Consider the following 56,605-nt stretch of genomic DNA (forward strand, 5'->3'; position numbering starts at 1 on the left):
AACCCATACCCTCCGAAGGTACGCCTGCCACGTTTGCTCAGCCGTCCTCGGAAAGGCCGCGTCCCTGGCCTGGGCGCCCTGGCGGGTGTCGTCAGGCAGTCAGGCGGAGGCGTGTTCACGAAGCCATGCGGCCAGCTCGGACGTCGCGGCGTTCGGGTCGTCGGATCGGCGCACCAACCCGGCATCGACCGTCGCCGACGCCGGTACCGGCTCGATCCGGAGCGGCACGAGCGCGTCGGACACGGTGATGGAGTGGTGCGCCGGCACGAAGGTCGCGATCACACCGCAACCGGCGGCCGCCGCCAGCAGCCTGGACTGAAGGCCTTCGATCTCCAGCACCGAGTAATCCTCGGCCAATCCGAAGTCCCGCAACACGTCCCGGTAGAAGACCGACTCGATCCCGGTCAGCGGCGTCGTGATCAGACCTGCCCGGCCGATCTCGTCGGCGGACACCACCTCACCACCCGCCAACGGGTGGTCACGAGCGGCCAGGAAGACGAGCCGGACCTCGTGCAACACTTCGAACTTCGTCTCCGCGGGCAGATGCCAGCGCAACACGTACGCGAGGTCCAGTTCCCGGTCCAGGACCGCCTGCGCCTCACGCCTGCTGTGGCCGAACCGCATCGACAGCCGGGTTCCCCGGTGCGCCTCGCAGAACGGAGCGATCACCTGACCGACGAAGTGCTGTTGCTCGAACGCCATGCTGACGCCGAGCCGGACCCTCCCCCGGCGGCCCTGGTACAGGTCATCCAGGGTCGCCCGGAGCCGGTCCTGCTCGGCCAGCATCGTGACCGCGGCCCGGTAGACCTCCTGCCCGGCCGCGGTCAGGTGCACCGATCGCTCGGCGTAGCGCAGTAACTGCCCACCGCAGGACCGCTCCAGTTCGGCGACGTGATGGGACACCGTGGGCTGGCTGAGGTTGAGCCGTCGGGCCGCGGCCGAGTAGCCGTTGCGCTCGACCACCGTCACGAACACCAGCAACCGGAACAGGTCCAGGTTCACCGGCACCACCGGCACCGCTCAGGTGAGGACGACATCCTCGTAGGCTGCCTGCCGCACCCCGTCCAGGTCCATCAGATGATGGGCGGTCATCCACCGCTGGGTGGCCTCATACATCTCCCGGGTGTAGGACTCGAACACGATCCGTTCCCCCGGACCGAACCGGCGCACGTCGACCAGTTCGGCGAGATCGGCGGGCAGCTCACGCAACCAGTACCGCTTGTAACGCTCGGGCGCCAGGTCGAGGTCACGCTGAGCGAGCGCGAGCGCCTCGAAGTACTTCCTCGTGTCCTCGTGGCCGGCCGACGACTGCGCCAGGAAACCGACCATGAACGTGGTGTCGACGAGCTTGCGGTAGCCCAGCTGCTCCAGCACGTAGTACTGGGCCCCGAACGCCGTCACGGCGGGAACCTCGCCACGGATGAGCCTGCGGACCCGGTCGTTGGGCAGGCCGGCGAAGGACAACACGGGCTCGGCCCCGATGAACGGCTCCAACCCCTGCACGGTCGTGTAGTGGCTGCCCGAGTGGTAGCCGACCGCGACCGGTACCCCGGCGAGATCCTCCGGCCGCTGGTAGGGCGAGTCCGGTGCGACGAAGATGCCCGACGGCGTGACCGAGTAGGCGTCCGCCCACATCTTGCCCACTCCGGTCAACGCGACCGAGTTGACCGCCCAGTGGCATGCCGACGACACATCGCAGGCACGGCCGCCCGCCATGTCCTCGAACGCGCCCTGGCGAACCTCCGGGGGGACGCTGTCGGCGGGACGCACCGGCGAAGTCGTCGCGGAAGCGCTGGACAGTCCGTCGGCCTGGAACTCGTAGTCCAGACCGACCGCGGAGAAATACCCGTGCTGCTCGGCGATCCATTCCTGAAGCCGGGAGTGCGGTTGAATCACATATCGCGCCATATCCCGAGGCTATGGGCGGGACAACCGGGCGGGCCAGGTGCTGCGGTCGATGGCGCTATCGCGATTTTCTATGGCGGCGGCAACCGCGCGAATCGCTGTTCGGCCACTCGCGACCGCGACGCGTCACTCGCGGTAGTACGGGGATTCCGGGTACTGAAGCGTGTCGTCCGGCGGAGGAGGTGGTGGAGTCCTGGGGCGATAGGCGTTCCCGGCGACGGTGCTCACCAGGAAGGCGATCACCGCCCCGATCGCGATGTTGATCAAGGCCGTCGCCCACTTGGCCGCGGTGTCCACGGTGAGGGTCAGTGGCAGCACCGCCGCGATCAGCGTGACCAGCGCCATGATCCAGCCGAAGAACTGTTCGGGAGCCGGGGCGGCCACCAGCAGCAGATGCATCAGGCCCATCGCCGCCAGTGCCGCCGCGGCGGCCACCAGCGCGTAGGTAAGGGTGTTGGCGTTGCCCCAGATGCCACGTCCCTTCGGCGCGAGGACGGCGACGCCGAACAACCCACGGGCGACCAGCAAACCCGCCACCGCGACCAAGGCCGCCACCAAAGCGACCAAGGCGCCACCCGCCCACAGCCGTCCCGGGTCGATTTCGCGGCTTTCCATGCGCCTGACTCCTTCCTGCCACGCGTCGCCGCGTGTGCCGAAATTCGGCCCGTACCAGCGTCTTCCGGCGCCTGCCCCGGAAACCCAGTTTACCGGGTACCCACTCCGGCGAAACTTGCTCGCACGACGCGGAATTCGCGCCTACGCTGGCCTTCGTGGTCTCGCCGGGTCGTTTCGCCGCGTTCGCCGCGCTGGTCTTCGTCATGGTGGTGGTACCGGGACCGAGCGTGCTCTTCACCATCAGCCGCGCGCTGACCGTCGGGCGGCGGGACGCGTTGCTCACCGTGCTGGGCAACGCGGCGGGTGTCTATACCCAGGTGGTCGCGGTCGCGTTCGGCATGGGCGCGCTCGTGCGAACGTCGGCCACCGTGTTCACGGCGGTCAAGCTCGCCGGTGCCGCGTACCTGGTTTACCTGGGCGTGCAGGCGTTCCGGCACCGGCGCAGGCTTTCCGAAGCGTTCTCCGCGGCCGTCCCGGCGTCGCCGGGACGCACGCTTTCGGTGCTGCGGGACGGTTTCGTGGTCGGTTTCGCGAACCCGAAGTCGATCGTGTTCCTGGCCGCCGTGCTGCCCCAGTTCGTGAGCTATCCCACCGGGTGGGTTCCGGTCCAGATCATGCTGCTCGGCGTGAGCATCCCCGTGGTCGCGCTCTTCTCCGACAGCGCGTGGGCGCTCGCCGCGGGCGGCGCGCGAGCCTGGTTCGCCCGTTCTCCGCGCAGGCTCGAGTTCATCGGCGGCACGGGTGGCCTGGTCATGATCGGCCTCGGTGCCGGACTGGCGCTGAGCGGCCGTAAGGACTGAACCGGCGGTTATCTCGTTCTTCGCGGCTTCCGGTGTGGGAAAGCCCGCTGGGCACGAGATTTCCCAGGTGAGAGGCTTTCGCGTTTTTCCGTGATCAAGCACGATGGACGCGCATCCCTCCCCGTCCCCACGGAGAACCATGAACCGCCTGACGATCGCCGCCACGGCGGCGGCTCTGCTCGCCCTGACCACGACTTCCGCCTGTAAACCTCCTGACCCGGGGAAGGCCGCCGCCGGTACCTCGACCGCCGTCGCCACCGCGGGGAGCCTGCCCGCCGGCAACCCCAACGCGCCCATGCCCGCGCCCGGCACGTGCAAGGTCGGCAGCCGCGACGGGCAGCCGATGCCCGATCCGGCCTGCACGCCGGGGGCGATCAATCCCGATGTGACCCAGGCGAACATCGACTCGACGATCTGCAAGTCCGGCTGGACGAAAACGGTCCGTCCGCCGACCTCGCGCACCGGCCGCATGAAGACGGAGTCGGCGCGCTCCTACGGCATCGGCGCGGACGAGAAAGGCGAGTACGACCATCTCGTCAGCCTCGAACTCGGCGGCGCGCCCGACGATCCGCGCAACCTGTGGGTCGAACCCGGCTCGATCCCCAACGCGAAGGACGCGGTGGAGAACAAGCTCAACGACGCCGTGTGCTCGGACCTCGTCTCCCTTGCCCAGGCGCAGAAGGCGATCGCGTCGAACTGGGTGACCGCCATCGACGATGTCGGCCTGCGCGTGGCCGGTGGCAAGTTGTGCCTGCGCGCCGACCCGAGCAAGTGCGTGACCAAGGGCGGTGACAAGACCGGCGAATGACGCGCGGTCGCTGCCGGGCACGCCTTCCCGTGCCCGGCGCGAAAGCGCTTTCAGGAACCCGGCCTGCGGAACAGGCGGACCGCCGAAAGGCGGGCTGGCCCGTCGTCGGCGCCCAGATCCTCCAACGGGGCACGGATGGTCTCGTCGACCGACAGGTACTTGCGGCCCGCCCGGAGGTCGGCGTCGTTGCGCAGCCGGACGATGAGCGGGAACTCGGCCAGCGCGCCCGCGTCGAACAGGCCCGTGGTGTAGATCAGCTGCACCCCGAGCGCCCCGGCGACCACCCGTTGCAGTTCCAGCAGGTATCCGGCGGAGGCGCGGCCGATCGGGTTGTCCAGGAACAGCACCCCGGAATGCCGGTTCCGCAGCTTGCCCCGGTTGTTGGCCCGCAACGCGGCCAGCGTGCAGTACAGGATGATGGCGGCGGTGAGCTGCTGACCGCCGGAGAACACGTCGCGGATCTCCGAGACACGCTGCCGTTCGGTTCGCAGCACCGAGTCGGGCTTGAGCATGTCGACCCGGAATCCCTTCGGCACCGCGGCCCGGACGCCCCGCAGCACGAGGGACATGCCGTCCCGCTTGACCTCCCGGCCGTCACCGGTCCGTCCCACCGCGGCCTCGTCGATCACCTGGCCGAGCGCCTCGGTCAGCGCGGGCTCCTCCGGGTCGGCGAACCGGATGCGCAGAAACTCCTGGCCCGACCAGTCCCCGAGCCCGTCGGGCAGGCGGGAGAGCCGCTGCGCGGACCGGAGCAACCGCAGTGCGCTCTCCACCATGCCCTGCAGCCGCGCCACGATTCCGGACCGGTGCCGCTCGATCTGCGCCAGGTCCCCGGTGAGCGTCCGCAGCCGGGGACGCAGCGCCGCCGCCCACTCCCCCGCGCGTGCCGGAAGGCTGTCGCGGCGCACGGAAACGATCTGACGGCGGACCGGGCTCGACAGCTTCTCGAAACGCTTGCCGGTCGCGTACTGGGCGAGCGCGTCGGCGGCCGCCCGTACCCGCTTTTCCGCTTCCTCCACCGCCGAGTCGGCGTCGGCCAGCGTCGTGGCCAGCTTGCGATACCGGGCCTGCGCGGTCTCGACATCACCGTCGAACGGCGGCTCCTGCTCGTCCCCGTCGTGGCCCCCCGCGACGGCCGAGTCGGCGAGCAGCCGGAAGCCCGCGGCGGAGGTGTTCGCGGACTGGAGTACCCGCTCGGCTTCGGCACGGCGCGCCTGGGCCTCCTCCCACGCCCGGGTGGCGGCGCTGACCTGCACGGCCGCCTCTTCGATCAGCTCGTGGCCGTGCTCGATGTCGCGCGGCCGGGTCTCCAGTGGCACCGCCTGCTTCGGCAGCTGCGCGAGTTCGGCCTTGCAGGTGGCGAGATGCCCGATCGCCTCGGTGTGCTCGGCCTCCAGCGCGGCGACGGCCCGTCCGGCACGTCCCTGTGCGGCCGCGCGCGCCGCGGCGTCCGCGCCGTCCGGGGTCTCCAGCAGCCGCGCGGCCCGCTCACGGATGTCCGCACCGAGCGTCTCCACGGCCGCCGTCGCCGCGGACTCGGCGCCTTCGGCCTGGTCCAGTTCGGCGCGAAGGTCGCTTCCGACCTCTACTTTCGCGTAGGCGTCGGCCGCCGCGGCATAGGCCCGCCGCAACGCCTCGATCGGGTCCGTGGGCGCGGGGTCCTTTTCGGACACCGATCCCGCGCCGGGAATCTCGGCGAGTTCGGCCAGCGCCGTGCTGGCCGTGCGGCGGTGCCCGTCCGCGGTGCGTTGCTTTTCGGCCGCCTCCTCACGCAACCGGGCGGCCCGGGACGCCGAGCGGCTTGCTTCTTCTTCGGCACGTTCGGCCAGACCACCCGACCGTTCGGCCTCTTCCGTCCACTGGGGAATCTTCGCGACCCGCTCGCCCAGCGCGTCCAGTTTCCTCGCCCGCTCCTCGGCAAGCCGCACCGCCGTGCGCAGCGGCGGGATGACTTCTCGCAGCCTCGACTGCCGTGTGGCGAGATCGGCGAGTTCACGCTCGGCGGTTTCGGCCGCGCTTTCGCACTCGGCGAGCGCGGAAGCCGTGGCCTCGGCGTCCTCGGCCAGTCCGGCGAGCGCTCCGGGCGGGTAGTCCTCGCGCCAGGCGGCCAGCTTCCACTCCAAGGCCGCGTCGTCACCGATGGCGGTGGCGAGCGCTTCGAGGTGTTTGCGGCGCCGGGCATGCCGCGCGAGGATCGCCTGACGCTCGGTGTCGGCGGCTTCTTCGTCATACATCGCCGGGTTGGGCGGCACGAGGAACTCGACGCCGGGCGCGGAGTCGGCACCGAGCACGGCGTCCTTGACCCCGACCGGCAGCACGACGCTGGGCAGCAACGTGGCCTCCGCCAGCGCCTTCCTGGCCCTGGGCAGCTGGGCCGCGTCGTTGAGCAGGACCCCGCCGACGAGATGGGGCAGGCGGGTCAGCACCCGCTCACGCTCAGCGGCGTCCATTGTGGACAAATACCGCCAGCCGGACCACGCGGTGATACCGGCCCGCTCCAGGACGTCGAGCGCCGCCTGCACCTCGGCCGGCGCGGGCAGCAGGCCACCGCTGCCGAGCGCGGCCAGCGCACGCTCGTCCGCTGATTCCTCCATACGGAGGGCGGTTTGTTCCCGTTCCGCGGCCGCCTTGGCCTCGCGCAAGCGGCTCAGCAGCGCCGGAGTGTCGGTCTCCGGCTGGACCGAGTCGCCGCCGAGCAGTTCCAGCAGGCGCGGGTGGGTGGCCAAGCGGTCGGTGCGCCGATGCGCCTTCGCCAGTTCCGCCGCCGCCCGGTCGGCGCGGTCGCGTGCCTCGGCGACGCGGCGGCCGACGGCGTGCGCGCTCGCCTGCGCCTCGGCGTGTTCCTCGGCCACCGACTCCAGTTCGGCCTCCCGCGCGGCGATCTCCCGTGCCGCGTTTTCGGTGCGGGTCCGCGCTTCCTGGGCCGCGGCCACGACCTGGGTGCCGTCGTCGAGAAGACCTTCCCGGACCGCTCCGGCGATCTCGGCCCTGACTTCGTCGACGCGGGCGCTCAGTTGTGCCTGTTCCGCGCGGTGCTTCGCCGCGGCACCGGTCGCCCGGTCGTGGTCGTCCTGGGCCGCGCCGGCCGCGTCACGTGCCGCGACCGCCTTCGCTTCGGCCGCTTCGGCCTGGTCTCCTGCTTCCCGCGCGAGGGCCAGCAGGCCGCGCGCGAAGGCGTTCGCCGCCGTGTTCTTCGCTTCCAGGGCCGGTTTCGCGGTCTGTTCCCGCTCCCCCACCAGCGCGCGGATCCCGTCCGCCTTCCTCCTCGCCTGGACGTGCGCCAGCACGGTGGTGGTTTCGCGCCAGGCTTCGGCGGTAGCCCGGGCCGCGGCCAGTTCGCCGTCCAGGCCTTCCTTGGCCTCCGTCGCGGCTTCCACGCGCAACCCGGCCACGACGCGCCGGAGTTCGGTCACGACGGCGGCGAGTCGTTGATGGTCGCCTTCGGCGAGTTTCTCGGTTTCGCGGGCGTCGTCGGCCTGCACCGCCAAGGCGTCCAACCGCTCCGATTCCAACCGGTGCCGGGCGATCACCGAACCCGCGAAGGACCGCAACTCCTCCCGGGCGCGGCCCGCGAGCTTCCGTGACGCGGCCGCCAGTGACTCTTCGTCCGACAGCGGCGCGAGCAGATCCAGCGCACCGGCCACGAAATCGCGTTCGGTCATCAACTCGCCGCGCTGGCCGAGGTTGTCCGCGTAGGTCCGCACGACATCGGCGAGATCACGCGGGTCGTCCTCGGCGATGACGGCCTTGAGCAGGAAATCGACGAAGGCTTCGTCGGAGGTGAAGGCGAAGGCGTCCGCCGCCTCGCCCTCGCCCGCGTTCATCGCGCGCTGGTACCGGAAGAGCTCGGTGTCCAGTCCCAGCGCGTCGAGACGTTCGGTCCACTCGTGATGACGCCGGGTCCACGACAACTCCAGCTCCGGCTCGGCCCGGTGCGCCTGCTCGAGGCGGTCCTGGAAGGCCGACATCGTCAGCAGCCTGTCCTCGGCGGTGAACGGCAGCGAGTCGAGGCCGAGTTTTCCGGTGGGACGGAAGCAGAACCACGAGTCGATCAGGTTCGCCGGATCGCCGGAGACCACGTGCCCGCGCCACTCCGACACCTTGCCGGTGATGACGCGCTGCCCGGTCTCGGTGTGCTGCCACTCCAGGACCACCTGCGCGACATCCTTGGCGCCCACGAACTTCTCCAGCACGCGGGTGTTCGTCGTGCCCACGACCTGCCGCCGTCCCGGCAGCATCACCGAGAAGATCAGCTTGATCAGCACCGACTTCCCGCCGCCGTTCTCCAGGAACAGCACGCTCGCCGGCGACGGGCGGCGTGGCAGTTCCCCCGGCGCCGCGTGGATCCCCGCGGCGAACAACGGGTCCTGGGACGGCGCCCGCACCAGTGGCCCGGCACCGCTGAAGTCCAGCAGCACGTCCTGGTATCGCGCGCCGGCCGGACCGACCGAATGCAGGCGCACGCGGGAAAGCTCGTACATGCGACTCCCGTCAGAGAGTGTCCGAAATGGACGGACGGAGGGTGCCGGCACCGTCGCCGACGGCGAGGACGCCGAGCGCGGACAGTTCCGCGAACGCGCTGTCCGCCGCCAGTTCGCGTACCTGCACCTGATAGCGCGGAGTGGTCCGGTAGGTGCCGCCCTGCTCGGTGTTCACCTGAACCAGGAACCCTTGCTCGGAAAGGAAACGCAACGCGCGGGCGACCATGCCACGGGTGGTGTCGGCGGCCAGCCTGCCGTCCTTGGTCGCGGCCGCCGCCGGGCGGCGCGCGTAGGCCCGCCACGCCTGCTCGAGTTCGGGCGCGTCGGTGGCCGGGTCGTTGTTCGTCCCGGCCTTCGCGGCCCGCTCGTCGAGGATCCGGCACGCCTCCCGGACGACGCCGTCGACCTGCTCCACACTGACCCGGCCGATGTAGGTGTCGTCGGCGAGGTCGTCCGGGCGCGGGTAGCCGAGCGCCGCGGTCGCCAGGTGGACCAGCCCGTGCAGCACCTTCTCCGTTTCGCGGCGCTCCCGGATCTTGCTCTGGCGCGCGTAACCGTCCATTTTGATCTCGAAGACGGACTCGTCCACGGCCGCCAGCACCGCGCCCGCCCGCGTGCTCACGTCCAGCACCATCAGCCCCAGTCCCGCGGCGATCGAGTGGGCGAGCTGCTTGAAAGCGCTGTCTTCGGTGTAGCGGCGGACCAGGTCCGCGTACACCACGTCCCGCCCCGGCACCTGCTTCGGCCGCAGGCCGAAGGAGATCAGCCGCGCGGCGGCCTCCGCGTCCCCACTCATGACTCCCCCGCCTTTTCCGCGAGGTTGCGCGCGACCGCGACCGTGTCGACAGGGCGCTCTCCACGAGCACTCGTCACCTGCACAGTATGGGCGCCCCGCCGCCCCGCCAGCGGGCCTATCGGCGGGCGCGCGCGTGCCTGGTCACCGTGGTTGCCGCGACTCGGCATGGGTGTCTCCCCCCGTCCCTCTCTCGATCTTCGCGGTCACGAGGAGCAGATCGGCGCCCGAGAACTCCTCGTCCCGCAGCACCGTGCCGTCGTCCACGCCGACCAGCACGCGGTCGTCCCCCTGCCGGACGGCCGCGCCGATCTCCGGACTGTACGAGTGCACCGCCCGCAGCGCGACCAGCCGCGCCAGAGTGGGGTCGAGGTCACGGGCCTCGGCGAGCAGGCCCGACAACCGCCGCGGCACCTCCGGCAGGTCCAGCAGATCGTCCGCGCGCCGCCACTGCTCGTCGGTGAAGGCTCCCACGGTCTCCGCCGGAACGAGTTCGGGTTCGGGCACCTCGCCGACCAGCCGGTCGCGCTCCGGCGCCGGGCGCAACAGCAGGGAGACCAGCGAGGGCAACGACGGAACGGCGGGCACGTCGAGCCCGGCGGCCGCGTGGAAGAAGTGCTCCACCGGGGCGACCGCGTCCGCCAGCGGCAGGTCGAGCACGGGCATCAGCACCTGCCCGAAGATGTCGACGGTGGCCCGGCGCGGCGGCCCGGAGAACTGCTGCCGGTCCTGTTCGGCACGGAAGATCGCGCCCGCCGCCTGGAGCCGTGCCTGAAGCTGGGTGTGACGGCTGACGCAGTCGCTGACGATGTCGACCAGTTCGGCCGCGCGGCGCTTGTGGACCGGGTCCTCGGCTTCGTCACGGGCCTTGGTGATGTTGCGCAGGATCGCGTTCTCGGCCCGGAACCTGGCCTCGATGTGGGACAGCGCCGAATCCAGCAGTTCGGGCATCTCCTCGGCCCAGTCCACCGCGCGGACGTCCCGCCGGGTCGCGTCCAGCTTGGCGCGCAAGGTCTCGCCGTACTGCACGGTCCGGTAGCGGGCCTGTTCGGCGGCCAGCTTCGCGTCCGCGAGACGGCCCCGGCTGATCAGGTTCTCCAGCTTGACCTCGGCCGCGATCTGGGCCGAGGTGACGTCCGTGTCCAGCGCACCGACCAGCACGTTGATCGCCTCGTCGCTGGCGCGCAGGTAGACCTCGCCGTCGGGCGCCGCCAGTTCGACGAGCAGCTTGAAGTCGAAGGCCCGGCGCCGGTAGACACCCGAGGCGTCGACGCTGCCGTAGACCCGGCGGAATCCCCGGTCGGCGGTGCCCACGTTGATCAGGTTGTCCAGCACCCAGCGCGCCACCCGCAGGTGCTCCGCCGCCGGGCGGTCCGGTGCCTGCGCGGCGATGAAGGGCTGGAGACGGCGCACGACGTCGTCGTGGCCGGCACCGGTGTCGAAATCCATCGCGATGGTGACCTGGTCGATGGTGTGCAGCGCGATCTCCGCCATCTGGTAGACCGTCGCGTCGGCCCAGTCCAGTTTCGCCTTGCGGGCGTCGAGGTCGTGCAACGGTGCCGTGCAGGCGAGTGCCTTCAGCCGCCGGGTCAGGCCTTCGTCCACCGCCCCGCCCCTGATCAGGTCCACGTCCCGCACAGCGGCCCAGACTAGCCGTTGTCATCGGGCCACCGCCCGGGCGGCTCGGCGCTTCACCCGGAGTGGTGGTGGTGATGCACTACGGTCTGCGCATGCGCGAGATGAGCAGGGACGAATGGTGGGACTTCGCCAGCGAGGGCACCCGGACCGGCAAACTGGCGGTCGTGCGCGCCGACGGCGCTCCGCACGTGACGCCCGTCTGGTTCATCCTGAACGAGAACACCGACGGCGACGAACTGGTCTTCAACACCGGGATGGACACGGTCAAAGGCCGGGCACTGCGCCGTGACCCCCGCCTCTCCCTGACCGTCGACGACCAGACGCCGCCCTACTCCTTCGTCCAGTTCACCGCCGAAGCCGTCCTGCACACCGACATCGACGAGATGCTGTCCTACGCGACCGCGATCGGTGCCCGTTACATGGGCGAGGCCAAGGCCGAAGCCTTCGGCAAGCGCAACGCCGTGCCCGGGGAGTACCTGGTCCGCGCGAAGATCACCAAGGTGATCGCCGTCGCCGACCTCGCCCACTGATCCGAGGGCTCAGGCCGTTTCGCGAAGCCCGTCGGCGGCCCGCAGACTCGACAACGGCGGACGCTGGTGGCAGACGAGGTCCGTGGTCACCATCTCGCGCGCCACTCCGTGGCCGGACTCGCCCCGGCGGAACTGGGCGAGCAGCGTGGCGGGGGGCTGGGCGGCGACGAGCCGTCCGTAACGCTCCAGGCGATCGAACACGGTGAGCATGATCTGCCCGGACATGCGGCCGAGCGCGTGCGTGTCCTGGTGCCGGTGGGTGCGCTTGCCGAGATCGACCTGGGCCAGGGCGTCCAGGCCCCGGGACTCGACGATGTCGATCAGGTGACCGATCTCCACCCCGTAGTTGACCACGAACGGGATGCTCTCCAGCACCTCCCGCCGCCCCGCGTACTCGCCGGCCAGCGGCTGGACGAACCCGGCCAGCTCCGGCCAGTACAGGTTCAGCAACGGTCGTGCCACCAGTTCGGTCACCCGGCCACCGCCGTCGGCGTCCGTGGCCGTCGCGCTCACCAGCGGCCGGTGGTAGAAACCCTTGACGTAACCGACCGTCTCGTCGCTGAGCAGGGGGCCGAGCAGTCCGGTGACGTAGGAACTGGTGAAGTCGTAAAGATCACCGTCGACGAAGACGACCACGTCCCCGGTGGTCGACGCGAGCCCCTTCCACAGCGCTTCGCCCTTCCCTGGCAAGCCGGGCAGCATGGGCAGCACCGCGTCCTGGGCCACCACCGTGGCACCGGCTTCCGTCGCGACGCGGGCGGTCGCGTCTTCAGACCGTGAGTCGACCACGACGAGTTCGTCGACCAGGGGCAGGGACTCGACCAGGTCACGCCGGATGGCACGGACGATGTCGCCGACCGTCTCTTCTTCGTTGCGCGCCGGGATGACGACGCTCACTCGCGTGACGCCCTTGGCCGCCAGAAGGTCGTCCACGCGCCAGTCCTCCGCGCGGCTGCTGCGCCGCGGAAGCCAACTGTCCACGATGGAGGACATCCCCGGGTTTCCGCTGTCGTTCGTCCTGTGGTGAGGCACGGCCATTCCCCTTCCCCGAACCGGACCGGCTGGATTCCAGGCTCCGTGGGCCCGGTTTCCGCCGGGCGCGCTCCCGTGAAACCGCTGGGTTACGGCTCGGGCCTGACGGCCGCCGCGCCGTAACACCGGCTGCACATCGTCACCCTAACCGGGGACGGTGCAAACCCACCGGTGTCGGAGACCACCCCTCAAAGCCTCTCGCGGACAGCCTTCGGCGAGCGCACGCGAAGCGGAGCGCGGATTGGCTGGTCGGCCTCGGCAGGAGACGCTCAGGTCTGGTCAGGAGGCAGTGGCAGAAGGGGGTCTTGTGTTCGCACGCGTTCAGACTTTCCATCATCCGGCCGAGAAGCTCGACGAGCTGACGACGCTGGCCCGCGAGCAGGTTGCGGCAACGCCCCGGCCCCCTGGTTTGAGAGGCTTCTACTCCCTCATCGACCGCGACAACGGGAAGGCACTGTTGATCTCGTTCTGGGAGACCAAGGAAGACTTGCGCCGGCTCGAGGCGACTAACGCATCGGCGCGTGCGCACGTCAAAGCGGAAGCCGGCATCGAGTCTCCGGTGGCCGAGATCTTCGAGGTGGCCCTCCAGGCTCCCTGAAGCTCACCGGCCAAGGCCCCGCCTCGACAACCGCGGACCGGCACAAGGGTGTCAGGCTTCTTCCTCCAGCATGTCGGGCGTGACCGCGGACTCGGTGTCGGGGATGCCGGCCTCGCCGGCGCGTTTGTCGGCCATCGCCAGCAGGCGACGGATCCGGCCGGCGACCGCGTCCTTGGTCATCGGCGGGTCGGAGAGCTGGCCGAGCTCCTCCAACGACGCCTGGCGGTTGGCCAGGCGCAGCTTGCCCGCCGCCAGCAGGTGGTCCGGCGCGGTGTCGCCGAGGATCTCCATCGCGCGCTCGACCCGCGCGGCCGCGGCCACCGCCGCCCGCGCCGACCGGCGGAGGTTCGCGTCGTCGAAGTTGGCCAGCCGGTTCGCCGTGGCCCGGACCTCCCGGCGCATCCGGCGCTCCTCCCACTGGAGCACGCTCGTGTGCGCGCCGAGCCGGGTCAGCAGCGCGCCGATCGCGTCGCCGTCGCGGACCACCACGCGGTCGGCTCCGCGCACCTCGCGGGACTTCGCCTGGATGCCCAGCCTGCGGGCCGCGCCGACCAGCGCCAGCGCCGCCTCCGGCCCCGGGCAGGTGACCTCCAGTGACGAGGACCGCCCGGGCTCGGTGAGCGAGCCGTGCGCCAGGAACGCGCCCCGCCACGCCGCTTCGGCGTCGGCGACCCCGCCGGAGACGACGGCGGCGGGCAGGCCCCGCACCGGACGGCCCCGCTGGTCGATCAGGCCGGTCTGGCGGGCCAGCCCCTCCCCGTCCTTGACCACCCGGACGAGGTAGCGCGTGGTCTTCCGCAGCCCCCCGGCGGAGAGCACGTGCACGTCCGAATGATGGCCGTAGAGCTCCTGGATCTCCTTGCGCAGCCGCCGCGCGACCGAACCGGTGTCCAGTTCGGCCTCCACCACGACCCGGCCTCCGACGATGTGCAGTCCCCCCGCGAACCGCAGCATCGACGCGACCTCGGCGCGGCGCGGCCCGATCTTGCTGATCTGCAACCGGCTGAGCTCGTCCTTGACGGCCGCGGTCATCGCCATCAGCCCCTCCTCCCTTTCCGGCGCCCGATCGCATCGAGAGCCTCCCGCACGCAGGCCGCGAGCGCATCCGGATCGTGCGAACCCGCCACGTTCGGGTCAGCCACCCGGCCGAACAGTGCCCGCGCTCCCAGACCGGCGGCCGCGTCCGCCAGCCGGGCCGGCACGGCCACCGAGCCGCGATCCGCGATCACGGCGTCCACCTTCAGCCCGGGCGCGTGCTGGAAGAGTACGTCCAGGTGCCTCTCAGGCGAGAAACCCGCCGTCTCCCCGGGCTGGGGAACAAGATTGAGAATGACGATCTTGACCGCTTCGGTGCGCACCAGCGCGTCGTGCAGTTCGGGAACCAGAAGGTGCGGCAGCACGCTGGTGAACCACGATCCCGGCCCGAGAAAGACGGCATCGGCCCCGGCGACCGCGGCGAGCGCCTCCGCGCAGGCCTTCGGCACCCCGCCGGACCGTCCGGGGGCACGCAGTTCGATCCGCTCCACCTGGCCGGGCGTGGTGGCGACGGCGACCTGGCCCCGGATCGTGCGCACCGCGCCGTCGTCGCTCAGCCCGGCCACCTGCGCCTCGATCTCCAGTGGTTCGGTCGACATCGGCAGCACGCGGCCGGACACGCCGATCAGCTTGCGGGCCTCGTCGAGCGCGGCGACCGGATCGCCGAGCACTTCGAACAGGCCGGCGAGCAGCAGGTTGCCCACCGCGTGACCGGTGAGCGCGCCGTTGCCGCCGAAGCGGTGCTGGAACACCTCGGCCCACAGCGAACCGCCGTCCTCCTCGGCGGCGAGCGCGGCCAGTGCCTGCCGGAGATCCCCCGGAGGCAGCAACCCGAGTTCGCGGCGCAGGCGGCCGGACGATCCGCCGTCGTCGGCGACGGTCACGACCGCGGTGACGTCCGGGGTGACCCGCCGCAACGCGGTGAGCGTGGCGTGCAGTCCGTGACCGCCCCCGAGCGCGACGGCGCGCAATGGTCTCGCGGCCGTCACTCGCGGCCCAGATCCCGGTGGATCACCTTCACCGCCATACCGTCCTCATTGGACAAAAGCCGCGCCAGTTCCTCGGAGATGGCCACACTGCGGTGCTTCCCGCCGGTGCAGCCGACCGCCATGGTCAGATAGCGCTTTCCTTCCCGCTTGTAGCCGGCGCCGATCAACCGCAGCAACTGGTGGTAGCGGTCGAGGAACTCCTCCGCGCCCTCCTGGGACAACACGTAGTTGCGCACCTCGGCGTCGAGGCCGGTGTGCTCGCGCAACTCCGGGATCCAGAAGGGGTTCGGCAGGAACCGCACGTCCATCACCAGATCGGCGTCCATCGGCAGACCGTACTTGTACCCGAAGGACAGCACGGTCACCCGCGTCTGGGTGGCCGAATCGGACCCGAAGGCGTCCTCGATCTTCGCGCGCAGGTCGTGCACCGACAACGAGGACGTCTCCAGCACCAGATCGGCCTCCTCCCGCAGCGGCGCCAGCAGCGCGCGCTCGGCCGTGATGCCGTCGGCCAGCCTGCCGTCGCCCTGCATCGGGTGACCACGCCGGACCTGCTCGAACCGGCGTACCAGCACCGCGTCGGTGGCCTCCAGGAACAGCACGCGCGGTTTGTAGCCCCGGGCGTCGAGGTCCTTGATCACCGAGGCCAGGTCGTCGGTGAACGCCCGGGAACGGACGTCCATCACCACCGCCACCTTCGTGATCGCGCCCCGGGCCTGCGCGCCGAGTTCGACCATGGTCGCGATCAGCTCGGGCGGCAGGTTGTCCACCACGAACCAGCCCAGGTCCTCCAGGCATTTGGCGGCGGTGCTGCGGCCTGCCCCGGACAACCCGGTGACGACCGCGACCTGGATCCCCGAGCTCCGCTCGTCCTCCATACCTTCTCCCCTGCTTCCTGCCGGCCGGCCCCTCACCGGTCGGCGTCACTCCCGCCCGCCAAGGTGGTGTGGATCACCTCGGCGGTCCGCCTGCCGATCCCCGGCACCTGCGCGATTTCGTCCACCCCGGCCTGCTTCAGCCTCTTCACCGAGCCGAAATGCTTGATCAGCGCGGTCTTGCGGGCCTGGCCCAGGCCCGGCACGCCGTCCAGCGCGGAGGATTGCACACGCTTCGAACGCTTCTCGCGGTGGTAGCGGATCGCGAACCGGTGTGCCTCGTCGCGGACCCGCTGCAACAGGTACAGCGCCTCCGAGGTGCGCGGCAGGATGACCGGGTCCTCGTCCGCGGGAAGCCACACCTCTTCCAGCCGCTTCGCCAGCCCGGCCACCGCGACATCGGTGATGCCGAGTTCGGCCAGCACGTCGGCGGCGGCCGTGGCCTGCGGCCCGGCGCCGTCCACCACCAGCAGGTTCGGCGGGTAGGCGAACTTGCGCGGCCGGCCGGTCTCCGGGTCGATGCCCGGGCGCTCGCCCTCGGCCGCCCCGTTCGCCGCTCCGTTTTCCTTGAGGTGGCGCGCGAACCGGCGCCGCACCACCTCCGCGATGGCGGCCACGTCGCCCTCGGTGGCCGCCTCCCGCAGCGCGAAGCGGCGGTATTCGGCCTTGCGGGGCACCCCGTCTTCGAACACCACCAGCGAGGCGACCACGTCACTGCCCTGGATGTGGCTGATGTCCACGCACTCGATGCGCAGCGGTGCCGAATCCAGGCCGAGGTGCTCCTGCAACTCACTCAACGCGGCCGACCGCGCGGTGAGGTCACCGGCGCGGCGAAGCTTGTGCTGGGCGAAGGCCTCCTCGGCGTTGCGCTGCACCGTTTCGGCAAGCGCTCGCTTGTCCCCGCGCTGCGGCACCCGGAGCCCGACGCGGGAACCACGCAGTTCCGACAGCCACTCGGTCAGCGCGGCGGCGTCCGCGGGCAGTTCCGGCACCAGCACCTCACGCGGTACCGGCGAAGCGTCGTCCGGGCTCTGCGCGGCCAGCTCCGCCTGCTCACCGTAGAACTGCGTGAGGAACTGGTCGACCAAGGCCGCGACGCCCATCTCCTCGACCTTGTCGATCACCCAGCCCCGCTGGCCCCGGACCCGGCCGCCCCGCACATGGAACACCTGCACGGCCGCTTCCAGTTCGTCGTGGGCGAAGGCGACGACATCGGCGTCGGTGCCGTCACCGAGCACCACCGCCTGCTTCTCCATCGCGCGCCGCAGCGCCCCGATGTCGTCCCGCAGCCTCGCCGCCCTCTCGAACTCCAGCTGCTCCGACGCTTCGGCCATCTCCTTCTCGAGCCTGCGGACCATGACATCGGTGCGGCCGGCGAGGAAGTCGCAGAAGTCGTCGACGATGCGGCGGTGCTCTTCGGCGCTCACCCGGCCCACACACGGAGCCGAGCACTTGTCGATGTAACCGAGCAGGCACGGGCGCCCGATCTGGGTGTGCCGCCGGAACACGCCGTTGGAGCAGGTGCGGGCGGGAAAGACCCGGAGCAGCAGGTCAAGGGTCTCGCGGATGGCCCAGGCATGGGCGTACGGGCCGAAGTAGCGGACGCCCTTGCGCCGCGGACCGCGATAGACGTGCGGCCGGGGGAACTCCTCGTACAGGGTCACCGCGAGCACCGGATAGGACTTGTCGTCGCGGTAGCGGACGTTGAACCGCGGGTCGAACTCCTTGATCCAGTTGTATTCGAGCTGGAGCGCCTCGACCTCCGTGGAGACCACCGTCCACTCGACACTGGCCGCGGTGGTCACCATCTGGCGCGTGCGGGGATGCAGGCCGGAGAGGTCGGCGAAGTAGGAGTTCAGCCTGCTGCGCAGGCTCTTCGCCTTGCCGACGTAGACGACCCGGTGCCCGGCGTCGCGGAACTTGTACACGCCGGGGGCGTCCGGGATGCTCCCCGGCGAGGGACGGTAGGTGGACGGGTCAGCCACATCGCAAGCCTATGGCTACCCTCCGACGCTTTCGCACGCCCCTGGCCGGACCACCGGTCAGCGCGGTAGGACCCGCGCGTCGACACCGGGGAGATCACCGAACCGCGCCCGGCCGTCGGTGGTGACGAGGACCCTGCCCGTTGCCCTGGCTGTAGCGGCGATGATCAGATCGAGTGTGCCCCGTGGCGCGCCGAGCCGGGTCACCTCCGCCAGCAGGACCGCGTGATGTCGCGCGACCTCAGGGGTGTAGTCCTCCACAGGAACAACGGCGAGCACATCCTCCAGGAACCCGCGTTGAGCGGCGGCGCGTCCGTCGTCCTTATCGAGATGTACGCCGGCAAGATATTCGGCGATCACGACCGCGGGAAGCGCTACGTCGTCGCTGTCGAAGAAACCGCCGAAATCCAGTCGTCCTCGCAAAGCCGCGACCAGAACCCCCGTGTCAAGAATCAGTCGAGCCACGGGTCCGAGTCCAAATCCCCCTCAGTGGCGGCACGCGCCTTGGCCACGTTCTCCGCGAAAGCCTCATCGAGTTCGTCGCGACCTCGCCAGCGCTCGAACACGTCCAACAGTGCCTTCCCGTTCGCGCGCGGAGCCGGTGCGATGAGAGCCACCCTCCGGCCGCCCCGGTGCACGACAATGGTTTCGCCGTGCTCCGCAGCATCAAGCACGGCCGAGAAGTTCCGTGACGCCTCTGAAGCCGACATCTCACGCACGGATTCAGAATATCAGATTACTGACGAGCAGTGTGGCGGACGCGACCTCTGTGCCGGTGGGGGCGTCCGTCTGTGTCGCCCTCGTGGGCGCGGCGGGTCGCGGTAGCATTCTCGGCACCATGCGGATCGCCACCTGGAACGTCAACTCGGTCGCGGCGCGGCTTCCCCGCCTGCTGGCGTGGCTCGGTTCCGCCCAGCCGGACGTGTTGTGCCTGCAGGAACTCAAGTGCGCCACCGACGGGTTCCCGCAGGATGAGATCGGCGAACTCGGCTACGAGACCGCCGCCTACGGCGTGGGCCGCTGGAACGGAGTGGCGATCCTGTCCCGGGTGGGACTGGCCGACGTGAGCCGTGGCCTGATCGACGAGCCCGGCTATTCCGGCGTTTCCGAGCCTCGCGCGATCGGGGCGACCTGTGACGGGCTGCGCGTCTGGTCGGTGTACGTGCCGAACGGCCGCGAGCCCGGTCACCCGCACTACGAATACAAGCTGCGGTGGCTGGAAGCGCTGCGCGCGACGGTCGCCGCGGAGTCGTCGAAGGAACGGGCGTTCGCCGTGCTCGGGGACTTCAACATCGCGCCCACCGACGACGACGTGTGGGACATCAGCCGCTTCGCCGAGTCCACGCACGTGACCGGCCCCGAACGGGAAGCCCTCGCGGCATTGCGAAGTGCCGGACTGTCCGACATCGTCCCGAGGGCCCTGAAATACGACCGGCCCTACACCTACTGGGACTACCGGCAACTCGCCTTTCCCCACAACAACGGGATGCGCATCGACCTGGTCTACGGCGACGCGAAGTTCGCGGGCGCGGTCGACGACGCCTACGTGGATCGCGAGGCACGCAAAGGCAAGGGCGCGTCCGACCACGCCCCGGTCGTCGTCGACTTCACGCTCTGACCCCGTCAGAAAATGTGCAGGCCGCCGTCGACGTTGTAGGTGGCACCGGTGATGTAACCGGCGTCGGGACCCATCAGGAACGCGATGGTGGCGGCCACGTCGCGCGGCGTGCCGACCCGTCCGGCGGGCAGGGCGGTGACCAGTTCGCGTTTGCGTTCCTCGCTCAGCGTGCCGCCCATGATGTCGGTGTCGATCGGGCCCGGCGCCACCGCGTTCACCGTCACGCCGTGCTCGCCGATCTCCCGCGCCAGCGCCCGGGTGAACCCGAGCACCGCGGCCTTGGCGGCCGAGTACGACACCCGGCTGTAGATCCCGCCGCCGCGCTGCGCCGAAACCGACGAAACGCTCACCACGCGGCCGATCCCGTTCGCCACCATCGTGCGGGTGACCCGCTGCGTGAGCACGAACAGGCCCCGGATGTCGATCGCGAACACCCGGTCCCACTCGGCGAGGTCGAGCTCGAAGAACGGCACCGGCGACGGGACGCCCGCCACGTTCGCCAGCCCGACGACCTGCGGCAGTTCGGCTTCCACGCGGGAGACGGCGGCCTCGATCTCCTCGGGCCGGGCGATGTCCATGGCCAGCCCGAGCGAGGCGACACCATGCCGCTCCGTCAGTGAGGCCGCGGTCTCTTCCGCTCCCGCGCCGTCGATGTCGAGCACCGCGACATGCCAGCCCTGGGCGGCCAGCAGGTCCGCCGTCGCCCGTCCGATCCCGCGCGGCGAACCGCCGCCGGTCACGATCGCGGTCCGCTCGACCGGAAAACTCACCGCTGTTCCTCCGCGAGTCTGCGCGCGACCGCGATCGTGTCGACAGGGCGCTCCCCCGCAGTTCGGGTTACGCCACCAAGCCGGGCGCCCTGCCGCCCCGATGAGGGGCTCTGGGGGCTTGCCCCCAGCGTGTTGTGTGGGGGGAGGTGCCCCCCACACAACACCGGGAAAAGACCGCGCGCGTTCTGGTCACCTTGACTGCCGCGGGTTGCCACAAGGGGCGTCACCGTCCCGCCCGCGCTTGCTTGTGCAGCCTCCGCAGCGCGCGCACGGACTCCACCGCACGCTCCCGGTCGAACGCCTGAATCGCGAGGACCCCGTAGTACTCGTCCTCGGGGAGTTCGAGCCGGGCGAAGGAAGCACCGTCGGGGAAGCTCACCGACAGCACCTCCTCCCAGGCGAACTTGCGGCCCACGAGGACATTGCGCACCTCGACGCCGTTCGCGTCGGCGCGCACGCGCGGGGTGGCGAACAGCAGCGCCGCGGCCGCCAGGACCACCCCCACGCCCATCATCGCGATCTGGTCGGAAAGCCGGAAGATCACGCCGGTGTTCGAGGAGCGCAGCAGCACCGAAACCACGGCGAAGACCACGATCAGCACCACGGCCACCACGGACGAAACCCACCTCGTGCGCCACGGCCGGATCACCACGATCTCATCGGTCTCCGTCACACGAATCCCTTCTCCGTCCACGGCTGGCGCAGCGACCGCAGCACGTGCGCGGTGTCCAGCGCGGCCAGCACCGCCTCACGGCCCTTGTCCTCCCGGGACTCCGGCAGCCCGGCCCTGTCCAGCGCCTGCTCCTCGGTGTCGCAGGTGAGCACGCCGTTGCCGATCGGGGTCCCCTCGTCGAGCGCGACCCGGGTCAGCCCCGCGGTGACCGCATCGCACACGTACTCGAAATGCGGGGTGCCGCCGCGGACCACCACACCGAGCGCGACCACGGCATCGTGGCCGCGGGCCAGCGCCTGCGCCACGACCGGCAGTTCGACCGCCCCCGCGACCCGCACCACGGTGGGTTCCTCGGTGAGCTTCGCCTCGCGAGCGGTGGCCAGAGCGGACTCCACCAGCGCGTCGGTGATCTCGCGATGCCACCGGGTCGCGACGATCGCGAGCTTGAGCCCCTCACATTCACTGAGGTCGAGCTCGACGTCGGGCCGTCCCTCACCACTCAAGGTCTGTCTCCCTCTTTTCCGCGGCCTCGCGGCTCGATTTCAGGCTCTCACTGTGCCCCGTCGCCGTTGCGGAGGTCGGCGCCCACCTGGTCGAAGTCTTCCAGCTGGGACAGATCGTGTCCCATCCGGTCACGTTTGGTACGCAGATACCGCAGATTTTCGGGGTTCGGCGAGATCGGCAGCGGGACGCGGCCCGTCACGCGCAGGCCGTAGCCCTCCAGCCCGACGCGTTTGGCGGGGTTGTTGGTCAGCAGCCGCATCGACCGCACGCCGAGATCGCACAGGATCTGCGCGCCCGTGCCGTAGTCGCGCGCGTCGGCGGGCACGCCCAGCGCGAGGTTGGCGTCCACGGTGTCCGCGCCGTCGTCCTGGAGCTGGTACGCCTGGAGCTTGTGCAGCAGCCCGATCCCGCGGCCCTCGTGCCCGCGGATGTAGAGCACGATCCCGCGCCCCTCGGCGGCCACCGTCGCCAGCGCGGCCTCCAGTTGCGGTCCGCAGTCGCAGCGCAACGAGCCGAACACGTCACCGGTCAGGCACTCGGAGTGGACCCGGACCAGGATGTCCTCACCGGAGCCGACCTCACCGTAGACGAACGCGATGTGCTCGATCCCGTCGAGCAGGCTGTCGTAGCCGATCGCGCGGAAAGTCCCCTGCGCCAACGGGATCCGCGCCTCGGCGACACGTTCGACCTGCCTCTCGGTGCGGCGCCGGTAGGCGATCAGGTCGGCGATCGTGATCATCTGCAGGTCGTGGTCGGCGGCGAAGACCTCGAGTTCGTCGCGCCGCGCCATGTCCCCTTCGTCCTTCTGGGACACGATTTCGCACAGCACCCCGGCGGGCTGGAGGCCGGCGAGGCGGGCCAGGTCCACCGCGGCCTCGGTGTGCCCCGGACGGCGCAGGACGCCACCTTCCTTCGCGCGCAAGGGGACCACGTGACCGGGACGGCGGAAGTCCGGTGCCTGTGACTTCGGGTCGGCCAGCAACCGGATGGTGTGCGCGCGGTCGGCGGCCGAGATCCCGGTGGTGACGCCGTCCGCGGCGTCGACGGTGACCGTGTAGGCGGTGCCGCGCACGTCCTGGTTCGTGTGGTACATCGGCGGAAGGTCGAGCCGGTCGCAGTCGGACTCGGTGAGCGGCACGCAGATGTAACCGGAGGTGTACCGGACCATGAAGGCCACCATTTCGGGCGTGGCCTTCTCCGCGGCGAAGATCAGGTCACCTTCGTTCTCACGGTCTTCGTCGTCGACCACGACCACCGGCCGTCCGGCGGCGATGTCCGCTATCGCGCGTTCGATTCCCGCGATGTCCAGCGGAACGCCGGCCCCGCATGGTGTCCCTGTCGTCACGCGCGCCCTCCTGAGTTCCGCGGGAAGGCCGTAGCCGGCCCGCCCGCGCTGCCGGGGCCGCGAGCCGGTACCAGGCGTGTCATGCGCCCTCCTCCGTGCCGCCCCTGGGTCCATTGTGCGCCGCGGGGTCCGCGAAGTGTGCCCGGTAAGGCCCGGTCAGCTTCTCGACGTGCTTGGCGATCACATCGACCTCGAGATTGACCAGATCGCCCGGTTCCGCGCGGCCCAGCGTCGTCAACTCCAGTGTGGTCGGGATGAGGGCCACCGTGAACTCGTCGTTGGTCACACTCGCCACCGTCAGCGAGATCCCGTCGACCGTGATCGACCCCTTCTCGACCACGTACCGGGCCAGTGTCTCCGGCAGCGTGAACCGGGTCAGGCCGTCCGCGGTGCGGGAGAGGAGGGTGCCAGTCCCGTCGACGTGCCCCTGCACGATGTGGCCGCCGAGGCGGTCGCCCACCGCGGCGGCACGTTCGAGGTTGACCCGGTCGCCCACCGCGACCTTGGCCAGCCGTGACCGGGCCAGTGTCTCGTCCACCACGTCCACGGTGAACTCGTCCTTGCCGACCTCCACCACGGTGAGGCACACGCCGCTCACCGCGATCGAATCGCCGTGCCGGGCGTCGGAGGTGACCACGGGGCCACGCACGGTCAGCCGGACGGCGCCGGGCGTCTGCTCGACCCGGGTGATCTCCCCGAGTTCCTCCACGATCCCGGTGAACACGTCCGCCTCCTAGGGTGCTGTGGTCGGTTGATGCGCCGAGGCCCGCGCCCGCAGCGCCTCGACGGCCTTCGCCGGGTCCTCGGCGCCGTAGACGGCGGACCCCGCGACGAAGCAGTCGACGCCCGCTTCGGCGGCCTGCTCGATGGTCTCGGCGTTGATCCCGCCGTCGATCTCCACGACCAGTTTGAGGTGCCCGGTGTCCACCAGCCGCCGGGCCGTCCGCACCTTGTCCAGGACGTCCGGAATGAACGACTGGCCCCCGAAGCCGGGTTCGACCGACATCACCAGCAACGTGTCGTAGTGCTTGAGGGTGTCGAGGTGGTCCTCCAGCGGCGTGCCCGGCTTGACCGACAGGCCCGCCTTCGCCCCGGCCGCCCGCAGGTTCTTGGCGAGCATGACCGGATCGTGGGCGGCTTCGACGTGCACGGTCACGTTGTAGGCGCCCGCTTCGGCGTAGCCGATCGCCCAGCGGTCGGGGTCCTCGATCATCAGGTGACAGTCCAGCGGCAGGTCGCTCACCTTGAGCAGCGACTCGACGACCGGCAGCCCGAGGGTCAGGTTGGGCACGAAATGCGCGTCCATGACGTCGACGTGGACCCAGTCCGCCCCCGCGACGGCCTCGATCTCTTCGCCCAGCCGGGCGAAGTCGGCGGACAGGATGCTGGGCGCGATCAGCGGTCGATGAGCCATGATTACGCAGTGTAGGAGAACACCCGCACCGGGATGCCGTGGCGTCCGGCTGCTGGACTCCAGGTCTCCCAAGGCATCACCGGTACCCCGCTCATCGGCGGCGCAACAGTGCGCAGAACATCGCGTCGGTGCCGTGCCGGTGCGGCCACAGCTGGACGAAGGGGCCGTCGCCCAGCGCGGGCACACCAGGAAAGGACTCCCGGGTGTCCAAGGCGTCGGCGTCGCCGCGGCGGAGGGCTTGCGCTATCACACCTTCGGTCTCGGCCAGGTGCGGCGAGCAAACGACATAGGCCACCACTCCGCCGGGGCGCACCAGCCCGAGCGAGGAGGCCAGCAATTCACCCTGGAGCTTCGTCAGTTCCGCCACATCGGAGGGCTGGCGCCGCCAGCGCGCCTCAGGACGCCTGCGGAGCGCGCCGAGGCCGCTGCACGGCGCGTCCACCAGCACCCGGTCGAAGCCGGGTTCGAGCTCGGGTTCCCGTCCGTCGGCGACGTGCACGGTGACCGGAAGCCCTTCGGTGGCCTCTTCCACCAGACGGGCCCGGTGCGGCGCCCGCTCCACGGCGTCGAGCCGGGCACCGGAGATCGCCCCCAGCGCCCCGAGCAGGACGGCCTTGCCGCCCGGTCCGGCACACAGGTCGAGCCAGCGCTCGTCGGGACCGTCGAGCGGCACCCGGGTCAGCGCCAGGGCGCACAACTGGCTGCCCTCGTCCTGCACGGCGGCCAGCTTCTCCCGGATCGGCTCCGAATCGGCCGGGTCCCCGCCGCCGGCGGGCAGGCGGACTCCGTAAGGCGAATAGGGAGCGACGTCGCCACCGGTGATCGCGGCCAGTTCCTCCGCGCTGATCTCGCCGGGGCGGGCGAGCAGGTGCACCGCGGGCCGGGCGTCGTCGGCTTCGAGCGCGGCCTGAAGGTCTTCGCCCTTGTCCCCCAACGCTTCCGCGAACGCACGGGCAACCCAGCGTGGGTGCGCCGTGCGCAGCGCGAGATGCCCGATCGGATCGGCGTCGCGGTCCGGGGCGAGCTCGGCGAGCCAGCCTTGTTCGTCCTTTTGCGACACCTTGCGCAGCACCGCGTTGACGAAACCGGAGGCGGGCGATCCCGCGTCGGCACGGGCCAGATCGACGGTCGCGGCCACCGCCGCGTGTTCCGGGATCCGGGTCCGCAGGAGCTGATAGGCCCCCAGCCGCAGGCAATCCAGCACCGCACCATCCACTGAGGACAGAGGGCGGTCGACGCAGGCACCGATCACCTCGTCGAGCAGGCCCTGCGCGCGGGCACAGCCGTAGGCCAGTTCGGTGGCCAGCGCCGCGTCGCGGCCGGTGATCCGGCGGCGGCGCAACAACTCCGGCAGCACCAGGTTCGCGTAGGCGTCCCGCTGACGGACGGCGCGGACCACGTCCAGTGCCACCCGCCGGGCGGGATCTTCGGCAGGCGGGCGCCGGGGCCCCTGCTTGCGCGGGGCGGGCCTGTCACGGTCCGGCCGTGACGGCCTCCGTTCGCGTTGCGGACTCATGATTTTTCTTCCTTCGCGAAGGCGGTCACGTCAGCCGTTCCCCCGGCTCGATCCGCGTGCCCCGGGCCCAGTCCGCGGCCGCCATCCGTTTCTTGCCCTGGGCCTGGACTTCGCCCAGAAGGACCGGCTGGGTGCCGGTGCCGGCCAGCACGCGCTTGCGTTCCACCCTCAGCTCGCCCGGAGGAAGCGCATTCTCGTCCACAATGGACACCGGGCCGAGTTTGAACCGCTCGCCGCGGAACTCCGCCCAGGCCCCGGGTTCCGGGGTGACCGAGCGCACCAGCCGGTCCACCGCCACGGCGGATTCGGAGAAGTGGACCCTGGCATCGTCGACGGTGACCTTTCCAGCATAGGTGACGCCATGGCCGGGCTGGTCGACCGCGACGAGTGTCCCGTCCGCGATTCCGTCCATTGTGGACACCAGAAGCCGGGCGCCGGAACGGGCGAGCCGGTCCAGCAGGACACCCGCGGTGTCGGCGGGCCCGACCTTTTCGGTCACCACGCCGAAAACCGGCCCGGCGTCCAGTTCGCGGACGATCCGGAAGGTGGACGCGCCGGTGATCTCGTCGCCCGCGCGGACCGCGGCCTGCACCGGCGCCGCGCCCCGCCACGCGGGCAACAGGGAGAAATGCAGGTTTATCCAGCCGTGGCGGGGTATGTCGAGCGTGCGCTGCGGCAGCAACGCGCCATAGGCGACCACGGGACACGCGTCCGGGGCCAATTCGCGAAGCCGGTCGAGAAACGCGGGATCGCCCGCTTTGGCCGGGGTCAGTACCTCGATCCCGTGTTCGTCGGCGAGTTTGCCGACCGGGGAACGCACCAGCCCGCGCCCACGCCCGGCCGGGGCGTCCGGCCGGGTCACCACCGCGACGACCTCATGCCGGGGAGAATCGAGCAGAGCTCGCAGGGATGGCACGGCGGGTTCCGGGGTACCGGCGAAGACGAGGCGCATCAGCACGCCTTGGCACATCGAGACTGGGAGTACATCCCAGCCAGTCTAGAGCCGCGCCTGGCCGGCTCCCGCGACACACCCTCCGCGACGGGCCTTCGCTTCAGGCGGAGTCGTCCAACGCGATCGGCGCGCGGCGGCGGGCTCGTTGCCTGGCTTCTTCCGGAAGCGCGTCGGCGACGAGCAAGCGCGGCAGCAGCGCGCTCTCGGCCGTCAACGCGCGGAAGGCCAGGTTGATCGTGACGTCGTGCGCCGGACGGTGCACCACGGTGATCCGATCCCCGGCCTGGATGGTGCCCGGTTCGATCACCCGCAGGTAAGCCCCCGGCACCGCCTTCGCGGTGAAGGTCTTGACCCAGCCACGTTCGCTGAGCCATCCGGCGAAGACCCGGCACGGAATCCGGGGTTCCGCGATCTCGAGGACGAGATCGGCACCGACCCGCCAGCGCTCGCCGATCAGCGCACCCGTGACGTCGATCCCGGCGGTGGTCAGGTTCTCCCCGAAGACTCCGCACGGCAGGGGCCGGGACAACTCGACCTCCCACCCGTCGAGATCTTCGCGCGCGTAGGCGTAAACAGCCTGATCGTTCCCGCCGTGATGCCGCAGGTCACAGACCCGGTCACCGGCCAGTCCGCTGTCCCCGGCGCCCTTGGCGCCCGGCGCACGCACCTCGACAGGGTCCGTCACCGGCTTCTTGTCGATCCCGGTCACACCGATCTCCGAATGCGTGGTCGGGCTCGCCGCACCGAGATTCACCGACAACAAGAACGGCACGCCCAGGACGGTACCGGCCGTGATCGACTCCCGGAAACGCTTTTCCCGGGAACCCCGGTCAGATCAGCTCCAGCGGGTCGAGCTGGACACGCACCGGCGACGGTTCCTTGCGCGCGGCACGGCGTGCCTGGGCGGCGGCGAGCGCGGCGGCCAGTGCCTTGCCGTCGGCCCGGGGGACGCGGATCAGGGCCCGTTCCCGCTCGTTCCCGTCGCCATCCGCCTCGCCGAGCGGGACCGGGCCGAGCACCTCACCCGACGGCGGTAGCGAGAGCTCGTCGAGCATCGCGGCGACGGCGTCCGGCGTGCCTTCCGCGCTGGCCATCCGCACCGCGGGCGGGAATCCCAGCTCGCGGCGCTCGGCCAGCTCGCGTGCGGCATGCCAGGCCGGGTCCCAGCGAACGAGCGCCTGCACCGGTACCAGGCCCGCCTCGGCTCCGACGACGATCCGCCCGCCCTCCCGCGCCGGGCGCACGAGGGCGGCCGCGGCCATCCACCGGCGCAGCGTCTCCTCGGCCGCGCGCAGATCCTGCCGGCCCAGCAACGCCCAGCCGTCCAGCAGGAGTGCCGCGCCGTAACCGCCCTCGGCGACCGGCTCCGCTCCCGGGGTGCACACCACGATCGCGGGCCCGTCCGGCACCGTGGCGAGCACCTCGTGCCCGCCCGACGTGCGCACCGCCGCGCCGGGGAAGGCACGGCCGAGTTCCTCGGCGGTCCGCTTCGAACCGATGACCACCGCCCGCAACCGGTTCGAACCGCAGGCCGGGCACCGGAACGCCGCCTCGGGGGCCCCGCACCACCGGCAGCTCGCCTGTTGCCCGGCCTTCACCCCCAGTGGACCGGCGCACCGGCGGCAGCGCGCGTGTGTCCGGCAGCGGTCGCACGCCAGCGCCGGGACGTACCCACGCCGTGGCACCTGCACCAGTACCGGCGCCCCCGCGCCGAGCGACTGCCGTGCCGCCTCGAAAGCCACCGCGGGCAGCCGCGCCGCGCGAGCGGCCTCGTCCCGCGCGAGATCGAAGTCCTCGCCGGTGGGGGTCACTCTCGGCGCCGCCGCACGCAGTTCCTCCCGTGCGGCGATCACCGGATGCGCCCAGCCCGACTCGACGAGCACCTGCGCCTCGGCCGTCCGGGCGAAGCCTCCGACCAGCAACGACGCCCCGTCGGCGTGCGCGCGCAGCATGAGCACGTCACGGACCTGGGGGTAGGGCATGTGGGGATCGACGTGGAGGTCGTCACCGTCGTCCCAGACCACGAACAGGCCGGGGTCGGCGACCGGGGCGAACATCGCCGCGCGGGTGCCGGTGACGACCCGCACGCTGCCCCGCGAGATCGCCAGCCACCGACGGTACCGTTCCGCGGGCCCGAGATCGGCGGACAACGCGACCACCGCGTCCTCCCCGACCAGCCGGGCGCACGCGGCGTGCAGACGGGCGAGGTCCCGGTGATCGGGCACCACGAGCAGCGCTCCCCGTCCGGCCGACGCCACCAGCGCCGCCGCCTCCGCGAGCCGCGCCGGCCAGTCCTCGCCAGGCAGCGCCTGCCACACCGCGTGGGCCTGCCTGCTTCCGCGCAACGCCTCGGTCAGTGCCGGGCCCCGCTGATAGCGCGGCCATCCGGTGCTTTCCGGCGCGGGGGGACGAGCGGCGGGCGGACGAGCGGGCTCGCCCTCGGCCTTGGCGTGGCGGGGCGGGACGGCCAGCCGCAGCACGTCGATCATGGTGCCGCCGTAGCGTTCCGCGACGGCGCGCGCGAGCGCGGCGAGCCGCTCGCCGAGCACCGGCTCGCTGGAGGTCACGCGCTCCAGGAACGCCAGCCGCCCTTCGTGGGCGGTCGTGTCGGTTCGCGCAAGGAGAAAGCCGTCGACGAGCTGCCCGGCGAAGCGCACCCGGACCCGGCATCCGGGCACCGCCGCCTCGTCCAGCTTGTCCGGGACCTGGTAGTCGAAGGTGCGGTCGAGGTGGGCCAGCGGAACGTCCACCACCACCCGCGCGATCGGATCCCGCGCGGCGGGCCGCTGCTGTCCTTTGCGCGCGGCAGGCCGGCCCGCGGCGCGTTTCGCCGCGGGCAGATCCCACAGGGGAGTCGTCTCGGGCCCGCTCACACCGTGTTCTCTACCAGAGACCTCCGACAGCGGACCGGGGAACTCTCAGACCGCGGAGCGCAGGGCTTCGGCGCGGTCGGTGTCCTCCCAGGGCAGGGTGAGCTCGGGACGGCCGAAATGGCCGTAGGCGGAGGTCTGCGCGTAGATCGGGCGCAGCAGGTCCAGGTCCCGGATGATCGCGGCCGGACGCAGGTCGAACACCTGGGTGATGGCGTGCTGGATCTTGACCGGATCGGCCTCCTCGGTGCCGAAGGTCTCCACGAACAGCCCGACCGGCGAGGCCTTGCCGATCGCGTACGCCACCTGCACCTCGACGCGGGAGGCCAGGCCTGCCGCGACCACGTTCTTGGCCACCCAGCGCATCGCGTAGGCCGCCGACCGGTCCACCTTCGACGGGTCCTTCCCGGAGAACGCGCCACCGCCGTGCCGGGCCATTCCGCCGTAGGTGTCCACGATGATCTTCCGGCCGGTGAGCCCGGCGTCGCCCATCGGGCCGCCGACCACGAACCGCCCGGTCGGGTTCACCAGCAGCCGCACGTCGGAGGTGTCCAGGGTCAGCGCCTCGAGCTCCGGCGTGACCACCTGGTCGCGGACGTCCACCCCCAGCATCGTGTCCAGGTCGATGCCCTCGGCGTGCTGGGTGGACACCACCACGGTGTCCAGCCGCACGGGCTGGTCCGCCGCGTACTCGATGGTCACCTGGGTCTTGCCGTCCGGCCGGAGGTAGGGCAGCACGCCTTCCTTGCGCACCCGCGACAACCGCCGCGACAACCGGTGCGCCAGCGCGATCGGAAGCGGCATCAGCTCCGGCGTGTCCGAGCACGCGTAGCCGAACATCAGGCCCTGGTCCCCGGCGCCCTGCCGGTCGATGTCGTCGAGCGCGTTTTCCAGCCGGGCCTCGTAGGCCGCGTCGACGCCCTGCGCGATGTCCGGCGACTGGGAGCCGATCGCCACGTTCACGCCGCACGAGCGGCCGTCGAAGCCCTTCGCGGACGAGTCGTAGCCGATCTCGAGGATCTTCTCCCGCACGATCGTGGGGATGTCGGCGTAGGCATCCGTGGTCACCTCGCCGGCCACGTGCACCTGGCCCGTCGTGATCAGCGTCTCCACCGCCACCCGCGACCTCGGGTCCTTGGCCAGGAGCGCGTCCAGCACCGAGTCGCTGATCGCGTCGCAGATCTTGTCCGGATGTCCCTCCGTCACGGACTCGGACGTGAACAACCTGCGGCTGTTTTCGATCACGGGCTCGTCACTCCCCATCTTGAACTCGGGCACGGTCGCCTTCAGCGTACTGAGCCCGACGGGAAATCGCCCTGATGCCGGATGAAGGCGGTGACCGCGTCCCACACCGCGACCGCCAGTTGCGCTTTGGAGCCCAGTGGGATAGGCGTCTCCGCCCCGTCCGCGGCCAGCAGCCAGCCCGCGTTGTCCTCGACCTCGAAAGCCAGGCCATCGCCCACCGCGTTGACGACGAGCAGGTCAGCACCCTTGCGCCGGAGTTTGGCCCGGCCGTGCTCGAGCACCGAGCCGTCCTCGTCACCGGTCTCGGCGGCGAAGCCGACGATCACCGGCCGCCGGGCGCCGGGCGCCCGGTCACGCACCAGTTCGGCGAGAATGTCGGCGTTGCGGGTCAGGGTGATCACCGGAGCGCTCGCGTCGTCGGTCTTCTTGATCTTGTGCGCCGCCACGTCCACCGGGCGGAAATCGGCCACGGCCGCGGCCATGACCACGATCCCGGCATCGGCGGCGGCTTTGTGCGTGGCGACGCGCAACTGCTCGGCCGTGGACACGTGCCGCACCGTCACTCCGGCCGGGTCGGGCAGGTCCGCGGTGTGTCCCGCGATCAGGGTCACCTCGGCGCCCCGCTGGGCGGCGACGCGCGCGAGCGCGTAGCCCTGACGTCCCGAGGAGCGGTTGCCGAGGTAGCGCACCGGGTCGAGGGGCTCACGGGTGCCGCCCGCGGTCACCACCACCCGCGTGCCTTCGAGGTCACGCGGGAGGGCGGCCGGTTCGGCGAGCAGCAGCCGGGCCAGTTCGACGATCTCGCCGGGGTCGGCCAGGCGGCCCTTGCCGGTGTCGGCGCCGGTCAGCCGTCCCGAAGCGGGTTCGGCGACGAACAGGCCCCGCGAGCGCAGCAGCGCCACGTTGTCGCTGGTGGCGGGGTGCTCCCACATCTCGGTGTGCATGGCCGGGAAGAACGCCACCGGGCACCGGGCGGTGAGCAGGGTGCCGGTGAGCAGGTCGGCGGCCAGTCCGTGCGCCGCGCGGGCCAGCAGGTCCGCCGTCGCGGGCACGACCAGCACCAGATCGGCTTCGCGGCCGATGCGCACGTGCTGGACTTCGGGTACTTCGGTGAACACGCCCGTGTGCACCGGATGCCCGGACAGGGCTTCGAAAGTGGCCGCGCCGACGAAGTTGAGCGCGGCCTCGGTGGGCACGACGCGGACATCGTGACCGGTTTCGGTCAGTCCGCGCAGGACCTCGCAGGCCTTGTAGGCGGCGATCCCGCCACCCACCCCCAGGACGATGCGGGGCTTGCGGCCCGCTCCGGCGTCGCCGGGAGCGTCACTCACCCTCGGTGTGCTCGAGCAGGCCCGAGTGGATCTCGCGCAGCGCGATCGACAGCGGCTTCTCGCGCGGGCCCGGCTCGACCAGCGGGCCGACGTACTCCAGCAGGCCCTCGCCGAGCTGGGCGTAGTAGTCGTTGATCTGGCGGGCACGCTTGGCGGCGTAGATCACCAGCGCGTACTTGGAGGAGACCTTGCTCAGCAGGTCGTCGATCGGCGGGTTGGTGATGCCTTCGAGTTCCTCGCCATGGATACCCAGCGCTGCGCTCACTCGTGTTGCTCCTGAAATCAGCTGAAGTCTTGTTCCATCAAGTCTAACAACCGCTGCGCGGCGACTCGCACGTCGGCGTTCACCACCCGCGCGTCGAACTCGCCCGCCGCGGCGAGTTCACGCTCCGCCTCGGCCAGCCTGGCCTCGACCGCGCTCTGCTGCTCGGTGCCGCGGCCGGTCAGTCTGCCGACCAGTTCGTCCCACGAGGGCGGGACCAGCATCACCAGGCGCGCGTCGGGCATCGCCGCCCGTACCTGCCGCGCCCCCTGCAGTTCGATCTCCAGCACCGCGGGCCGCCCCTGGTCCAGTGCCCGCTCCACCGGCGCGCGCGGGGTGCCGTAGCAGTTGCCCGCGAACTCCGCGTGTTCGAGCAGCTCACCGGCCTCGACCAGCTTGGCGAAGGTGGCGCGGTCCACGAAGTGGTAGTGCTCCCCCTCGACCTCGCCGGGCCGTGGCGGCCGCGTGGTCACCGAGACGCTGAAGTAGATCTCGGGCCTGAGCAGCCGCAACTGGGCCACCACGCTGGACTTGCCCACCCCGGACGGGCCGGAAACGACGGTGAGCCGTCGCCGGCGGGGGGTCTCCCGCACCGGCTCCGGCCCACCTGCCGCTGCCATTCTGACGTCGCTCACTCGCCGCTGAACTCGGCCAGCAGCGCCTTGCGCTGCCGGTCACCGAGGCCGCGCAGCCGCCGGCTCGGCGCGATCTCCAGACGCTCCATGGTCTGCTGGGCGCGCACCTTCCCGACCCCGGGGAGTGCTTCGAGCAGGGCGGAGACCTTCATCTTGCCGAGGACCTCGTCCTCGTCGGCCTGCTTCAGCACATCGGTCAGGGTGGTCCCGCCCCGCTTGAGGCGCTCCTTGAGCTCGGCGCGGGCACGGCGGGCGGCAGCGGCCTTCGCCAGCGCCGCCTTGCGCTGTTCCTCGGTCAGCTGGGGAAGTGCCACGTTTTCCTCCGTAATACTCAAAATTCTGGGTGGGTGACGCGACGGTACCCACCCCTGGCCATCGGCCACAATGCGGGGGTGGCCGGTCTGTTCCGATTGCGGGGCCTGATATTAGCCCTCATCCGGCGAGTGTCGAGACAATCCGTCGCGCCTCGTCGCGCAGCTCCGCGGCGCCGGGGCCGTGCCGGAGGAGGTCGCGTGACGAGGCCACGAGCACGCCGGTGAGGTCCCGGCCGAACAGCGCGCGCAGATCGGCCACGGTCGCGCCCTGCGCGCCGAAGCCCGGGGCCAGGATCGGCCCGTTGAGCTCGCCGAGATCCAGTTCGCCTGGCGGGATGGTGGCACCGACGACGACGCCGACGTCACCGAGTGGGCCGGCACCCGCGTTGCGGCCGGCGGCCTGGTCCACAATGGACTGAGCTATCGTCTTTCCATTGTCCAGCAAGGCATTTTGCAGCCGGGACGCCTCGGGGTTGGAGGTGCGGGCGAGCACGAAGACCCCTTTGCCGTCCGCGTGCAGCGCCGGGTCCAGCGAATCGAACCCGAGGTAGGGCGAGACGGTGATCGCGTCGGCGTCGAGCGCGCTTTCGCCGCCGAGATAGGCCCTCGCATAAGCGGTCATGGTCGACCCGATATCCCCCCGTTTGACGTCCAGAAGGACCAGCGCGCCGGCCGAACGGGCATGCCTTACCACCCGCTCCAGAACCGCGATGCCCGCGGCTCCGAAGGCCTCGAAAAACGCCGATTGCGGCTTGATGACCGCCACTTCGGACGCCAGGGCGTCCGCCGCTTTCAAGGCGAAATTTTCCATTCCATGCACATTCCGTGGCAGCCCCCAGGCGTCCAGGAGCCCGGGATGCGGGTCGATTCCGGCGCACAGCGGCCCCCGCGCGGCGATCGCGCCGGCGAGCTTTCGGCCGAACGGAGTAATCTCCGGGCTCCCGTTTTCGCCCGTGTGGCTCACCGCCGTGCCGCTCATGCTGGTTCCTCCGCGATGTCACTGTGGTCGCCTTGACAGCCGCGGATTGACACAAGGGGTGTCATGCCTTGTCCCGCAGCGCCGCCTGGAGGTGCTGCAGCGACCGCACCCCGATGTCGCCGCGGATGAGCGCCTCGATGCCGTGCACGGCCGCCGCGGCACCCTGCACCGTGGTGACACACGGGATGTCCCGGGAGACCGCCGCGGTGCGGATCTCGTAGCCGTCGATGCGCGGGCCACTGTTGCCGTACGGGGTGTTGATCACCATGTCCACCCCGCCGTCGAGGATCACCTCGACGATGTTCGGCCCGTCGATCCCGGAGGGTGCGCCCGCTTCGGTGTGCTTGCGCACCACCGTGCAGCCGACGCCGTTGCGGCGCAGCACCTCCGCGGTGCCCGAGGTCGCGAGGATCTCGAACCCGAGATCGGCCAGCCGCTTGACCGGGAACACCATCGCCCGCTTGTCCCGGTTGGCCACCGAGACGAACACCCGGCCGGAGGTGGGCAGGGACCCGTAGGCGGCCGACTGCGACTTGGCGAAGGCCTTGCCGAAGGAGACGTCCACGCCCATCACCTCGCCGGTCGACTTCATCTCCGGGCCGAGCAGCGAGTCGACCCCGGCGCCCTCCGGCGTGCGGAAGCGGTGGAAGGGCAGCACGGCTTCCTTCACCGCCACCGGCGAATCCGCGGGCAACTGCCCGCCGTCGCCGTCGGCGGGCAGCACGCCGCGTGCCCGCAGTTCCTTGATGCTGGAACCGGTCATGATCAGCGAGGCCGCCTTGGCCAGCGCCACTCCGGTCGCCTTCGACACGAACGGCACGGTCCGCGAGGCACGCGGGTTGGCTTCGAGGACGTAAAGCACGTCGTCCTTGAGCGCGTACTGGACATTGAGCAGGCCGCGCACGCCCACCCCGCGGGCGATCGCTTCGGTGGAGACCCGTACCGCCTCGACGTCCTGGCGGCCGAGCGTGATCGGCGGGAGCGCGCAGGAGGAGTCACCGGAGTGGATCCCGGCCTCCTCGATGTGCTCCATCACGCCCCCGAGATAGAGCTCCTCGCCGTCGAACAACGCGTCCACGTCGATCTCGATGGCGTCGTCGAGGAAACGGTCCACCAGCACCGGGTGCTCGGGCGTGACCTCGGTGGCGCGCCGGATGTAGCCCGCCAGCGAAGCCTCGTCGTACACGATCTCCATGCCGCGGCCGCCGAGCACGTAGGACGGCCGGACGAGCACGGGGTAGCCGATCTCGTCGGCGATCCGCTTGGCCCCGTCGAACGAGGTCGCGGTGCCGTACTTCGGCGCGGGCAGCCCGGCGTCGCCGAGCACCTCCCCGAACGCGCCCCGGTCTTCGGCGAGATGGATCGCTTCCGGCGGTGTCCCGACGATCGGCACCCCGGCGGCGGCCAGCCGTCGCGCGAGCCCGAGCGGGGTCTGCCCGCCCAGCTGCACGATCACCCCGGCGACCGTGCCGGACTCCCGCTCGGAGTTGACCACCTCGAGCACGTCCTCGAAGGTCAACGGCTCGAAGTAGAGGCGGTCGGAGGTGTCGTAGTCGGTGGACACCGTCTCCGGGTTGCAGTTGACCATCACCGCCTCGAAACCGGCCTCCCGCAGCGCGATCGCGGCGTGCACGCACGAGTAGTCGAACTCGATGCCCTGCCCGATCCGGTTGGGTCCCGAGCCGAGGATGAGCACCTTCGGCTTCTCCGGCTGCGGCGCGACCTCCGATTCCGCCGCGTCGGCGTCGAATTCGTAGGCCGAGTAGTGATACGGCGTCTTCGCGGCGAATTCGGCGGCACAGGTGTCGACCGTCTTGAACACCGGCCGCACCCGCAGCCGGTGCCGCAGCGCCCGTACTCCGTCCTCGCCCGCCAGTTCCGGGCGCAGCGCCGCGATCTGCTGGTCGGACAGCCCGGTGCGCTTGGCCTCCCGCAACAGGTCCGCGTCGAGCACCGGCGCGTCCTTCACCCGCGCGCCGACCTCGCCGATCAGCGCGATCTGGTCGATGAACCACGGGTCGATCCCACTCGCCTCGTGGACCTGCGCCACGGTCGCGCCCAGCCGCAGCGCCCGCTCGACCGCGTAGAGCCGGCCGTCGTGCGGCGTTTTCAGCTCCTCCAGGGTCGACTCGATCGTCGCGTCCTCCGGATCGGGACGAGTCCAGAACCCGGCGGCCTTCGTGTCGATCGACCGCATCGCCTTGCCCAGCGCTTCGGGGAAGCTCCGGCCGAGCGCCATCGCCTCGCCGACGCTCTTCATCGTCGTGGTCAGCTCGGGGTCCGCGCCCGGGAACTTCTCGAACGCGAACCGCGGCACCTTCACCACGACATAGTCCAGCGCCGGTTCGAACGAGGCCGGGGTCTCGCCGGTGATGTCGTTGCGGATCTCGTCGAGCGTGTAACCGATGGCCAGTTTCGCGGCGATCTTGGCGATCGGGAACCCGGTCGCCTTCGACGCCAGCGCCGACGACCGCGACACGCGGGGGTTCATCTCGATCACGACCATGCGCCCGTCGGCGGGGTTGATCGCGAACTGGATGTTGCAGCCGCCGGTGTCCACGCCGACCTCGCGCAGCACGGCGATGCCGACGTCACGCATGTGCTGGTATTCGCGGTCGGTCAGGGTCATCGCCGGGGCCACGGTCACCGAGTCCCCGGTGTGCACGCCCATCGCGTCGACGTTCTCGATCGAGCAGACCACCACGACGTTGTCGTGCCGGTCGCGCATCAACTCGAGTTCGTACTCCTTCCAGCCGAGCACGCTCTCCTCGATGAGCACCTCGGTGACCGGGGACTCCGCGAGCCCGGAGGACGCCAGCCGTTCGAGCTCCTCCTCGGTGTGCGCCATGCCGGAGCCGAGCCCGCCCATGGTGAACGACGGCCGGATCACCACCGGCAGGCCGAGTTCGGCGACGGTCTCGCGCACTTCCGCCATCGAGTGGCACACCTTGCTGCGCGGCACGTCGGCGCCCACCGTGCGCACGATGTCCTTGAACTTCTGGCGATCCTCGCCACGCTGGATCGCGTCGATGTCCGCGCCGATCAGTTCGACGCCGTATTTCTCCAGTACTCCCCGCTCGTGCAGGGCGACCGCGCAGTTGAGCGCCGTCTGCCCGCCCAGGGTGGCCAGCACGGAGTCGACCGGCCGGCCGCGCTCGGCCTCCGCGGCGATGACCTTCTCCACGAACTCCGGGGTCACCGGCTCGATGTAGGTCGCGTCGGCGAACTCGGGGTCGGTCATGATCGTCGCCGGATTCGAGTTGACCAGGCTGACCCGCAGTCCCTCGGCCCGCAGCACCCGGCAGGCCTGCGTCCCGGAGTAGTCGAACTCGGCGGCCTGGCCGATGACGATCGGGCCGGACCCGATCACGAGCACATGGGCTATGTCGTTGCGTTTCGGCATGGGTTTCCTCTGTGCTTTTCCGGAACCCGCCCACCCGATCTTGTGGCCAGGGCTCTCCTAAGATGCTTTCACTCACTTTGCTGCGGTGGGAGCCCTGCCCCCAAGATCCGGTACCTTCGGGGGCGGGTTCGGCCGCACCCTTGAGGGGAACCTTCCGGTTCGAAGATGGTCCCCGGCGCACCAGGCACCGCGACGGTTCGCGGAAGATCTGCGGAATGCGCGCCAGGACGGGGGATCATGCCCCGGCCTTCTTCGCCATCAGGGTCACGAACTCGTCGAACAGCGGCGCGGCGTCGTGGGGGCCCGCCGCCGCTTCGGGGTGGTACTGCACCGAGAACGCGGGCACGTCGGCGCATCGCAGCCCCTCGATCGTGCCGTCGTTGGGGCAGTAATGGCTCACCTTCGCGGTGCCGAACGGCGAGCCGAAGTCCGCGCCGGGCTCGCCTTCCAGCGCGAATCCGTGGTTCTGCGCGGTGATCGCGACCCGGCCGGTCTCGACGTCGATCACCGGGATGTTGACGCCCCGGTGCCCGTAACGCATTTTGTAGGTGCCCAGCCCCAGCGCGCGGCCGAGGATCTGGTTGCCGAAGCAGATGCCGAACAACGGGATCTCCCGTCGCAGCGCTTCCCTGGTCAGCTCGATGGCGTGCGTCTGGGTGGCCGGGTCTCCCGGCCCGTTCGACAGGAAGACACCGTCCGGTTCGATCGCCAGCAGGTCCTCGGCCGGGCACCCGGCGGGCAACACGTGGACCTCGATCCCGCGCAGGCTCATCTGCCGCGGGGTGTTCGACTTGATGCCCAGATCGAGCGCGGCCACCCGGAATCGCCGCTCACCCTGGGCCGGCACCACGTACGGCTCCGCGGTGGTCACCTCACCGGCCAGGTCCGCGCCCTTCATCCGCGGACCGGCCAGCACCTCGCCGAGCATCGCGTCCTGGGTGCCGAACGCGTCGCCGGAGAACACTCCCGCCCGCATCGCACCCCGCTCGCGCAGGTGCCGGGTGAGGGTCCGGGTGTCCACTCCGGAGATACCGACCACGCCCTGCCGCACGAGTTCCTCGTCGAGCCTCCGGCGCGAGCGCCAGTTCGACGGTGTGCGCGCGGGATCCCGGACCACGTAACCGGCGACCCAGATCCTGGACGACTCGTCGTCCTCGTCGTTCCAGCCGGTGTTGCCGATCTGCGGCGCCGTCTGCACGACGATCTGCCGGTGGTAGGACGGGTCGGTCAGGGTCTCCTGGTAACCGGTCATGCCGGTGCAGAACACCGCCTCGCCCAGCGTGGCGCCCCGCGCCCCGTACGCCGAGCCGCGGAACACCCGGCCGTCCTCCAGCACCAATGCCGCCGGCTCGTTCACGCCGAACCTCCCTCGATCCGTACCTTTTCCGTCCACTGTGGATAGACCTCCGGGTCGTCCGCGCGGAAACCCGTGTCCAGCGCCACGTCCCCGGCGCGCCAGGTGATCACCAACAGACCCGGGGTCCCCATCACCTTGCCCGCGATCGCGCTGCCCAGCCCGATGTCCGTGATGGACTCACGGGGGATCCAGAAACCCGGTGCGCCGACCCGGTCGACCGCGATACCGCCGGGGTAGAGCCGCAACTCCGCGCGCCCCCGCATCCCGGCTCCCCGGGTCACGATCCGGTCCTGCCAGTTGCCCGCGGTCGTCGTGCTGACGTACAGGCCGCCCGTTTCCAGCTCCGCTTCGCCGGGTTCGGCGGGTATTTCCGGGAACGGCGGAACCCGCACGCTCTGCTCCCGTGCCTTGCGCCGCCACCCCAGCCTCATGCCCCAGAGCGCCAGCGCGAAACACGCCAGCACGATCAAGGTCAGGACGAGCCTTTCCATCAGCACGTCTTCCCTTCGCGTGCGGTGACGCGCCCGCGCAGCACGGTGAGCGTGACCACGCCCGGGAGCCGCATGCCCTCGTACGGGGTGTTAGCCGCGAGGCTCGCCAGTTCGGCGCCGTGGACCGTCCACTCCGCGTCCGGGTCGACCAGCACCAGGTTCGCCGGTTCCCCGGCCAGCAGCGGACGGCCGTGGTCCGGCAGGCCGGCGATCTCCGCCGGGCGCTCGCTCATCACGCGGGCGACACCGCGCCAGTCCAGCAGCCCGGTGCGCACCATCGTCTCCGTCACCACCGACAGGGCCGTCTGCAGACCGAGCATGCCGGGCTTCGCCGAAGCCCACTCGCAGTCCTTGTCCTGCGGCGCGTGCGGCGCGTGGTCGGTGGCGACGCAGTCGATCACGCCCTCGGCCAGCGCCGTGCGCAACCGGGCCGCGTCCGAGGTGGTGCGCAGTGGCGGATTCACCTTGTTGACCGGGTCATAGCCGGCCAGCCGTTCGTCCGTGAGCAGCAAGTGGTGCGGGGTGACCTCGGCGGAAATGGACCCCGAGCTGTGCCTGTTCTTGGCCCAGCGCAGGATGTCCGCGGTCCCGGCCGTGGAGACGTGGCAGACGTGCAGCCTCGCCCCGGCATAGGACGCCAGCAGGCAGTCACGCGCCACGATGGACTCTTCGGCGGACGCGGGCCAGCCCGCGTAACCGAGGCGCGCGGCGTGTTCTCCCTCGTGCGCCTGAGCACCGACCGTCAGCCGTGGTTCTTCGGCGTGCTGCGCGATCACCACGCCCAGCGCCGTCGAGTACTCCAGCGCCCGCCGCATCAGCAACGGGTCGGCGACGCAGTGCCCGTCGTCGGAGAAGACGCGCACCGCCGCCGCCGACTTGGCCATCGCCCCGAGCTCGGCGAGCTTCTCCCCCTTCAGGCCGGCCGTGACCGCGCCGACCGGATGCACGTCGACCAGCCCGGCCTCACGGCCACGCCGCCACACGTGCTCGACCACCACCGCGTTGTCGGCGACCGGATCGGTGTTGGCCATCGCGAACACCGCCGTGTACCCGCCGAGCGCCGCGGCCGCCGACCCGGACTCGATCGTCTCGGCGTCCTCCCGGCCCGGTTCGCGCAGGTGGGTGTGCAGGTCGACGAACCCGGGTAACAGCACTTGCCCGCCCGCCTCGACGACCTCGGCGCCGTCGGGGCCGCTCGGCGTGCCGATCTCGGCGATGACCCCGCCCTCGACGAGCACATCCACCGGATCGCCCTCGCCGTAGAGCCGGGCTCCCTTGATCAGAAGCTGTTCGCTCATTGGGTCTTCTCCTCGATGGCGGCCAGGAGGTGGTAGAGGACGGCCATCCGCACGTGCACCCCGTTGCGGACCTGTTCGGTGATCGCGGACGCGGGAGCGTCGGCCACCACCGACGCGATCTCCATTCCGCGCAGCATCGGCCCCGGATGCAGGACGACCGCGTGCTCGGGCAACAAGCGCAGGCGGGCTTCGTTCAGGCCGTAGGCCAGCGAGTACTCGCGAGCCGAGGGGAAGAAGCCACCGTGCATGCGTTCGGCCTGCACCCGCAGCATCATCACCGCGTCCACCGCGGGCAACTCGGCGTCGAGGTCGTGCGAGACGGTCACCGGCAGCGCGGTGACACCCGCCGGCAGCAACGTCGGCGGCGCGACCAGGACCACCTCGGCGCCGAGCGTGTTCAGCAGGTGGACGTTCGACCGTGCCACCCGGCTGTGCAGTACGTCGCCGACGATCGCGATCCGCCGGCCCGCCAGCGTGCCCAGCCGTTCCCGCAGCGTCGCCGCGTCGAGCAAGGCCTGCGTCGGGTGTTCGTGCGTGCCGTCACCGGCGTTGATCACCGAGGTGCCTTCCCCGGCGAGCCAGCCCGCCAGCCGGTGCGCGGCGCCCGAGGCGGGATGGCGGATGATCACGCAGTCCGCCCCCGCCGCCGCCAGGGTCAGCGCCGTGTCCCGCAGCGATTCCCCCTTGCCCACCGAAGATCCGCCGGAGGAGACGTTCACCACGTCGGCGCTCATCCACTTGCCCGCGATCTCGAAGGACACGCGGGTCCGGGTCGAGTTCTCGTAGAACAGGGTGATCACGGTCCGGCCGCGCAGCGTCGGCAGCTTGCGCACCTCCCGCCCGAGCAGCGTCTTCTTCAGCTCGTCCGCGGTGTCGAGCACGGCCGTCGCCTGCTCCGGCTCCAGCCCCTCGGTGGCCAGCAGATGCTTCATGAGAGGTCTTTCTCGCGCAGGACCACGGCGTCACGGCCGTCCACTTCGGACAACAGGACGAGCACCTCCTCGGCGCGCGAGGTGGGCACGTTCTTGCCCACGTAGTCGGCGCGGATCGGGAATTCACGATGACCGCGGTCCACCAGCACCGCGAGCTGCACCGCCCGGGGGCGGCCGTGGTCACGCAGGGCGTCGAGCGCGGCACGCACCGTCCGCCCGGAGAAGAGCACGTCGTCGACGAGGATCACGATCCGCTCGTCGATGCCGGTGTCCGGCAGGCGCGTCGACGCGAGCGGCCGGGTGGGGCCGTGGCGCAGGTCGTCGCGGTAGAGCGTGATGTCGAGGGCACCGGCGGGCGGGCGTACCTCGGAGAATTCGGCGATTTTCCCGGCCAGCCGCAGGGCCAGCGATGTCCCCCTGGTGGGTATACCCAGGAGAACGGGCGGCTCGCCCGTATCGGCACCCAGAGCTGTTTTCTCGATGACCTGATGGGCCATTCGGGCGATAGTGCGCGCGACGTCACCGGCAGAGAGCAGCTCCCGCTCACCACCCGGCTCCGTCGCGCCACGAGGGCGTGACGCCACGGCGGACTCCTTCCCCGCCTCACCGGACGGGTCCTTAAAGGATGTCGACAACCCTGCTTGGCCAGGGATTCCAGCCGAGGCTACCAGGCAGCCGGTCACCTCCCACGGGTGGTATGACCCCTCTCTTTCCCATCCTTTGCTTGACCTGGTGACGACAATGCGTAACCATTACTCTGAGTATTCAGGCTCAGGAGTCCCCCGGCGGTCCTCCGACCGACTGGGCGAGGAAACGGAGAACCACCAGATGGGCGATTACGCCAAAGCGCTCGGCGCCAAGCTCCGAGGGATCCGCCAGCAGCAGGGGCTGTCCCTCCACGGGGTCGAGCAGAAGTCGGGCGGACGCTGGAAGGCCGTCGTGGTCGGTTCGTACGAGCGCGGCGACCGGGCGGTCACCGTCCAGAAGCTGGCCGAGCTCGCGGATTTCTACGGCGTACCCGTGGTCGAGCTGCTGCCCGAGGGCCGGGTGCCCTCCGGCGCGGAACCCGCCACCAAGATCGTCATCAACCTGGAGCGGTTACAGCAGCTCCCCGCGGAGAAGGTCGGCCCGCTGGCCCGGTACGCGGCGACCATCCAGAGTCAGCGCGGTGACTACAACGGCAAGGTGCTCTCGATCCGCACCGAGGACCTGCGCTCCCTGGCGATCATCTACGACATGACCCCCGGCGAGCTGACCGAGCAGCTCATCGACTGGGGCGTCCTGCCGCCCGAGGCACGGCCGGCCAAGGAAGACTGACCCCCGTTCACCGGGCACGGGCTCGCGGGGAGTACCGAAGCCGCGAGCGCTCCCGGTGCCCGGGGCGTCACAACACGGCGCGCAGACGGTCGGCGATGGTGCCGATCCTGCCGAGCACGCCGTTGACGAACCGCGGCGAATCGTCCGTGGACAGTTCCTTGGCCAGGCCGACCGCCTCGTCGATCGCGACCGGGTCGGGCACGTCGGCGGCCCACAGCAGCTCGTAGACACCGACCCGTAGCACGGCGAGGTCGACCGGTGGCATGCGGTCCAGGGTCCAGCCCTGCGCGTGCTCGGACAGCAGTTCGTCGATCCGCTCCCGGTGCCCCGCGACGCCTTCGACGAGCGCGATCGTGTAGTCGCCGATCGGCTCCACGTCGGTCGAGCCGACCCGCTCGGCCAGGAGCGTCACCGGATCGGCGGAGCGTTGCGCGGCCTCGTAGAGGAACTCCACCGCGCGCCTGCGCAGAGCGCGGCGGCCCAGCGGGCCACCGCGCTTCGGGGAAGGCTCGCCGCCCTTGGCAGGACTCAACTCGATACCCGGCCCAGGTACCGGCCGTCCCGGGTGTCGACCTTGACCTTCTCACCGGTCGAGAGGAACAACGGCACCTGGATCTCGGCGCCGGTCTCCAGCGTGGCCGGCTTGGTGCCGCCGGTGGAACGGTCGCCCTGCAGGCCCGGGTCGGTGTGCTGGATGACCAGCTCGACCGACGTCGGCAGCTCCACGTACAGCGGCTCGCCCTCGTGGGTGGCGACCTGCACCTCGGTGTTCTCGAGCAGGAAGTTCGCGGCGTCACCGACGGTCGTGGAGGGCACCGAGATCTGTTCGAAGGTCTCGCCGTCCATGAACACGTAATCGGAGCCGTCGTTGTAGAGGTAGGTCATGGTGCGGCGGTCGACTGTGGCGGTCTCCACCTTGGTGCCCGCGTTGAACGTCTTGTCCACCACCTTGCCGGAGAGCACATGCTTGAGCGTGGTGCGCACGAACGCACCGCCCTTGCCCGGCTTGACGTGCTGGAAGTTCACGACGGACCACAGCTGGCCGTCCAGGTTCAGCACCAGGCCGTTCTTCAGGTCGTTGGTGGTGGCCACGGTTGTCCAGTTCTCCCGTAGTTGTCGTTCGTGGCCGTGCTAGACGACCACGAGGTCCTTGCTGCTCAGGGTGAGGAGTTCGGGAGCGGAGTCCCGCACGACGAGCGTGTCCTCGATGCGGACGCCACCCCGGCCGGCGAGGTAGACGCCTGGCTCGACGGTGACCGTCATCCCGACCGAAAGTGTACCGACGCCGTTACGGGCCAGCCGGGGCGCCTCATGGATTTCCAGCCCGACGCCGTGTCCGAGGCCGTGCGAGAACTCCTCCGCGCGGCCACCGTCGGAGATCACCTTCCGCGCGGCGGTGTCCACCTCGGCGACTTCGGTGCCCGGCAGGACCGCCGCGCGCCCGCTCGCCTGCGCCCGCCACACCAGGTCGTACAGGTCACGCTGCCAGTCCGCCGGACGGCCGAGGACGACGGTCCGGGTCATGTCGGAGTGGTAGCCCTCCACCGTCGCCCCGAAGTCCAGCTTCACCAGTTCCCCCGTCACCAGGACCTTGCCGGTGGGCTGGTGGTGCGGGATCGCCGAGTTGGGCCCGGCGGCGACGATCGACGCGAACGCCGGGCCGGAGGAGCCGTGGTCGAGCATCCGGCCCTCCAGATCCCGGGCCACCTCGCGTTCGGTACGGCCGGGCCGGATGCCGCCCTCGGCGAGCAGATCGGCCAGGGCCCGATCGGCCGCCGCACAGGCCATCCGCAGCGATTCGATCTCCGTCTCGTCCTTCACTTCGCGGAGCCGCTCGACCAGCCCTGGGGTACGACGCAGCTCGATGCCGCCGGCGAGTGCGGCGAAACGCTCGTGCTCCTCCACGCTGACCCGGTGGCTTTCGAATCCGGTACGCCGGTGGACGCGTGTCTTTTCGGTGGCGCGCGTGAGCAAAGCGGCGGCGCTGTCGCGGTCCAGGACCCGCTCCAGGTCTCCCACCTCCGCCGCGGACTGCGTGCGGTAGCGCCCGTCCGTGGAGAAGACCGTGTGCTGCTCGCCCTCAGCGTGCAGCAGCAGCGCCGCGTTGGAACCGGTGAAGCCGGTGAGGTAGCGGATGTTGAGCAGGTCGGTCACCAGCAGTGCGTCCACATCGGCTTCACGGAGCAGCGCGCGCACGGCGTCGCGCCGGAGGAGATGGGTGTCGGGCACCAATACAGCTTAGAGACTATTTGCGAAGCGCGAGATGCCTGGGCAAGCGACCAGCCGAACGCGCTTCCCGAAGGGAGGCGATCTTGGGGGCAGGACTCCCATCGGGCGGAAAGCTCCTTCAGCCAGAGAGGTGAGCCCTGGCCACGAGATCGGCTGTGCGCGTTCGAACAAACACTGCGTTACAGTGTCGCGATGCGGCCTTGGCTGACTCGTGGTGTTGGGATGGCGATACTGCACGCCGCGGCGGGAACGGCGCTGGCGAAGGCGGCGGTCTACGACCCCACCGGGCTGGCCACCGTCAAGATCATCGTGATCGCGGTGCTGGCCGGCGCGGCGGCGTTGTGGAGCGCGCTGGACGGCTGGCGCACCGGCGGCCAAAGCCCGCGGCCACGCTCCCGGCGTGCGCTCCATCCGGACGATCTCGGCCGCACCTGGCTGATCGCCGCGGTGATCGCGGGCCCGCTGTCCGGGATCCTGTTCGTGATCGGCCGCGCGGTGCTGGTCGACCAGAGCGGGGCCGGTGAACTCCGCGACGCGCTGATCGGCGGTGCCGCGTTCACCGCGCTGCTCGTGCTCGTCCCGGCCTTGCTGGGCATGGTGGCAGGCAAGCGCATCACGCCACGGAAGACGGCGTCGGCCCGCGAGTGAGCCGGCGGGCGAGCCCTCGCGGCGGTCCGCGTGACCCGGTCCGCCGCCCAGAGCCCGAACCGTCCTTCGCCGATGGCGATCGCGAAACCGCGCGCGCCGACGGGATTTTCTCGGCGCCGTGGCGGCTCCTGGCCGTGCCGAGCGCGATGACCTGGATCAGAACCGGGCTCTTGGCCGCCGGGCTGGTGTGTGTGCTGACCGGACTTCTTCCCGCTGCAGAGGCGGCGGCGAGCATGCGGCGGATCGCGCCGTTGCTGCTGTTTCTCGGCAGTGTCATCGTGCTGGCCACGCTTGCCCGGCACGCGCAGGTCTTCGACGTCATCGCGACCCGGCTCGCGATCATCGGCCGCGGCGGTTACCCCGTGCTTTTCCTGCTGTGCGTGGGGTTCGCGACCGTCACCACCGTGGCGCTCAACCTCGACACCACCGCCGTGCTGCTCACCCCGGTCTTCCTTGCCCTGGCGCCGAAAGCACGCATCGCCGCGCTCCCGCTGGCCATGACGACCCTGTGGCTGGCGAACACGGCCAGCCTGCTGCTGCCGGTGTCGAACCTGACGAACCTCCTCGCCGCGGACCGGGTGGCGCTCGCGGCACCCGCGTTCGCCGCCCGGATGTGGGCGCCGCAACTGGCGTCTCTGGCCGCCACGATGGTTTGCCTCTGGTTGTTCTACTGGCGCCGTAAACGGCGTGGCGAGGAGCGCTACGTTCCGCCCGATCCGGTCCGGCTGGAGGAACCGCGCCGGCGCGCGTTGTTCTGGATCACCGGCGGTGCCTGCCTGGTCTTCGTCGCCGCGATCCCGTTGGTACGCGACGAGATCGGATACGCGGCCGCCGCGGCGGCGTTGATCGCGGTCGTGGCGTTCGCCTTCCTCTCCCCCGGCAAGCTGAAGCTCACCCTGATCCCGTGGCAGCTGCTCGTCTTCGTGACCGGCCTGTTCCTCGTGGTGCCCACGCTCAGCCGGTACGGCCTCGGCCACGTCATGACGGCGCTCGTCGGGACCGGCGGCGGAGCGCCGGGCGCGCTTCGCGCGAGCGCGGCCGGAGCCGTACTGTCCAATGTGGTCAACAATCTGCCCGCCTACACCGCGGGGGAGGCGGTGGTTTCCACGGGCGACCGCGACCAGTTGCTGGCCCTGTTGATCGGCACGAATGTCGCCGCGGTCGTCACACCCTGGGCATCGCTGGCGACGCTGTTGTGCCTCGAATCCTGCCGTCGCCACGGGTTGAGGATTCGTCTTGGCCGGTTCGTGCGGCATGGGTCGGTCCTCGCCGTGGTAGGGCTGGGCGCGAGCATCGCGGCGCTCTGGCTGACCCGATGATCCGGCGGGCCTTCAGCCGACGACACCGCGAGCGGGAACCGCCAGGGTGGGACCCATCGGGTAGTTGAGCCACTGGGCCGGAGTGATCGTCGTGACGGCGGAACCGTTGAGCGCCGCGATGTCGGGCGACGCGATCGGCCAGAGCTTTCCGTCATCGAGAATCAGGCCGGTCCCGTAACCGGTTGCCTGGACGGCGCGCGCCCCCGACGAGACATGCGCCGCCACCGGCGTCTGATCGAGCACGTCGATCCGCCGGTCCAGCACGCGCGCGGCCAGCTTTTCGGCGACCGAACGCCGATCGATCCGGATCACCCGGTTCGCCACCACGAGATCCATCGTCCGCTCCGGCGACGGCATCGCGAAGCCGTCCAGCACGGCCAGCGCCCGCACCTGACCGGCACAGCCGCTGACGCCGGTGATGTCGGCGCCGAACCGCCGCAACCCGGTCGGCGCGTTCGCCTCGCCCGTGACCGTCGCGCGCACCACGTCCACCGGAATCCGCCCGCACGGATCGGCCCCCGACACGGGCGCGTGCCCGGCCGGTCCCCGCACCAGGCCCGGTCCTTCGCGCCAGTCACCCGGAATGAGCACGGGGCGGTAGGGCGTGGGTCCGAAGTCACGGGTGACGAACGTCAGCAGGGTGCCGTCGCCGCTCTCGTGCGCCACGGCGAAGACATCGAGCGCGTCGACCCACATCAGGTCGGCGCTGAAGGCGTCGACCACGGAGCGGCCACGCTTTGCCGAGGTCCCGCCGACCGGGCTGAAACCGTTGTCCCCCAACGCTTCCACGCCCTTGCTGAACACCGGATCCCTGGCGCGCAACACGAACTGGCCCGCCCCGTTCCAGCCGGCGGACCGGCCGGTGGTGTCGGTGAACATCAGGTAGAACCACCCGTCGAGGAAGACCACAGCGGGCTGCCCGGCGCCGTAGAGGTTTTCGCGCCGCACCTCGTCCGCGGGGCTGACGATCGGGTTGCCTTCGTTGGCCCGCGTCCAGGTCACCCCGTCGGTGCTGGTCGCCAGGCCGATCGCGTTCCCGAGCGCGTGGTCGCCCGCCGCTCCCGTGTAGTAGAGGTAATAGGTTCCGTCGACGCGGATCACCGACGGGTCGCAGGTGTGCGCGCCGTCGAAGTGCCCGGGGTCGCCGGAGAGCACGGCCACGGGAGCGCTCCCACCGGGACCGGTGAACGGGCCGCCGAGCGACGGTGCTTCGCCGTAGAGGATGTCGTCGCCGGGCGGAAGCGCCGTCGGATACTGGCTGCACCACCACATCCGCGCGTGATCGCCGTCGACCATCACGGTCGGGCCGTAGTTGTAGGGGGCACCGGGTCCGCCCTGGGCGACCACCGGGCCGCCACCCCGGGCGTCGCCGGTGGCGAGCACGATTTCGCCGGGCCGTGGCGGGGTCGTGCCGCCACCCACGCCGGCGTCGTGCCCCGCACCCTCGGCCTGGGTTCGCGTGCTCCCCGTGCAGCCGGCGAGCCCGGCCATGACGAGGACCAGCGCACACAGACCCACCGCCGGCCGCCAAGGACGAGCGCGCACGAGCCGTAGCCTCCCACTTTCCGGTAGCCGTTGGGACAGCACGGCTGATGGCACCGGTCAGTGTAGAGAGTCGTGGCGTAGCCGGAGGTGAAATCGGACCGCCCATCCCGCCGCGAGAAACTTGCCCAACACGCAAATTTGCGTGGAGCGCATTTTTTGCTAACCTGATCGCATGGGCTTGAGGGAACGGAAGAAGGCCGAGACACGTGCGGCGCTGAGCTGGGCCGCGATCCGGCTGACCGTCGAGCGCGGGTTCGACGACGTCAAGGTCGAGGACATCGCCGAGGCCGCCGGTGTTTCGCCTCGCACGTTCAACAACTACTTCTCCAGCAAGGGCGAGGCGATCGTCGCCCGCCATCTCGATCGGAGCCTGCGTGTCGCCGAAGCGCTGCGCGGCGAACCGGCCGGCGAGCCGCTGTGGGACGTGCTCGGCCGCTCGCTGCTGGCCCAGTTCGCACCGGATGCCGCGGTTATCGAGGATCCCGTCGGCGACGGGGTCGAATGGGTGGCGGGCGTCCGCGTGATGCTCGCCGAACCGGCGCTGCGCGGCGAAATGCTGCGGGCCGGGGCGCGCGCCGAAGCCGAGATCGCGGCGGCGATCGCCGACCGCACCGGCACCGACCCGAACCGGGACCTGTATCCGAACCTCGTGGCCGCCACGGTTCTGGCCGCGGCGAACACGGCCATGGCGCACTACCTCCGGACCGACCCGCCGGTTCCGGTGGAGCACTCGCTCGCGGAGGCGCTCGCCCGGCTCGAGGCCGGGCTCGGCACCCCCTAGATATCCATTGTGGACATCACAGCCCGGCGAGGTGCCGGGCCGATGTCCCCTGCCCGGAAAGGGAATCGAACGATGATCGATGTCGTGATCGCCGGCGCCGGACCCAACGGCCTCATGCTGGCCTGCGAGCTGGCCCTGGCGGGTGCCCGCCCGCTGGTCCTGGAACGTCTGACCGCGCCTTCGGGCGAGCGGCGGGCGAACGGCTTGGTCGGCCAGGTGGTGCGCATGCTGGACCGGCGTGGCCTGTACGAGCGGCTGACCTCGCCCGGCGCGACACCGGAGCCGGCTCCCGGCTTCGTGTTCGGCGCGTTTCCGCTGGACCTCCGCGATCTGCCGGACAATCCGCTCTACACCCTCCCGGTGCCACAACTACGGCTGCAGCAGATGCTCGCCGAGCGTGCGGGCGAACTGGGCATCGAGGTCCGGCGAGGTCACGAAGTCACCGGCTTCACGCAGAGCGAGAATTCGGTCAGGGTCGAACTGCGCGACCGGGAACCGGTCGAAGCGTCCTTCCTGGTGGGCGCCGACGGTGGGCACAGCGTGGTCCGCAAGCTCGCCGGGATCGACTTTCCCGGCGTGACCACGGACGACGCGGTTTCGCTGAGCGCGGAGGTGAGCTTGCCGCCGGAGGCGGTCGGCGCCGGCGGTGGCCTCATCGTTCCCGGATTCGGCGTCCTGCCACCGTTCCAGCATGTCCGGACCGAGCGCGGCATGATCGCCTGGGCGCCGTTCCCGGACCGGAACCCGGCCATCACGACGACGGAATGGGAACGGCCGGAGGAAGGAGAGGCCTCCCTCGGCGAACTGCGGGCCAGCGTCGCCCGGGTCCTCGGCGCGGACCTGCCGCTCGGGCCGCCAGCGGGAGAAGGACCGCACCTGATCCGGCGCCTGGCCGGCGGCAACACACGGCTGGCGTCGCGGTACCGCGCGGACCGCGTGTTCCTGCTCGGCGACGCCGCCCACGTTCATTCCGCGATCGGTGGTCCCGGACTGAACCTGGGTCTGCAGGACGCGGTCAACCTGGGCTGGAAACTGGCCGCGGAACTGCGCGGCGACGCACCGGCAGGGCTGCTGGACACCTACGAGTCGGAGCGGCGCCCGGCGGCACGGCGCGTCACCACGCACACCCAGGCGCAGTCGCTCCTGATCCGGCCCGGCGGTGACGTGACGGCGCTGCGCGAGATCTTCGGCGAGATGCTCGCCCTTCCCGCAGCGCGGCGCCACATCGCGGATGTGCTGTCCGGCGCGGAAATCACCTACGACATGGGATCGGCGACCGGGCCGCTCACCGGCCGGTGGGCACCGGACCTGCCAGGACTGCGCGAGCTGACTCGCGGGGCGCGACCACTCCTTCTGGATCCCACCGGCGAACTCGACCCGGGCCCGTGGGCGCCGCACATCGACACCGTGAAGATCCCCGAGCTCGACAGCGCGCTGCTCCTCAGGCCCGACTGCTACGTCGCGTGGCAGGGCACCACCGGAGAGGGCCTGCAGGAAGCGCTCGCCACGTGGATCAGGGCCGCGTGAGGTCAGCCCGCGTTTTCGGCCAGCCAGCGCAACGCCAACGGGTAGCCTGCGACGCCGAGGCCGACGATGACACCCGTCGCGATGTCGGAAAGGACGCTGTGGTGGCGGAACTGTTCGCGCTGGTGGACGTTCGAGATGTGCAGTTCGATCAGGGGCGCGCTCAGCTGGGCGGCCGCGTCGCGGACCGCGATCGAATAGTGCGTCCAAGCCCCCGCGTTGAGCACGACCGGGTTGCCGCCGTCGGCGGCCTCGTGGAGCCAGCCGACCAGTTCGCCTTCGTGGTCGGTCTGGCGGACCTCCACCTCGACGCCGAGCTCGGTGCCGGTCCGGACGCAGAGGCCGGCGAGATCGGCGTGGGTGGCCGAGCCGTAGACGGACGGCTCGCGCTTGCCGAGCCTGCCGAGGTTCGGGCCGTTGAAGACGAAGATCTTCACAGCAGCACGCCCCCACCCACGCTGCCCTCGGCGGCGACCGCGGAGTAGGCGGCGGCCAGCAGCGCCGGGTCCGGTCCTTCGAGGCGGCCCGGTTTCGCGAGACCGTCGAGCACCACGAACCGCAGCACACCCGAGCGCGTCTTCTTGTCGCCGCGCATGGTTTCCAGCAGTTGCGGCAGCGCGTCCGGGTCGTAGGTGGTCGGAAGGCCGAGGAGCCGGAGCACCCGGGCATGCCGGTCGGCGGTGGCGTCGTCGAGCCGGCCGGCGAGCCGGGCGAGTTCGGCGGCGAACACCAGGCCGACGCTCACCGCGGCGCCGTGGCGCCACCGGTAGCGCTCGCGCCTTTCGATCGCGTGCCCGAGGGTGTGCCCGTAGTTGAGGATTTCGCGCAGGTCCGACTCGCGCAGGTCGGTGGCGACGACATCGGCCTTGACCTGGATCGAGCGCCGCACGAGCTCCCCGATCACGGCGCCGGCCGGGTCGAGCGCCGCCGCCGGATCCCGCTCGATCAGCTCGAGGATCTCCGGGTCGGCGAGGAAGCCCGCCTTGACGACCTCGGCCATGCCGGCGACCAGCTCGTTCGGCGGCAGGGTCTCCAGGGTCGCCAGATCGGCCACCACCGCGCTCGGCTCGTGGAACACGCCCACCAGGTTCTTCCCGGCGTCGGTGTTGATCCCGGTCTTGCCGCCGACCGCGGCGTCGACCATGCCGAGCAGCGTGGTCGGCACGTTCACCAGACGCACGCCGCGCATCCACGTGCCGGCCACGAACCCCGCGAGGTCGGTGACCGCTCCCCCGCCGAGTCCGACCACCACGCCCCGGCGGTCCAGGCCGATCCGGCCGAGCACGTCCCAGCAGAAACCGGCGACCTTGAGGGCCTTGCCGTCCTCGGCGTCCGGGATCTCGACACGGTGCGCGTCCAGGCCGGAACCCTTCAGCTCGTCGCTGATCGCCTCGGCGGTGGCGGTGAGCGTCGGCGGATGGATCAGCGCGATCCGTGACGCGCCGGCGAGCGCCTCGGCGAGTTCACCGAGCAGCCCGCGCCCGATCACCACCTCGTAGGGCGAGCCGGTCTTCACCGTGATCCGCACCGGATCGGTCACCGCTGCTCCTCCACAAGCTTGTTCTTCCCCGCGATCTTGTTCTCCCCCGCGATCGCGTCGAGTTCCCGGACGATCACGTCCACCACCTCGGCGGGTGTCCGCTCGTCGGTGCCCACTTCGATCGTGGCCACCTCGCGGTACACCGGGAGCCGTTCCTCCAGCAGGGCACGGTAGGTCGCGCGCGGATTCACGCCGGCGAGCAGCGGCCGCGCCGTGGAAAGCCCGACCCGCTGGACCCCGGTGGCGAATCCGACGGCCAGGAAGACGACCCGGTGCGCACGGAGCCGCTGCCGCGTCCCGGGCGCCAGCACGGCTCCCCCGCCGACGGAGAGCACGCCCTCGTGCTCATCCAGCGCGGCCGCGATGACCTCTTCCTCGATCGTGCGGAAGACCGGCTCGCCGTGCTCGGTGAAGATGTCGGAGATCGACTGGCCCGCGCGCTTGACGATGTCGTCGTCGCTGTCACGGAACGGCACCCCGAGCCGCTCGGCGAGCAGCGGTCCGACCGTGCTCTTTCCGGAGCCCGGTGGCCCCACGACCACGAGGCACGGCTTGGTGCCTGCCGGCGAAGGCGGTGTGGTCACCACCGTTCCTCCAGCGCCTTCAGGTATGCCTCGGCGTTGCGCTTCGACTCACCGAGGGAATCACCGCCGAACTTCTCCAGCGCCGCGTCGGCGAGGACCAGTGCGACGACCGACTCCAGCACGACTCCGGCCCTGGGCACGGCACACACGTCCGACCGCTGGTGGATGGCGACCGCGGGCTCGCCCGTCACGACGTCCACTGTGGACAGTGCCTTGGGCACCGTGGAGATCGGTTTCATCGCCACCCGTACCCGCACCGGTTCACCGTTGGTGATGCCGCCTTCGAGGCCGCCCGCCCGATTCGACCGGCGGGTGACCCCGGCGGGGCCCGGGCCGCGGTCGATCTCGTCGTGTGCCTGGCTTCCCCAGCGCCGCGCGGTGGTGAAGCCGTCGCCGACCTCGACGCCCTTCATGGCCTGCACGCCCATCAGCGCGCCCGCCAGCCGTGCGTCGAGCCGCCGATCCCAGTGCACGTGTGAACCCAGCCCCGGCGGCAGGCCGTAGGCGATCACCTCGATCACCCCGCCGACCGTGTCGCCCGCCTTCCGCACGGCCTCGACCTCGGCCACCATCGCGTCCGTGGCCGCCTGGCCGAAGGCACGGACGGGGCTCTCGTCGATGGCCGCCAGGTCCCCGGGCCCGGGCAAGGGGCCCTCGGGCGCCTGCGCGCCGCCGATCGACACCACGTGGCTGACGATCTCCGCACCGAGCAACTGCCGCAGGAAGGCCCGCGCGAAGGTGCCCAGGGCGGTACGCGACGCGGTCTCCCGTGCGCTGGCCCGTTCCAGGACCGGCCGCGCCTCGCCGAAGCCGTACTTCTGCATGCCGGGCAGATCCGCGTGCCCGGGCCGGGGCCGGGTGAGCGGCTCGTTCCGGGCGAGCCCGGCCAGTTCGGCCGGATCCACCGGATCGGCCGCCATGACCTTCTCCCATTTGGGCCATTCGGCGTTCTCGATCTGCACCGCGATCGGGCCGCCCTGCGTGACGCCGTGCCGTACGCCGCCGAGGAACTCGACGTGGTCGGTCTCGAAACCCATTCGCGGGCTCCTGCCGAATCCGAGCCGCCTGCGGGCGAGCTGCTCCCCGACGTCGGCGGTGGTGACCTCGACCCCGGCCACCATTCCCTCCAGCACGGCGGCGAGGGCCGGTCCGTGCGATTCACCAGCGGTTATCCAGCGCAACACCCGACGATCCTGTCACGCCACCGTTCGCCGGTTCCAACTGCCCATGGTCACCTCCTTCTCTTCGTTCGCTCCCGCTCAGCGGGCCCAGCCGAACCGCACCACCTCCGATCCCGTTCCGGGAAAGACGGTGACCAGCCAGGTGGCGGCCAACAGGCCGGGACCGTGCGGCACCCCGTTACGGCGCCATCGGTGCCGTAGGGCCAGCAGCACCGTGACGAGGGCGGCGACCGCGGCGCCGACCACCAACGCCGCCCACCCGACGGCCGCGAGAGCCGTGCCGAGAACTCCGGCGAGCTTGACGTCACCGGCGCCGAGGGAGCGCCGCGACATCAGGTGTACGACCAAATGCGCTCCGCCAAAGAGAAGCCCGCCGGCCACGGCCCTGGCCACGAGGCCGCCACCCGCACCCGACAACGCGGCCATCACGAGCGCGAGACCGCACAACGGGTACGCGGGCACCGTCAACACGTCGGGGAGGCGGCGGTACCGCAGATCGGTGATCGCCAGGGGAACCGCGAGAAAGGTGACCAGCAACGGCACCGGTAACCACCAGGCGGGCCAGGCGCCCGAGCCCTGCCGCCACGCGACGACGGCCGACAGCGCACCGGTGGTGGCGACGACCGCGAAGAACGGAACGGGTGCCGGCGACCGCGCCCGGCTCAACAGGCGCCGGGCGAGCGCGCCCGCGGCGCCTCCGGCGATCAGGAAGACGATCGGCATCGCGACGTTCATGAAAGCCAGAATTACCGCCGCGCCCACGGGTGGCAAGAATTAGGACGCGCGAATGGACCATCCGTACGAATAGCGCCGAGAAATCCCTCGAAAGAGGGAAAAACGCGGGCGAATAAACACCGAGCGTGGCCGCCTGCCGCTCCCCAGAGGAGAAGGCCGGCCAGACGGCACGAGACACGCAACCGGATGCGTCACCGCGGCTCCGCCAGGACGGCAGGGCCTGTCCCGCGAAGACGGTCAGGGGCTCCAGCGAAGCACGGCCAGACCGCTCGCCGTACGGATCTCCAGCGCCTGGATCTCCGTGGAGGGCAAGGACGTGTCGATCGACAGCTTGGCGGTCCGGTCGGGATCGGCCCACCAGGTCGCCAGCTGCGCCTCGGTGCCGTCACGGCGCAGGGCCACCAGCCGGTAGTCGGCGCCGCGCCCCGCGCCGTGGTAGCTGCACGACATGTCGACCCGGGAGCCCTGGGACAACGGTGCCACCGCCGCGACCGCCTGCACCGGGAACGAGCCGAGCGGAACCATCGCGCTCCCCGGCTCACCACCTCGCGCGGGCGCCACGACGGAAACGGCCACCGCGGCCGCGGCCGCGACGGAAACGCCGATGGTCGTCACCGTCCGGATCCGGCGGACGCGGCGAACCCGTTTGAGCGCCGCGGGAAGCAGCCCGGCCGGCGGGGACTCGGCTTCGATCTCTTCCGCGTTCGTCAGGGACAGCAGACCCGGCAGGCCCGCCAGATCCTGCACGGCACGCGCGCAGTTGAGGCACTCCTTGACGTGGTGTTCGAAGGCGCTCCGGTCCTCCGGCGACAACGCGCCGAGAACGTAGGCCGCGTCGTAGGTGGCGAAGGGGTCGTCCGGCCCGCTCACTAGGCCACCATCCCTTCTGCAGCCCGGGCCGATAGGGTTGTGATCCCTCGGTCCCGGTGGGTGCATGGCCAAGTGTGCGAGCCGCTCGACGGCCACAATGAGTCCTGCCAGCCCCACCGGGTCGAGGCCGCTTGACCGGCCTTAGGAACATGCCCCGCAGAGGGCCGATTAGTGTGCTTCCGGCAGGCGTCCTCGCGACCGAGCGGGTCCTTCACGTGGAGGACAGAAGGAGTACCGCGCGCGTGTTCGTGGGATGGGACTGGGCGACAGGGTCGCACGACGTGACCGTGATCGATCAGGCCGGGATGAGGACTGATCGGTGGGCGCTGGCCCACACCGAAG

55 protein-coding genes are annotated in these 56,605 nt (G+C 70.8%); 10 read left to right on the top strand and 45 right to left on the bottom strand.

The window, feature by feature from the left end; all coding sequences use genetic code 11:
- Positions 1–99: 99 nt before the first annotated feature.
- From ACFSXZ_RS07470 to ACFSXZ_RS07480, 3 genes are all read right to left on the bottom strand, one after another.
- Complete coding sequence (locus tag ACFSXZ_RS07470; RefSeq protein ID WP_378262621.1) at positions 100–1,008, bottom strand: LysR family transcriptional regulator; 909 nt, start codon at positions 1,006–1,008, stop codon at positions 100–102.
- A gap of 12 nt (positions 1,009–1,020) precedes the next feature.
- Positions 1,021–1,908, bottom strand: coding sequence for a hypothetical protein (locus ACFSXZ_RS07475; protein WP_378262623.1), 888 nt, complete (start codon positions 1,906–1,908; stop codon positions 1,021–1,023).
- 123 nt (positions 1,909–2,031) lie between these two features.
- Positions 2,032–2,520 (bottom strand): DUF6069 family protein, encoded by a 489-nt coding sequence (locus tag ACFSXZ_RS07480; RefSeq protein ID WP_378262625.1) that lies wholly within the window; start codon positions 2,518–2,520, stop codon positions 2,032–2,034.
- Positions 2,521–2,675: 155 nt separating this feature from the next.
- Between ACFSXZ_RS07480 and ACFSXZ_RS07485 the strand changes: the two genes are divergently transcribed.
- Both ACFSXZ_RS07485 and ACFSXZ_RS07490 read left to right on the top strand, forming a co-directional pair.
- The gene (locus ACFSXZ_RS07485; RefSeq protein WP_378262627.1) at positions 2,676–3,320 is read left to right on the top strand and encodes a LysE family translocator; all 645 of its coding nucleotides are present in this window, start codon (positions 2,676–2,678) and stop codon (positions 3,318–3,320) included.
- A gap of 139 nt (positions 3,321–3,459) precedes the next feature.
- A complete protein-coding gene (locus tag ACFSXZ_RS07490) occupies positions 3,460–4,128 on the top strand; it encodes a hypothetical protein (protein ID WP_378262629.1) in 669 nt (222 codons plus the stop codon).
- 50 nt (positions 4,129–4,178) lie between these two features.
- On the opposite strand, the gene ACFSXZ_RS07495 is transcribed toward ACFSXZ_RS07490, so the two are convergent.
- From ACFSXZ_RS07495 to ACFSXZ_RS07505, 3 genes are all read right to left on the bottom strand, one after another.
- A complete protein-coding gene (locus ACFSXZ_RS07495; RefSeq protein ID WP_378262631.1) occupies positions 4,179–8,609 on the bottom strand; it encodes a hypothetical protein in 4,431 nt (1,476 codons plus the stop codon).
- Between the two features lie 10 nt (positions 8,610–8,619).
- The gene (locus ACFSXZ_RS07500; protein ID WP_378262633.1) at positions 8,620–9,405 is read right to left on the bottom strand and encodes a hypothetical protein; all 786 of its coding nucleotides are present in this window, start codon (positions 9,403–9,405) and stop codon (positions 8,620–8,622) included.
- Between the two features lie 141 nt (positions 9,406–9,546).
- Positions 9,547–11,040, bottom strand: coding sequence for a hypothetical protein (locus ACFSXZ_RS07505; RefSeq protein WP_378262635.1), 1,494 nt, complete (start codon positions 11,038–11,040; stop codon positions 9,547–9,549).
- Between the two features lie 92 nt (positions 11,041–11,132).
- On the opposite strand from ACFSXZ_RS07505, the gene ACFSXZ_RS07510 reads away from it, so the two are divergent.
- Positions 11,133–11,570, top strand: a complete 438-nt coding sequence (locus ACFSXZ_RS07510) for a PPOX class F420-dependent oxidoreductase (protein WP_378262637.1) — start codon at positions 11,133–11,135, stop codon at positions 11,568–11,570.
- Positions 11,571–11,579: 9 nt separating this feature from the next.
- Here ACFSXZ_RS07510 and ACFSXZ_RS07515 read toward each other — a convergent pair whose 3' ends face one another.
- Positions 11,580–12,563, bottom strand: a complete 984-nt coding sequence (locus ACFSXZ_RS07515) for a glucosyl-3-phosphoglycerate synthase (protein ID WP_378262639.1) — start codon at positions 12,561–12,563, stop codon at positions 11,580–11,582.
- A gap of 346 nt (positions 12,564–12,909) precedes the next feature.
- Between ACFSXZ_RS07515 and ACFSXZ_RS07520 the strand changes: the two genes are divergently transcribed.
- Positions 12,910–13,200 (top strand): antibiotic biosynthesis monooxygenase family protein, encoded by a 291-nt coding sequence (locus ACFSXZ_RS07520; protein WP_378262641.1) that lies wholly within the window; start codon positions 12,910–12,912, stop codon positions 13,198–13,200.
- 51 nt (positions 13,201–13,251) lie between these two features.
- On the opposite strand, the gene whiA is transcribed toward ACFSXZ_RS07520, so the two are convergent.
- Genes whiA through ACFSXZ_RS07550 form a run of 6 tightly spaced genes read right to left on the bottom strand, consistent with a single transcriptional unit; the run spans position 13,252 to position 18,791 of the window.
- Positions 13,252–14,238, bottom strand: coding sequence for a DNA-binding protein WhiA (gene whiA / locus ACFSXZ_RS07525; RefSeq protein WP_378262643.1), 987 nt, complete (start codon positions 14,236–14,238; stop codon positions 13,252–13,254).
- Entirely contained in the window at positions 14,238–15,206 is a 969-nt protein-coding gene (locus tag ACFSXZ_RS07530) for a gluconeogenesis factor YvcK family protein (RefSeq protein ID WP_378262793.1), read from the bottom strand. Before ACFSXZ_RS07530 ends, whiA begins: the two co-directional genes overlap by 1 nt.
- A gap of 14 nt (positions 15,207–15,220) precedes the next feature.
- The gene (gene rapZ, locus ACFSXZ_RS07535) at positions 15,221–16,102 is read right to left on the bottom strand and encodes an RNase adapter RapZ (protein ID WP_378262645.1); all 882 of its coding nucleotides are present in this window, start codon (positions 16,100–16,102) and stop codon (positions 15,221–15,223) included.
- Positions 16,103–16,134: 32 nt separating this feature from the next.
- Positions 16,135–18,084, bottom strand: a complete 1,950-nt coding sequence (gene uvrC, locus ACFSXZ_RS07540) for an excinuclease ABC subunit UvrC (RefSeq protein ID WP_378262647.1) — start codon at positions 18,082–18,084, stop codon at positions 16,135–16,137.
- 57 nt (positions 18,085–18,141) lie between these two features.
- Positions 18,142–18,546, bottom strand: a complete 405-nt coding sequence (locus ACFSXZ_RS07545) for a PIN domain-containing protein (RefSeq protein ID WP_378262649.1) — start codon at positions 18,544–18,546, stop codon at positions 18,142–18,144.
- Complete coding sequence (locus tag ACFSXZ_RS07550) at positions 18,534–18,791, bottom strand: type II toxin-antitoxin system Phd/YefM family antitoxin (RefSeq protein ID WP_378262795.1); 258 nt, start codon at positions 18,789–18,791, stop codon at positions 18,534–18,536. The genes ACFSXZ_RS07545 and ACFSXZ_RS07550 overlap by 13 nt, the downstream gene beginning before the upstream one ends.
- Before the next feature lie 128 nt (positions 18,792–18,919).
- On the opposite strand from ACFSXZ_RS07550, the gene ACFSXZ_RS07555 reads away from it, so the two are divergent.
- Positions 18,920–19,699 (top strand): exodeoxyribonuclease III, encoded by a 780-nt coding sequence (locus ACFSXZ_RS07555; protein ID WP_378262651.1) that lies wholly within the window; start codon positions 18,920–18,922, stop codon positions 19,697–19,699.
- A 5-nt stretch (positions 19,700–19,704) separates the two neighbouring features.
- On the opposite strand, the gene ACFSXZ_RS07560 is transcribed toward ACFSXZ_RS07555, so the two are convergent.
- The 22 genes from ACFSXZ_RS07560 to pyrR form a co-directional block, all read right to left on the bottom strand.
- Positions 19,705–20,469 (bottom strand): SDR family NAD(P)-dependent oxidoreductase, encoded by a 765-nt coding sequence (locus tag ACFSXZ_RS07560; RefSeq protein WP_378262653.1) that lies wholly within the window; start codon positions 20,467–20,469, stop codon positions 19,705–19,707.
- Positions 20,470–20,692: 223 nt separating this feature from the next.
- Entirely contained in the window at positions 20,693–21,142 is a 450-nt protein-coding gene (locus tag ACFSXZ_RS07565) for a PH domain-containing protein (RefSeq protein WP_378262656.1), read from the bottom strand.
- Positions 21,139–21,645 carry a 6,7-dimethyl-8-ribityllumazine synthase gene (gene ribH / locus ACFSXZ_RS07570; protein ID WP_378262658.1) on the bottom strand — a complete coding sequence of 169 codons (507 nt, stop codon included), beginning with the start codon at positions 21,643–21,645 and terminating at the stop codon, positions 21,139–21,141. Before ribH ends, ACFSXZ_RS07565 begins: the two co-directional genes overlap by 4 nt.
- A gap of 47 nt (positions 21,646–21,692) precedes the next feature.
- Entirely contained in the window at positions 21,693–22,991 is a 1,299-nt protein-coding gene (locus ACFSXZ_RS07575; protein WP_378262660.1) for a bifunctional 3,4-dihydroxy-2-butanone-4-phosphate synthase/GTP cyclohydrolase II, read from the bottom strand.
- A 79-nt stretch (positions 22,992–23,070) separates the two neighbouring features.
- On the bottom strand, positions 23,071–23,715 hold the full coding sequence (locus ACFSXZ_RS07580) for a riboflavin synthase (protein WP_378262662.1): 645 nt from the start codon (positions 23,713–23,715) through the stop codon (positions 23,071–23,073).
- A 9-nt stretch (positions 23,716–23,724) separates the two neighbouring features.
- The gene (gene rpe / locus ACFSXZ_RS07585) at positions 23,725–24,405 is read right to left on the bottom strand and encodes a ribulose-phosphate 3-epimerase (RefSeq protein ID WP_378262664.1); all 681 of its coding nucleotides are present in this window, start codon (positions 24,403–24,405) and stop codon (positions 23,725–23,727) included.
- A gap of 91 nt (positions 24,406–24,496) precedes the next feature.
- Complete coding sequence (locus ACFSXZ_RS07590) at positions 24,497–25,921, bottom strand: RsmB/NOP family class I SAM-dependent RNA methyltransferase (protein ID WP_378262666.1); 1,425 nt, start codon at positions 25,919–25,921, stop codon at positions 24,497–24,499.
- Between the two features lie 25 nt (positions 25,922–25,946).
- A complete protein-coding gene (gene fmt / locus ACFSXZ_RS07595; RefSeq protein WP_378262668.1) occupies positions 25,947–26,873 on the bottom strand; it encodes a methionyl-tRNA formyltransferase in 927 nt (308 codons plus the stop codon).
- A 100-nt stretch (positions 26,874–26,973) separates the two neighbouring features.
- Positions 26,974–27,645: an MOSC domain-containing protein gene (locus ACFSXZ_RS07600; protein WP_378262670.1), complete on the bottom strand. Its 672-nt coding sequence runs from the start codon at positions 27,643–27,645 to the stop codon at positions 26,974–26,976.
- A 58-nt stretch (positions 27,646–27,703) separates the two neighbouring features.
- Positions 27,704–29,746: a primosomal protein N' gene (locus ACFSXZ_RS07605; RefSeq protein ID WP_378262672.1), complete on the bottom strand. Its 2,043-nt coding sequence runs from the start codon at positions 29,744–29,746 to the stop codon at positions 27,704–27,706.
- Positions 29,747–29,791: 45 nt separating this feature from the next.
- Positions 29,792–31,006: a methionine adenosyltransferase gene (gene metK, locus ACFSXZ_RS07610; protein ID WP_378262797.1), complete on the bottom strand. Its 1,215-nt coding sequence runs from the start codon at positions 31,004–31,006 to the stop codon at positions 29,792–29,794.
- Between the two features lie 23 nt (positions 31,007–31,029).
- Positions 31,030–32,319 carry a bifunctional phosphopantothenoylcysteine decarboxylase/phosphopantothenate--cysteine ligase CoaBC gene (coaBC, locus tag ACFSXZ_RS07615; RefSeq protein ID WP_378262674.1) on the bottom strand — a complete coding sequence of 430 codons (1,290 nt, stop codon included), beginning with the start codon at positions 32,317–32,319 and terminating at the stop codon, positions 31,030–31,032.
- Positions 32,312–32,584 (bottom strand): DNA-directed RNA polymerase subunit omega, encoded by a 273-nt coding sequence (rpoZ, locus tag ACFSXZ_RS07620; RefSeq protein ID WP_378262676.1) that lies wholly within the window; start codon positions 32,582–32,584, stop codon positions 32,312–32,314. The genes coaBC and rpoZ overlap by 8 nt, the downstream gene beginning before the upstream one ends.
- A 17-nt stretch (positions 32,585–32,601) precedes the next feature.
- Positions 32,602–33,201 carry a guanylate kinase gene (gene gmk / locus ACFSXZ_RS07625; protein WP_378262678.1) on the bottom strand — a complete coding sequence of 200 codons (600 nt, stop codon included), beginning with the start codon at positions 33,199–33,201 and terminating at the stop codon, positions 32,602–32,604.
- Positions 33,202–33,212: 11 nt separating this feature from the next.
- Positions 33,213–33,530, bottom strand: coding sequence for an integration host factor, actinobacterial type (gene mihF / locus ACFSXZ_RS07630; protein ID WP_378262680.1), 318 nt, complete (start codon positions 33,528–33,530; stop codon positions 33,213–33,215).
- A gap of 118 nt (positions 33,531–33,648) precedes the next feature.
- A complete protein-coding gene (gene pyrF, locus ACFSXZ_RS07635) occupies positions 33,649–34,509 on the bottom strand; it encodes an orotidine-5'-phosphate decarboxylase (protein WP_378262682.1) in 861 nt (286 codons plus the stop codon).
- A gap of 61 nt (positions 34,510–34,570) precedes the next feature.
- Entirely contained in the window at positions 34,571–37,912 is a 3,342-nt protein-coding gene (carB, locus tag ACFSXZ_RS07640) for a carbamoyl-phosphate synthase large subunit (protein ID WP_378262684.1), read from the bottom strand.
- Positions 37,913–38,147: 235 nt separating this feature from the next.
- On the bottom strand, positions 38,148–39,269 hold the full coding sequence (carA, locus tag ACFSXZ_RS07645; protein ID WP_378262687.1) for a glutamine-hydrolyzing carbamoyl-phosphate synthase small subunit: 1,122 nt from the start codon (positions 39,267–39,269) through the stop codon (positions 38,148–38,150).
- A complete protein-coding gene (locus ACFSXZ_RS07650; RefSeq protein ID WP_378262689.1) occupies positions 39,266–39,760 on the bottom strand; it encodes a PH-like domain-containing protein in 495 nt (164 codons plus the stop codon). The genes carA and ACFSXZ_RS07650 overlap by 4 nt, the downstream gene beginning before the upstream one ends.
- Complete coding sequence (locus ACFSXZ_RS07655; protein WP_378262691.1) at positions 39,760–41,058, bottom strand: dihydroorotase; 1,299 nt, start codon at positions 41,056–41,058, stop codon at positions 39,760–39,762. The genes ACFSXZ_RS07650 and ACFSXZ_RS07655 overlap by 1 nt, the downstream gene beginning before the upstream one ends.
- Entirely contained in the window at positions 41,055–41,990 is a 936-nt protein-coding gene (locus tag ACFSXZ_RS07660; RefSeq protein ID WP_378262693.1) for an aspartate carbamoyltransferase catalytic subunit, read from the bottom strand. The genes ACFSXZ_RS07655 and ACFSXZ_RS07660 overlap by 4 nt, the downstream gene beginning before the upstream one ends.
- The gene (pyrR, locus tag ACFSXZ_RS07665; protein WP_378262695.1) at positions 41,987–42,574 is read right to left on the bottom strand and encodes a bifunctional pyr operon transcriptional regulator/uracil phosphoribosyltransferase PyrR; all 588 of its coding nucleotides are present in this window, start codon (positions 42,572–42,574) and stop codon (positions 41,987–41,989) included. The genes ACFSXZ_RS07660 and pyrR overlap by 4 nt, the downstream gene beginning before the upstream one ends.
- Positions 42,575–42,818: 244 nt before the next feature.
- Here pyrR and bldD point away from each other — a divergent pair, with 244 nt between their 5' ends.
- Positions 42,819–43,307 (top strand): transcriptional regulator BldD, encoded by a 489-nt coding sequence (gene bldD, locus ACFSXZ_RS07670; RefSeq protein ID WP_020422358.1) that lies wholly within the window; start codon positions 42,819–42,821, stop codon positions 43,305–43,307.
- 67 nt (positions 43,308–43,374) lie between these two features.
- On the opposite strand, the gene nusB is transcribed toward bldD, so the two are convergent.
- From nusB to ACFSXZ_RS07685, 3 genes are read right to left on the bottom strand one after another with little or no spacing between them, the layout of a single operon-like run.
- On the bottom strand, positions 43,375–43,839 hold the full coding sequence (gene nusB, locus ACFSXZ_RS07675; protein WP_378262698.1) for a transcription antitermination factor NusB: 465 nt from the start codon (positions 43,837–43,839) through the stop codon (positions 43,375–43,377).
- Positions 43,836–44,399 (bottom strand): elongation factor P, encoded by a 564-nt coding sequence (gene efp / locus ACFSXZ_RS07680; RefSeq protein WP_378262700.1) that lies wholly within the window; start codon positions 44,397–44,399, stop codon positions 43,836–43,838. The genes nusB and efp overlap by 4 nt, the downstream gene beginning before the upstream one ends.
- Before the next feature lie 39 nt (positions 44,400–44,438).
- A complete protein-coding gene (locus ACFSXZ_RS07685; protein ID WP_378262702.1) occupies positions 44,439–45,536 on the bottom strand; it encodes a M24 family metallopeptidase in 1,098 nt (365 codons plus the stop codon).
- Positions 45,537–45,758: 222 nt separating this feature from the next.
- Here ACFSXZ_RS07685 and ACFSXZ_RS07690 point away from each other — a divergent pair, with 222 nt between their 5' ends.
- Positions 45,759–46,184, top strand: a complete 426-nt coding sequence (locus tag ACFSXZ_RS07690) for a B-4DMT family transporter (protein ID WP_378262704.1) — start codon at positions 45,759–45,761, stop codon at positions 46,182–46,184.
- On the top strand, positions 46,181–47,503 hold the full coding sequence (locus ACFSXZ_RS07695) for an ArsB/NhaD family transporter (protein ID WP_378262705.1): 1,323 nt from the start codon (positions 46,181–46,183) through the stop codon (positions 47,501–47,503). The genes ACFSXZ_RS07690 and ACFSXZ_RS07695 overlap by 4 nt, the downstream gene beginning before the upstream one ends.
- 12 nt (positions 47,504–47,515) lie before the next feature.
- Here ACFSXZ_RS07695 and ACFSXZ_RS07700 read toward each other — a convergent pair whose 3' ends face one another.
- Positions 47,516–48,994: a beta-xylosidase gene (locus ACFSXZ_RS07700; protein ID WP_378262799.1), complete on the bottom strand. Its 1,479-nt coding sequence runs from the start codon at positions 48,992–48,994 to the stop codon at positions 47,516–47,518.
- 226 nt (positions 48,995–49,220) lie between these two features.
- On the opposite strand from ACFSXZ_RS07700, the gene ACFSXZ_RS07705 reads away from it, so the two are divergent.
- Together ACFSXZ_RS07705 and ACFSXZ_RS07710 are read left to right on the top strand one after the other, a co-directional pair.
- Entirely contained in the window at positions 49,221–49,829 is a 609-nt protein-coding gene (locus ACFSXZ_RS07705) for an acyl-CoA-like ligand-binding transcription factor (RefSeq protein WP_378262706.1), read from the top strand.
- A 72-nt stretch (positions 49,830–49,901) separates the two neighbouring features.
- The gene (locus ACFSXZ_RS07710; RefSeq protein ID WP_378262707.1) at positions 49,902–51,356 is read left to right on the top strand and encodes an FAD-dependent monooxygenase; all 1,455 of its coding nucleotides are present in this window, start codon (positions 49,902–49,904) and stop codon (positions 51,354–51,356) included.
- A gap of 2 nt (positions 51,357–51,358) precedes the next feature.
- Here the strand turns inward: ACFSXZ_RS07710 and aroQ are convergent, their stop codons facing one another.
- From aroQ to ACFSXZ_RS07740, 6 genes are all read right to left on the bottom strand, one after another.
- Complete coding sequence (gene aroQ, locus ACFSXZ_RS07715; RefSeq protein WP_378262708.1) at positions 51,359–51,790, bottom strand: type II 3-dehydroquinate dehydratase; 432 nt, start codon at positions 51,788–51,790, stop codon at positions 51,359–51,361.
- Complete coding sequence (gene aroB, locus ACFSXZ_RS07720; protein WP_378262709.1) at positions 51,787–52,893, bottom strand: 3-dehydroquinate synthase; 1,107 nt, start codon at positions 52,891–52,893, stop codon at positions 51,787–51,789. Before aroB ends, aroQ begins: the two co-directional genes overlap by 4 nt.
- Positions 52,890–53,435 (bottom strand): shikimate kinase, encoded by a 546-nt coding sequence (locus ACFSXZ_RS07725; RefSeq protein ID WP_378262801.1) that lies wholly within the window; start codon positions 53,433–53,435, stop codon positions 52,890–52,892. The genes aroB and ACFSXZ_RS07725 overlap by 4 nt, the downstream gene beginning before the upstream one ends.
- A 38-nt stretch (positions 53,436–53,473) precedes the next feature.
- Entirely contained in the window at positions 53,474–54,661 is a 1,188-nt protein-coding gene (aroC, locus tag ACFSXZ_RS07730; protein ID WP_378262710.1) for a chorismate synthase, read from the bottom strand.
- A gap of 75 nt (positions 54,662–54,736) precedes the next feature.
- Complete coding sequence (locus tag ACFSXZ_RS07735) at positions 54,737–55,393, bottom strand: prepilin peptidase (RefSeq protein WP_378262712.1); 657 nt, start codon at positions 55,391–55,393, stop codon at positions 54,737–54,739.
- A 237-nt stretch (positions 55,394–55,630) separates the two neighbouring features.
- Positions 55,631–56,263 (bottom strand): zf-HC2 domain-containing protein, encoded by a 633-nt coding sequence (locus ACFSXZ_RS07740; RefSeq protein WP_378262714.1) that lies wholly within the window; start codon positions 56,261–56,263, stop codon positions 55,631–55,633.
- Positions 56,264–56,605 lie beyond the last annotated feature (342 nt).

It is taken from the genome of Amycolatopsis pigmentata (assembly GCF_042684065.1).
Taxonomy (GTDB): Bacteria; Actinomycetota; Actinomycetes; order Mycobacteriales; family Pseudonocardiaceae; genus Amycolatopsis_E; species Amycolatopsis_E pigmentata.

Excerpts from the sequence above, each read along its gene's own strand:
- ACFSXZ_RS07475 (WP_378262623.1), bottom strand. The coding sequence starts at position 1,908 with ATGGCGCGATATGTGATTCAACCGCACTCCCGGCTTCAGGAATGGATC.
- ACFSXZ_RS07480 (WP_378262625.1), bottom strand. The coding sequence starts at position 2,520 with ATGGAAAGCCGCGAAATCGACCCGGGACGGCTGTGGGCGGGTGGCGCC.
- ACFSXZ_RS07490 (WP_378262629.1), top strand. The coding sequence starts at position 3,460 with ATGAACCGCCTGACGATCGCCGCCACGGCGGCGGCTCTGCTCGCCCTG.
- ACFSXZ_RS07495 (WP_378262631.1), bottom strand. The coding sequence starts at position 8,609 with ATGTACGAGCTTTCCCGCGTGCGCCTGCATTCGGTCGGTCCGGCCGGC.
- ACFSXZ_RS07500 (WP_378262633.1), bottom strand. The coding sequence starts at position 9,405 with ATGAGTGGGGACGCGGAGGCCGCCGCGCGGCTGATCTCCTTCGGCCTG.
- ACFSXZ_RS07510 (WP_378262637.1), top strand. The coding sequence starts at position 11,133 with ATGCGCGAGATGAGCAGGGACGAATGGTGGGACTTCGCCAGCGAGGGC.
- ACFSXZ_RS07515 (WP_378262639.1), bottom strand. The coding sequence starts at position 12,563 with ATGTCCTCCATCGTGGACAGTTGGCTTCCGCGGCGCAGCAGCCGCGCG.
- whiA (WP_378262643.1), bottom strand. The coding sequence starts at position 14,238 with ATGGCGATGACCGCGGCCGTCAAGGACGAGCTCAGCCGGTTGCAGATC.
- rapZ (WP_378262645.1), bottom strand. The coding sequence starts at position 16,102 with ATGGAGGACGAGCGGAGCTCGGGGATCCAGGTCGCGGTCGTCACCGGG.
- ACFSXZ_RS07550 (WP_378262795.1), bottom strand. The coding sequence starts at position 18,791 with ATGTCGGCTTCAGAGGCGTCACGGAACTTCTCGGCCGTGCTTGATGCT.
- ACFSXZ_RS07555 (WP_378262651.1), top strand. The coding sequence starts at position 18,920 with ATGCGGATCGCCACCTGGAACGTCAACTCGGTCGCGGCGCGGCTTCCC.
- rpe (WP_378262664.1), bottom strand. The coding sequence starts at position 24,405 with ATGGCTCATCGACCGCTGATCGCGCCCAGCATCCTGTCCGCCGACTTC.
- ACFSXZ_RS07590 (WP_378262666.1), bottom strand. The coding sequence starts at position 25,921 with ATGAGTCCGCAACGCGAACGGAGGCCGTCACGGCCGGACCGTGACAGG.
- fmt (WP_378262668.1), bottom strand. The coding sequence starts at position 26,873 with ATGCGCCTCGTCTTCGCCGGTACCCCGGAACCCGCCGTGCCATCCCTG.
- metK (WP_378262797.1), bottom strand. The coding sequence starts at position 31,006 with ATGGGGAGTGACGAGCCCGTGATCGAAAACAGCCGCAGGTTGTTCACG.
- gmk (WP_378262678.1), bottom strand. The coding sequence starts at position 33,201 with ATGGCAGCGGCAGGTGGGCCGGAGCCGGTGCGGGAGACCCCCCGCCGG.
- pyrF (WP_378262682.1), bottom strand. The coding sequence starts at position 34,509 with ATGAGCGGCACGGCGGTGAGCCACACGGGCGAAAACGGGAGCCCGGAG.
- carB (WP_378262684.1), bottom strand. The coding sequence starts at position 37,912 with ATGCCGAAACGCAACGACATAGCCCATGTGCTCGTGATCGGGTCCGGC.
- ACFSXZ_RS07650 (WP_378262689.1), bottom strand. The coding sequence starts at position 39,760 with ATGGAAAGGCTCGTCCTGACCTTGATCGTGCTGGCGTGTTTCGCGCTG.
- ACFSXZ_RS07655 (WP_378262691.1), bottom strand. The coding sequence starts at position 41,058 with ATGAGCGAACAGCTTCTGATCAAGGGAGCCCGGCTCTACGGCGAGGGC.
- ACFSXZ_RS07660 (WP_378262693.1), bottom strand. The coding sequence starts at position 41,990 with ATGAAGCATCTGCTGGCCACCGAGGGGCTGGAGCCGGAGCAGGCGACG.
- bldD (WP_020422358.1), top strand. The coding sequence starts at position 42,819 with ATGGGCGATTACGCCAAAGCGCTCGGCGCCAAGCTCCGAGGGATCCGC.
- ACFSXZ_RS07690 (WP_378262704.1), top strand. The coding sequence starts at position 45,759 with ATGGCGATACTGCACGCCGCGGCGGGAACGGCGCTGGCGAAGGCGGCG.
- ACFSXZ_RS07700 (WP_378262799.1), bottom strand. The coding sequence starts at position 48,994 with ATGGCCGGGCTCGCCGGCTGCACGGGGAGCACGCGAACCCAGGCCGAG.
- ACFSXZ_RS07705 (WP_378262706.1), top strand. The coding sequence starts at position 49,221 with ATGGGCTTGAGGGAACGGAAGAAGGCCGAGACACGTGCGGCGCTGAGC.
- ACFSXZ_RS07710 (WP_378262707.1), top strand. The coding sequence starts at position 49,902 with ATGATCGATGTCGTGATCGCCGGCGCCGGACCCAACGGCCTCATGCTG.
- ACFSXZ_RS07735 (WP_378262712.1), bottom strand. The coding sequence starts at position 55,393 with ATGAACGTCGCGATGCCGATCGTCTTCCTGATCGCCGGAGGCGCCGCG.